53 protein-coding genes and 1 pseudogene are annotated in these 56,442 nt (G+C 36.6%); 9 read left to right on the top strand and 45 right to left on the bottom strand.

Annotated features, from left to right (window positions below):
* Positions 1-1,619: 1,619 nt before the first annotated feature.
* Together J7I93_RS24415 and J7I93_RS24420 are read right to left on the bottom strand one after the other, a co-directional pair.
* Complete coding sequence (locus J7I93_RS24415; protein ID WP_214729445.1) at positions 1,620-1,829, bottom strand: twin-arginine translocase TatA/TatE family subunit; 210 nt, start codon at positions 1,827-1,829, stop codon at positions 1,620-1,622.
* 787 nt (positions 1,830-2,616) lie between these two features.
* Positions 2,617-4,050, bottom strand: a complete 1,434-nt coding sequence (locus J7I93_RS24420) for an alkaline phosphatase PhoX (RefSeq protein WP_214729447.1) — start codon at positions 4,048-4,050, stop codon at positions 2,617-2,619.
* 356 nt (positions 4,051-4,406) lie between these two features.
* Between J7I93_RS24420 and J7I93_RS25290 the strand changes: the two are divergent.
* Positions 4,407-4,614, top strand: a pseudogene (locus tag J7I93_RS25290) (IS110 family transposase); the annotation flags it as partial.
* A 128-nt stretch (positions 4,615-4,742) separates the two neighbouring features.
* Here J7I93_RS25290 and J7I93_RS24425 read toward each other — a convergent pair.
* From J7I93_RS24425 to J7I93_RS25475, 5 genes are all read right to left on the bottom strand, one after another.
* Complete coding sequence (locus J7I93_RS24425; RefSeq protein WP_214729449.1) at positions 4,743-5,078, bottom strand: (2Fe-2S) ferredoxin domain-containing protein; 336 nt, start codon at positions 5,076-5,078, stop codon at positions 4,743-4,745.
* 451 nt (positions 5,079-5,529) lie between these two features.
* A complete protein-coding gene (gene copZ, locus J7I93_RS24430; RefSeq protein WP_214729451.1) occupies positions 5,530-5,727 on the bottom strand; it encodes a copper chaperone CopZ in 198 nt (65 codons plus the stop codon).
* Between the two features lie 64 nt (positions 5,728-5,791).
* The gene (locus tag J7I93_RS25660) at positions 5,792-5,968 is read right to left on the bottom strand and encodes a metal-sensing transcriptional repressor (RefSeq protein ID WP_483297150.1); all 177 of its coding nucleotides are present in this window, start codon (positions 5,966-5,968) and stop codon (positions 5,792-5,794) included.
* Positions 5,969-6,301: 333 nt separating this feature from the next.
* A complete protein-coding gene (locus tag J7I93_RS24440) occupies positions 6,302-8,200 on the bottom strand; it encodes a copper resistance CopC/CopD family protein (RefSeq protein ID WP_214729453.1) in 1,899 nt (632 codons plus the stop codon).
* Positions 8,201-8,529: 329 nt separating this feature from the next.
* Positions 8,530-8,775 (bottom strand): glutaredoxin family protein, encoded by a 246-nt coding sequence (locus J7I93_RS25475; protein ID WP_214729540.1) that lies wholly within the window; start codon positions 8,773-8,775, stop codon positions 8,530-8,532.
* Positions 8,776-9,294: 519 nt separating this feature from the next.
* Here J7I93_RS25475 and J7I93_RS24450 point away from each other — a divergent pair.
* Positions 9,295-9,675, top strand: a complete 381-nt coding sequence (locus J7I93_RS24450) for a hypothetical protein (protein WP_214729455.1) — start codon at positions 9,295-9,297, stop codon at positions 9,673-9,675.
* Positions 9,676-10,290: 615 nt separating this feature from the next.
* On the opposite strand, the gene hepT is transcribed toward J7I93_RS24450, so the two are convergent.
* From hepT to J7I93_RS24515, 14 genes are all read right to left on the bottom strand, one after another.
* On the bottom strand, positions 10,291-10,695 hold the full coding sequence (hepT, locus tag J7I93_RS24455) for a type VII toxin-antitoxin system HepT family RNase toxin (protein ID WP_214729457.1): 405 nt from the start codon (positions 10,693-10,695) through the stop codon (positions 10,291-10,293).
* A complete protein-coding gene (gene mntA / locus J7I93_RS24460; protein WP_214729459.1) occupies positions 10,685-11,092 on the bottom strand; it encodes a type VII toxin-antitoxin system MntA family adenylyltransferase antitoxin in 408 nt (135 codons plus the stop codon). Before mntA ends, hepT begins: the two co-directional genes overlap by 11 nt.
* A 467-nt stretch (positions 11,093-11,559) precedes the next feature.
* A complete protein-coding gene (locus J7I93_RS25300) occupies positions 11,560-11,655 on the bottom strand; it encodes a putative holin-like toxin (protein ID WP_222125080.1) in 96 nt (31 codons plus the stop codon).
* A gap of 215 nt (positions 11,656-11,870) precedes the next feature.
* A complete protein-coding gene (locus J7I93_RS24465) occupies positions 11,871-12,071 on the bottom strand; it encodes a hypothetical protein (RefSeq protein WP_214729461.1) in 201 nt (66 codons plus the stop codon).
* A 455-nt stretch (positions 12,072-12,526) separates the two neighbouring features.
* Positions 12,527-13,039, bottom strand: coding sequence for a DUF2269 family protein (locus tag J7I93_RS24470; protein ID WP_214729463.1), 513 nt, complete (start codon positions 13,037-13,039; stop codon positions 12,527-12,529).
* On the bottom strand, positions 13,036-13,257 hold the full coding sequence (locus tag J7I93_RS24475) for a hypothetical protein (protein WP_214729465.1): 222 nt from the start codon (positions 13,255-13,257) through the stop codon (positions 13,036-13,038). The genes J7I93_RS24470 and J7I93_RS24475 overlap by 4 nt, the downstream gene beginning before the upstream one ends.
* Before the next feature lie 214 nt (positions 13,258-13,471).
* Positions 13,472-14,536 carry a HAMP domain-containing sensor histidine kinase gene (locus J7I93_RS24480; RefSeq protein WP_214729467.1) on the bottom strand — a complete coding sequence of 355 codons (1,065 nt, stop codon included), beginning with the start codon at positions 14,534-14,536 and terminating at the stop codon, positions 13,472-13,474.
* A gap of 2 nt (positions 14,537-14,538) precedes the next feature.
* Positions 14,539-15,246, bottom strand: coding sequence for a response regulator transcription factor (locus J7I93_RS24485; RefSeq protein ID WP_214729469.1), 708 nt, complete (start codon positions 15,244-15,246; stop codon positions 14,539-14,541).
* A gap of 413 nt (positions 15,247-15,659) precedes the next feature.
* A complete protein-coding gene (locus J7I93_RS24490; RefSeq protein ID WP_214729471.1) occupies positions 15,660-16,580 on the bottom strand; it encodes a F510_1955 family glycosylhydrolase in 921 nt (306 codons plus the stop codon).
* A 459-nt stretch (positions 16,581-17,039) separates the two neighbouring features.
* Positions 17,040-18,446, bottom strand: a complete 1,407-nt coding sequence (locus J7I93_RS24495) for a fused MFS/spermidine synthase (RefSeq protein ID WP_214729473.1) — start codon at positions 18,444-18,446, stop codon at positions 17,040-17,042.
* Positions 18,447-18,591: 145 nt separating this feature from the next.
* Positions 18,592-19,371 (bottom strand): hypothetical protein, encoded by a 780-nt coding sequence (locus J7I93_RS24500; protein WP_214729475.1) that lies wholly within the window; start codon positions 19,369-19,371, stop codon positions 18,592-18,594.
* A 93-nt stretch (positions 19,372-19,464) separates the two neighbouring features.
* Complete coding sequence (locus J7I93_RS24505) at positions 19,465-20,259, bottom strand: cytochrome c oxidase assembly protein (protein ID WP_214729476.1); 795 nt, start codon at positions 20,257-20,259, stop codon at positions 19,465-19,467.
* A 398-nt stretch (positions 20,260-20,657) separates the two neighbouring features.
* Positions 20,658-21,941 carry a dicarboxylate/amino acid:cation symporter gene (locus J7I93_RS24510; RefSeq protein WP_214729479.1) on the bottom strand — a complete coding sequence of 428 codons (1,284 nt, stop codon included), beginning with the start codon at positions 21,939-21,941 and terminating at the stop codon, positions 20,658-20,660.
* 58 nt (positions 21,942-21,999) lie between these two features.
* Positions 22,000-23,148, bottom strand: a complete 1,149-nt coding sequence (locus tag J7I93_RS24515; protein WP_214729481.1) for a threonine synthase — start codon at positions 23,146-23,148, stop codon at positions 22,000-22,002.
* 136 nt (positions 23,149-23,284) lie between these two features.
* Here J7I93_RS24515 and J7I93_RS24520 point away from each other — a divergent pair, with 136 nt between their 5' ends.
* A complete protein-coding gene (locus J7I93_RS24520) occupies positions 23,285-24,157 on the top strand; it encodes a LysR family transcriptional regulator (protein ID WP_214729483.1) in 873 nt (290 codons plus the stop codon).
* 286 nt (positions 24,158-24,443) lie between these two features.
* On the opposite strand, the gene hutH is transcribed toward J7I93_RS24520, so the two are convergent.
* The 7 genes from hutH to J7I93_RS24555 form a co-directional block, all read right to left on the bottom strand.
* On the bottom strand, positions 24,444-25,979 hold the full coding sequence (gene hutH, locus J7I93_RS24525; protein WP_214729485.1) for a histidine ammonia-lyase: 1,536 nt from the start codon (positions 25,977-25,979) through the stop codon (positions 24,444-24,446).
* Positions 25,980-26,131: 152 nt separating this feature from the next.
* Complete coding sequence (hutP, locus tag J7I93_RS24530) at positions 26,132-26,584, bottom strand: histidine utilization transcription antiterminator HutP (protein WP_214729487.1); 453 nt, start codon at positions 26,582-26,584, stop codon at positions 26,132-26,134.
* A gap of 102 nt (positions 26,585-26,686) precedes the next feature.
* Complete coding sequence (locus tag J7I93_RS24535) at positions 26,687-27,637, bottom strand: ABC transporter ATP-binding protein (protein ID WP_251025988.1); 951 nt, start codon at positions 27,635-27,637, stop codon at positions 26,687-26,689.
* Between the two features lie 34 nt (positions 27,638-27,671).
* The gene (locus tag J7I93_RS24540; protein WP_214729491.1) at positions 27,672-28,694 is read right to left on the bottom strand and encodes an ABC transporter ATP-binding protein; all 1,023 of its coding nucleotides are present in this window, start codon (positions 28,692-28,694) and stop codon (positions 27,672-27,674) included.
* 43 nt (positions 28,695-28,737) lie between these two features.
* Entirely contained in the window at positions 28,738-29,655 is a 918-nt protein-coding gene (locus J7I93_RS24545) for an ABC transporter permease (protein WP_214729493.1), read from the bottom strand.
* 3 nt (positions 29,656-29,658) lie between these two features.
* Entirely contained in the window at positions 29,659-30,588 is a 930-nt protein-coding gene (locus tag J7I93_RS24550) for an ABC transporter permease (protein WP_214729495.1), read from the bottom strand.
* Positions 30,589-30,715: 127 nt separating this feature from the next.
* Positions 30,716-32,371 (bottom strand): peptide ABC transporter substrate-binding protein, encoded by a 1,656-nt coding sequence (locus J7I93_RS24555; protein ID WP_214729497.1) that lies wholly within the window; start codon positions 32,369-32,371, stop codon positions 30,716-30,718.
* A 412-nt stretch (positions 32,372-32,783) separates the two neighbouring features.
* Here J7I93_RS24555 and J7I93_RS24560 point away from each other — a divergent pair, with 412 nt between their 5' ends.
* On the top strand, positions 32,784-34,178 hold the full coding sequence (locus J7I93_RS24560) for a sensor histidine kinase (protein WP_214729499.1): 1,395 nt from the start codon (positions 32,784-32,786) through the stop codon (positions 34,176-34,178).
* Positions 34,156-34,833, top strand: coding sequence for a response regulator transcription factor (locus J7I93_RS24565; protein WP_214729501.1), 678 nt, complete (start codon positions 34,156-34,158; stop codon positions 34,831-34,833). Before J7I93_RS24560 ends, J7I93_RS24565 begins: the two co-directional genes overlap by 23 nt.
* A 157-nt stretch (positions 34,834-34,990) precedes the next feature.
* Here J7I93_RS24565 and J7I93_RS24570 read toward each other — a convergent pair whose 3' ends face one another.
* The 3 genes from J7I93_RS24570 to J7I93_RS24580 form a co-directional block, all read right to left on the bottom strand.
* Positions 34,991-35,614 carry a YdhK family protein gene (locus tag J7I93_RS24570; protein ID WP_214729503.1) on the bottom strand — a complete coding sequence of 208 codons (624 nt, stop codon included), beginning with the start codon at positions 35,612-35,614 and terminating at the stop codon, positions 34,991-34,993.
* Positions 35,615-35,854: 240 nt separating this feature from the next.
* Positions 35,855-37,234 carry a sensor histidine kinase gene (locus J7I93_RS24575; RefSeq protein WP_214729504.1) on the bottom strand — a complete coding sequence of 460 codons (1,380 nt, stop codon included), beginning with the start codon at positions 37,232-37,234 and terminating at the stop codon, positions 35,855-35,857.
* Positions 37,212-37,925 (bottom strand): response regulator transcription factor, encoded by a 714-nt coding sequence (locus J7I93_RS24580; RefSeq protein ID WP_214729506.1) that lies wholly within the window; start codon positions 37,923-37,925, stop codon positions 37,212-37,214. The genes J7I93_RS24575 and J7I93_RS24580 overlap by 23 nt, the downstream gene beginning before the upstream one ends.
* Before the next feature lie 134 nt (positions 37,926-38,059).
* Between J7I93_RS24580 and J7I93_RS24585 the strand changes: the two genes are divergently transcribed.
* Complete coding sequence (locus J7I93_RS24585) at positions 38,060-38,296, top strand: hypothetical protein (RefSeq protein WP_214729508.1); 237 nt, start codon at positions 38,060-38,062, stop codon at positions 38,294-38,296.
* Positions 38,297-38,613: 317 nt separating this feature from the next.
* Here J7I93_RS24585 and J7I93_RS24590 read toward each other — a convergent pair whose 3' ends face one another.
* Positions 38,614-39,111, bottom strand: coding sequence for a hypothetical protein (locus J7I93_RS24590; RefSeq protein WP_214729510.1), 498 nt, complete (start codon positions 39,109-39,111; stop codon positions 38,614-38,616).
* A gap of 954 nt (positions 39,112-40,065) precedes the next feature.
* Here J7I93_RS24590 and J7I93_RS24595 point away from each other — a divergent pair.
* Entirely contained in the window at positions 40,066-40,455 is a 390-nt protein-coding gene (locus tag J7I93_RS24595; RefSeq protein WP_214729512.1) for a hypothetical protein, read from the top strand.
* Positions 40,456-40,824: 369 nt separating this feature from the next.
* On the opposite strand, the gene J7I93_RS24600 is transcribed toward J7I93_RS24595, so the two are convergent.
* From J7I93_RS24600 to J7I93_RS24650, 11 genes are all read right to left on the bottom strand, one after another.
* A complete protein-coding gene (locus J7I93_RS24600; protein ID WP_214729514.1) occupies positions 40,825-41,331 on the bottom strand; it encodes a GNAT family N-acetyltransferase in 507 nt (168 codons plus the stop codon).
* 565 nt (positions 41,332-41,896) lie between these two features.
* Complete coding sequence (locus J7I93_RS24605) at positions 41,897-44,326, bottom strand: heavy metal translocating P-type ATPase (RefSeq protein ID WP_214729516.1); 2,430 nt, start codon at positions 44,324-44,326, stop codon at positions 41,897-41,899.
* 140 nt (positions 44,327-44,466) lie between these two features.
* Entirely contained in the window at positions 44,467-44,673 is a 207-nt protein-coding gene (copZ, locus tag J7I93_RS24610) for a copper chaperone CopZ (protein WP_214729518.1), read from the bottom strand.
* Positions 44,674-44,687: 14 nt separating this feature from the next.
* The gene (locus tag J7I93_RS24615; RefSeq protein ID WP_353050293.1) at positions 44,688-45,035 is read right to left on the bottom strand and encodes a metal-sensitive transcriptional regulator; all 348 of its coding nucleotides are present in this window, start codon (positions 45,033-45,035) and stop codon (positions 44,688-44,690) included.
* A 115-nt stretch (positions 45,036-45,150) separates the two neighbouring features.
* Positions 45,151-45,780 (bottom strand): NAD(P)/FAD-dependent oxidoreductase, encoded by a 630-nt coding sequence (locus J7I93_RS24620; RefSeq protein ID WP_214729520.1) that lies wholly within the window; start codon positions 45,778-45,780, stop codon positions 45,151-45,153.
* 15 nt (positions 45,781-45,795) lie between these two features.
* Positions 45,796-46,800 carry an ABC transporter ATP-binding protein gene (locus J7I93_RS24625; RefSeq protein WP_214729522.1) on the bottom strand — a complete coding sequence of 335 codons (1,005 nt, stop codon included), beginning with the start codon at positions 46,798-46,800 and terminating at the stop codon, positions 45,796-45,798.
* On the bottom strand, positions 46,793-47,764 hold the full coding sequence (locus J7I93_RS24630) for an ABC transporter ATP-binding protein (protein ID WP_214729524.1): 972 nt from the start codon (positions 47,762-47,764) through the stop codon (positions 46,793-46,795). Before J7I93_RS24630 ends, J7I93_RS24625 begins: the two co-directional genes overlap by 8 nt.
* A 3-nt stretch (positions 47,765-47,767) precedes the next feature.
* Entirely contained in the window at positions 47,768-48,625 is an 858-nt protein-coding gene (locus tag J7I93_RS24635) for an ABC transporter permease (RefSeq protein WP_214729526.1), read from the bottom strand.
* Positions 48,618-49,595 carry an ABC transporter permease gene (locus J7I93_RS24640; RefSeq protein WP_214729528.1) on the bottom strand — a complete coding sequence of 326 codons (978 nt, stop codon included), beginning with the start codon at positions 49,593-49,595 and terminating at the stop codon, positions 48,618-48,620. The genes J7I93_RS24635 and J7I93_RS24640 overlap by 8 nt, the downstream gene beginning before the upstream one ends.
* Positions 49,596-49,674: 79 nt before the next feature.
* Positions 49,675-51,471 (bottom strand): ABC transporter substrate-binding protein, encoded by a 1,797-nt coding sequence (locus J7I93_RS24645; protein ID WP_214729530.1) that lies wholly within the window; start codon positions 51,469-51,471, stop codon positions 49,675-49,677.
* A 30-nt stretch (positions 51,472-51,501) separates the two neighbouring features.
* Positions 51,502-52,251 (bottom strand): PIG-L deacetylase family protein, encoded by a 750-nt coding sequence (locus tag J7I93_RS24650; RefSeq protein ID WP_214729532.1) that lies wholly within the window; start codon positions 52,249-52,251, stop codon positions 51,502-51,504.
* Positions 52,252-52,443: 192 nt separating this feature from the next.
* Between J7I93_RS24650 and J7I93_RS24655 the strand changes: the two genes are divergently transcribed.
* Positions 52,444-53,364, top strand: coding sequence for a plastocyanin/azurin family copper-binding protein (locus J7I93_RS24655; protein WP_214729534.1), 921 nt, complete (start codon positions 52,444-52,446; stop codon positions 53,362-53,364).
* Positions 53,365-53,984: 620 nt separating this feature from the next.
* Here the strand turns inward: J7I93_RS24655 and J7I93_RS24660 are convergent.
* Positions 53,985-54,929: a F510_1955 family glycosylhydrolase gene (locus tag J7I93_RS24660; RefSeq protein ID WP_214729536.1), complete on the bottom strand. Its 945-nt coding sequence runs from the start codon at positions 54,927-54,929 to the stop codon at positions 53,985-53,987.
* A gap of 302 nt (positions 54,930-55,231) precedes the next feature.
* On the opposite strand from J7I93_RS24660, the gene J7I93_RS25665 reads away from it, so the two are divergent.
* A complete protein-coding gene (locus J7I93_RS25665; RefSeq protein ID WP_483297151.1) occupies positions 55,232-55,555 on the top strand; it encodes a four-helix bundle copper-binding protein in 324 nt (107 codons plus the stop codon).
* A 400-nt stretch (positions 55,556-55,955) separates the two neighbouring features.
* Here the strand turns inward: J7I93_RS25665 and J7I93_RS24665 are convergent.
* The coding region (locus J7I93_RS24665; RefSeq protein WP_214729538.1) for an asparagine synthetase B family protein at positions 55,956-56,442 on the bottom strand (487 nt) is incomplete at its 5' end.

The following is a 56,442-nucleotide window of genomic DNA, read 5'->3' on the forward strand; positions in this document are numbered from 1 at the left end:
ACGGATATTATTTTCTATCCTACAGGCAATAATTCCTGCGAAATTATATTGTTTTTTTATTAAAGCCTTTTCAGCATTTTTTTTATTATAAAGTTATCTTAATCTTTAAACTTGAAACTTGAAGAAATAAAAAATTTTAATAATAAAAATTAATATAAGTATATGTAGTTGTATATGACATTAATGAAATATTGATATATTTATAAGATATCATTAATATTATTTCATTGTCCATTCTCTTTGGTGATGTATCGATTTTAATTTTGCTGCCATTTCAGGCAGCTTTTCTTATTTCAAAGAGGCTTTTGTTTAATAAAAATAAAAGGGGATAACCCCGAATTCTCATGGTTGACTCCAGACTTTGGTAAATAAACTCTTTGAAGCTAAAAAACTGGTCATCAATAATTTAAGGCTCTACTATAGACACTGGATATTTAAATGTAAATTATGAGGGTTTCTTTGAAAGACAATTTTTTAATATAGAATTTTTTTACTAGGAAGTAGAGTATGTTTACGCTGATTATCTTGTGGAAAGTCATTATTAATGGAAACAGAAAGGGAACCCCAGACAATGAAGTTTAATAAAAGGGATATTACAAAGGTGATTAAAAGTGCAGCTGAGAAATCTTCCAGGGGTGAGAGCAGAGAATCAAGCTCACATAGTCAGTTACAGATTGATGCTATCAACAGCTGCCTCTCCAATATTGAAGAAGAATTAGAAGCTAGTATACATTTACCCGCATGAATAATAAAGCCTGTCTAGTTTATAAATGGCAATGTCCTACACTGCATTTAACTAATTGTATTTCACATAACTAACGGTTTTACTTTAGAACCAGCTAACTGTGAGTTTTTCCCTTTTTGAAAATCCGGATTTTAGGGGATAATAAGGTCTTTTCTCCCGCTACATCCCCGCAATTATTAGTTCCACCAATGATATTTCACTGTACTCTATTCCAAAGTGTAATTATTTCTTGTATATTTGTTCTGAACCATATTGAAAATTAATTCCTTTATCTCGGAACTTTTTTTCCCGCTCGTGTCAAGATAGGTTCTAAGAGAGTATTAAGTGGGGGAGGGGATCATATGTTAAAGTTTAATGGTAAAATACATCCTCATTGCGGTCCATGCGGTGAGCCTCTGTGGAAAAGTGATAGGGTTCACACAGATACAATGTTTGAGCAGATTCAGCACGTGGATTGTTTCACTTTCCAACCAAAATATATAAAGGATACAGGAACCTTTGGAGAGATAGTAAGTAGGCATCCGATATATATATAAACATTCCTTGTACTTGAACGAAGCCAAACTTTTCACTGAGTTTGGTTTTTTAATAAGAAAAATTTTTTCTCTTCACCCCGGACTTTTTCATTCTATGCTGCCTCTTTTTTGACAGGAAATCAAAAATTTCACCTTCTCAATAAGCTATATGATTTCCCAAAAATAAAAAAGATCCGACCATTCAGTTATGGTCAGACGAGAAATATATTATTTTAGGGGGTCAAATGAAAAATCATTAGACAAGTTTATTATAAGTTAAATTTGTTAAATAAGTATTTCTTATATAATACAAAAATATATCAATTGCGACTTCTATAGAGTGGAAATGGTTAAATATCTTATTTATTGAAACTACTTTTCTTTTTTTGTGATTCGTCTTTGTCTTTGTGTGACACATCATCTGATACCAACTCACGTGTTGATTTTTTAAACTCTCTTAAAGTAGATCCAAATGCACGACCAATTTCAGGTAGCTTGGATGGGCCAAAAATAATTAATGCAATGACAAGAACAAGAATTAACCCAGGTATTCCTATATTCTGTAGCATTTACATAGCCTCCATTGTTAGATAGCCCTTTTTCGTTGTGGTATAAAATATTTATAGTCTGCCTGTTTACAACAAACTTGGCATTTTATCTCTCCAAGAAATCATCTGAGATAGATTGAATATGTGGAAGAAAAATCGTTTTTAAGACTTTATGAACATGTTGTTTACAAACTAAAACCACTTTATATGCACCTTCCATAGAAAGAAAAAATAGCCGAAGGTATAATGATAACTTCTTAATTACACCTGCGCTTTTTAATAGATTACTAGTTAAACATGCTGTAATAAGAAATCTATCCCTTTGTCCCTTGTCCCAACAAGAAAACATCTTGGGACAAGAAACCTGTCCCCCTAGTCCAGGATTATCTGAAATCTCCATCTTACACTGCTACTAAGCAGGAACGTCCGAACTTATAGTCTTGATATGGATTCCTTTTGTCTGGGTGCTGTACGTCTAAGAATAAAGTACGTTCATCTGGTGTTAACCAAGGTCCAGTAACTTGGTACTCTCTTGGATCCAATGCAAACTGGAATTGGTTTACCATAATGGGCCGAGTCTATTGGAATCATGAACAAACGAGAGTTATTAAATACGGCATAAACGTGAGATTCAGTCGCTTCAAAATTTCCCACAATGCAAAAATTCCCTTTAATATCAAAGTGTAGGTTACCTGGATATGTGTTCCACTTTGATGTACACCTTCAATAAATACCTGGAATGTAAAAAAAGATGTAAACCATACAAAGTGTTAGCTTACATCTTTTTTATGGTATCCTGAAAAACAATTTAAATCATTTTTACTCCGTGGCGCTCAAAAGCTGCTGCTTCTAGAACGGACATACCTTGCGCCTCGGCAGTCTTAGCCACTTTTTCCGAAACTTGCGGTGCAAGATTCGCAGGAGCAGCAAAGGACATTTCCCTTGCGCGCGCAGAGTTTCTGCGTTGGAACGGGCCCCAAATGGCAAATGTTTTGCCTGGGCTTTGAATATTGACAAAAAGTGTGTTTCCATCTGGTGAGAAGGTTGGGCCTGCCAATTCAGAACCACTTAAACGGTTGGCTGCAAAAGGATAGACCTTGCCTTCTGGGGTAATTCCCATAATGCGGTCTTGGCCAGAACCATCTTCTGCAAACCAAAGGTCGCCCCAAGGAGTACAGCAGATATTATCCGGATATTCCATTTCTCTTGCATCATTTCCCTCATAGAAAAGCTCCAATGTATTAGTGTGAGGAACATAACGATAAACGCGTCCAAGTTTTTTGTCACCGGCAGAGGTGTCATCAAACCAGAAAACTCCCTCTTGGAAGAACGCTCCCTCAAGTCTAGAGAACTTAATGCAATTTTGTTCAGCAGCTTCCTCCCGGCAAAAATGAGGATTTACTTCCTTCCAAACAATTTTAAATGTTTGGCCTGTTTTAAATGTGCTTGCTGAAGGGTCTGCTACCGCTTCAATCGCAGCCGCATACAGCTTACCGCCTTTTTGTAACGCACCCGGCTTTTGGCTCAAGTCATTTGGGATAAAACGGTAAAAGTAGCTTGGGCTTGAATCTTCGGTTAAGTATACATATCCTGTCGCTGGGTCAATTGCACAGGCTTCGTGTGCAAAACGGCCCATTTCCTTTATTGGAGTTTTGGACATATCGTTCTCTGGCTGTGTCGGATCCACTTCGAATACATATCCGTGTCCCTCGGAACGGTTTTCTTCACAAGTTAGCCAAGTGCCCCAAGGTGTCGCTCCACCGGCACAATTTCGGATTGTACCTGAAGAGGTAACATATTCTTTGATCACTTCACGATTTGCACCTACAACTAGAGCCGTTGTACCACCTTGAGCATTCGCATCATAAGGATTGCTTCCAAATGCTGGACCTGCAGATAATTCATGATTACGAACAAGAATGGTCGTATTGTTCGGTCCTTCAAAAGCTGCCATTCCATCAAAAGCACCAGGGATTTTGGTTCCGTCTGTCATCATGCCGCCTTCTCTAGAAATAACTTTATAATGAAAACCCTTTGGAAGATCAAGAATACCATTTGGATCCGGAACCAAATCATCATACCCGCCAAATCCGCTGGTTGGATTATCAGTAACATCCGCAAATGCTTTTGAACCGAGTGTTAATACTCCAGTCGATCCAAGAGTAAGGGCAAGTGTACTCATTCCTCCCGCTTTTAAGAAATCTCGTCTGTTCAATCCATTTTTATATTTTTGATTAGTCATTGTCCTTATCTCCCCATCTATCTATTTTAAATCTAGTAATAGATTAAAGGGAAAATATTAAGGGGAAATCTGAGTTTTGTAAAAATCAGTTAAAAAATGTAAAGAAATCTTAGGCCACTTGGTTCCACCTTCTATTGGACTTGGGTTGCTTCGTTTCCTCTGAACCCGTTTGTGACTGCAATTAATTCAAATTTTTACTTTATAGAAGAGTGTAACTGCCGTAGAAACATGATTGAGGTTGTTGGGACGTAGATCTCGTATAACAAACCGAAGCTGTGATACTACATGGAGGATTAGGAGTTACTGGAAAATCAATAAAATTAGGAGGAGATTTAGAATGAATCTAGTAGGTCTGGATTCATTCTAAAGGAGAAAGTCAGGTGCAAGCATTTCTTGGTAAAGGTAAACCGTATGGAAAGAGCTTTAAAGTAGAACATACCCTTATGAGCTTAGTTCACTTGTAGCGTTTCTTGAGGAGGCGAAACGAGAGTCTGGAAAAAACCTTCAGTTGTATTAGAAGCTACTGTGCATTATCAAACTCCAGTCGTTCAATACTTAGAACAACCGGTTTCTACTTTGGAATCTACAAAATACGGCAAAGATTTTACTTAATTGCAATTTTCACTGACACTTATTACAGTAGAAAGCGTCCTGTTATACAGCAACGCCTTTTTCGATATTTAGGTTAGATGTTATATTTCACTTTCATGGTTCTTAAATATTTTTCCATTATGGTAGTAAAGTTCTGAGCCTAAATTGACATTTCTCTCTTCATTTAATTGACGAATAAGTTCTTCACTTTTTGTTTTATTCATTTCTTTATACCAAGTTCCTAGCGGATATAGCACAACGATCGGACCATGCTTGCATTGGCCGTTACATAATGTTTTTGTTGTGTGAATCTCCTTTTGCAGCGCTAAGTTTTTTAATTCACCCCTAATGGTCTCTGTTACTTCTTCTGCCCCATTTTTCGTGCATGCTTTCCCGGTGCAAATTAATAGATGTTTGCTTATTCCATCTAAGTTCATAAGAATTCCCCTTTGTTCTTCCTTTTTATTTGACCTCTATTACAAATGGATAGCTGCCTACTTTATCATCAAATTTATATTCTCCCCATATTTTGTTGATTCTAGGTTATAAAACTTTGTTTCAAATAGTGTCTTTTCTTCTGAATAGGGTCCACATGAACAAATTTCTCACCCTTATATCATCCCAAAATAACAACATGGCATAAAGCCCCAGATATGGATCTAGAATATTCCCCTTAGTATCAACGTTTAATGTTTGTTTGTTCCTAGTTCTGTCGTTGTTAATTCAACTGTCTTTTCGTTGTCTTAATTAAGTTTATATCAGTTTTAGTGGATAATCCTCATGTTCTTCATGCTCTTTACCCATCTGCAGATCATTGTTACTATACCTTAGTATTGTATAATTGACTGAAAAAGAAATCGTGCCTATTTGTACGTTCTTTACTTGAGTTTATTGCACATCATAACCTTGATCGTCAATTGGTTCTTTGATCTTATCAAGGGTAACTTCATTTGGGTTAAATTCAACACTTCCAGTTCCTGAATCCAAGTTTACTTTCATATTGGAAACTCCGGTTAATTCCCCTACACTGCCCTCAATTGAATTAATACAAAACCCACATGACATCCCTTTTACGTTTAAAGTCATTTTTTCCTTATCGTAATCTTCTTTAATTTTTTAATTAGTTTTTGAATTGTCACCATTACTTCATCTAAAATCTCCGTATGCCCTTGAATTTTTCTAGACCACAAGCCTTCATATGCCCTTCAAGTAAAATACTAGCAACACTTTTTAAAGCAGATTGAGTAGCAGATATTTGAGTAATGACATCATCACCATACCTATCTTTTTCAATTAATCCTTTTATTCCTGGAATTTGGCATTCAATTCGATTTCATCTTGTTGTTAAGATATTCTTCACTATATCTGAGTGGTGGCTTCTTCTTTACCGTCTGATGAGCAGCATTGATCGATTTCAACCATTTCATCAAGACTTCCTGAATTCATCGACATTGCCTCACCTCCTTAACCACATAATACTATACCCCTCTATCGTATGTTAATTATTTTTAAATATTTTTTAAATATTTTTAAAATAGGTGTTTGACATAGAATTTTATTCACTTAAAAATTAAGTTGGTCTGCTAAATAATCAATACATTTACATATAAAAAAGGACTTCTATGAAAACAAAAGTCCTTAAATGGTATCCTAAAAAGAATTATTCGTTAAGTCTCATTTCCCCTGGCACTACAATTTTAAATGGTAATTCCAGTATTTCATCACTTTTCAAAGTTGCCTTCACATTCATGGACATAGTCCCAGCAGCATGCAGTAAATTCCCAGTTAGCTTAAATTCTCCCCCACCTACGTAAAAAGCACTATAAGTCACGTTATAATCTGGAGGCATGCTCAAAGTCACTTCTACTTGTTTAATATCCTCTTTATCAAACTGTAAAGAAAGTTCATTTAATCCTGGGTAGAAAGGAGCGATATCTACATTTAATCCAAGATACTTCTTTTCTATTGAGGATGGATAAACCCCCTGTTCCGCTGCACTGGGTGTAGAAACAACCAAAAAGGATGCAAACAACAAAATCAGCACAGCATAAATTATTTCCACTTTCGCCCGCGTGATTACAACATTAACGGTTTTTGTTGTTATGTGTTTAACTGAATTCCACTGAAAAACTCCAATAAGTAACACAATAAACGTTAATACAATTTTTAATAAAATCGATTTTCCCCATTCACTTTTCCAGAAACTCTCGACCGTGAAAGAGGGGACGTATTGAGTAACCATTATAAAACCAGTGGCAATAATGGCAATCAGACTAATCAATGCCCATTTTGAAAACACCGGAAGAACATCTTTAAGCCATTCTTTTATTCTTTCTTTTTTAGGAAGAACAATGAGCGTAAACAACCCACCGCTCCAAATTGAAGCAGCTATTAAATGAATGGCGTTAACTGCCATTGTTATATAGCCACCATACCTGGGATATGGTGCGTGACCGATAACAAATACTGACAATATGAGTGCTGCAAAATAAACAAGAAGTTTTATTTTATGAAAGTAAAACCCTATAATAAGCAAAATGATCTGCAATATGGGTATCCACATAAATTTGATTGAAAGAAGTTGCTCGAAAGAGAGTGAGTGTAATTCTTGCATCTGAACGGTGAATATGAAAGTCCAACCTACAAGGACGAATGTGAGAAGAAGGAGTGCTACTTTATTCCATCTACTAGTACTTGTTTTTTTCAATACGACGGTATGAAAAAAAGTTCCCCCGAACAGCGTTGTAATCCCGATAAAAAATAACCAATACCCCACTTGCTTTAAGCCTAAATTATGATATCCAAAGGAGATGGTCGGTCCTCCCATATTCTTCTGGGTAATCGGAGTAAAATGATTTACTGCAAAATAAAAGACATCCAATCGGTCAGGCTGTGCTTGGCCTTTTGAATCCACTTGACGGGCATGCCACGTCACCTGGTAAGTTCCAGATGACAGTTCCTCTTCCAGTTCCACAATGATATGAGATGGATTATTTGGGTCAGCGTAGGGTTTTTTTAACCGAACAGACTGTTGAAGATCATCAAATAGTCCAATCGCCGTGATATCAGCAGGCTGGTTAAACCATAAATCAATCCTTTGAGGAAAAGTATCCAAAATTTCTCCATCAGCTGGTGAGAAATCAATAATTTCTAAGGCTTTCTCCGACGGGACTGTCTCTTGATGGCTGACAGTAAATCGTACCTCTTCATTTATAACAAACCCATCCAAAGCAATGACTTTGATTTTTGCCAAATAGTTACCATTGGGCAACCGATCTTTAAATGTTGTCAGGATATGGGTTTTGTCCTCCGGGTCAACTGAAACTGCCCCCATCTCCTGAATCTTCCCGGTTGCATTTAAAATTTGGATGGAATCTGAATAGGTTACAACCGGATCTTGAAACCAAACCTCAAAGGCTGCGGGGCTTTGTATTATCTTCTCCCCTTCTTTAGGATACGTTCTTTCCAATTTAGAATGGGCAAATGTTTGATTACCCTGAATCATAAATTGCAGAGCAACCACAACAAACAAAATGAAAATCTTATAACGATGCAGCAATCGTAAAGCCTCCCAGATATAAACTTTTTAAGATGATGAATAGTTCAGACTATCAAGACAAAATTCTAATCCAACATTAAAAATTTGTCCAACCCGCTAGCGAATTCATTATTTCTTCAAAATGATGTAAGCGTGTGGGTAACTTATGGATTCAATAATGAGACATAATAATTAAAGGGACCACGTAGGGCTGTTTTTGTTTTGTTGTTGTAAACTTTTAATATGATCAATTTAGATTTATAACATGAAGTTTAAAGAAAATTTATTTGTTACTAACGTGAAGTGAAAATTAAAGCTTCTGGATCCTCTTCCACTCGCTTATCTGTTTTCTAATTTCTATTTTGCACTTTAAGCAGCTGAATAATTTTGTTCTTATTCACCTCAAAACCAATAAAAATTTTAGGACGTTTAATAAAACTAGGAAGTGTTGTATCTCTGATAACAAAAGCAGACACAATTCGTGAACCCGTTCTTTTTTTCATTTCTTCCTCTTTATCAGGGTCCCGGGTTAAATCATATTCAATGTATTTAATACCGTGCTGCGAAAGAAACTCCTTCGCTTCTTTACAATCCAGTCAAGTTGGTCTTGAATATAATTCTATTTGAACTCTTTGCATGTTTATCTCTCCTTTGAATATTCGACTTATCTATAGATATTTTATCCTTGAAGATTCATTTTAAATTAATATGCCGGATTGAAGTATATGGAATTTAGCTCTGCTTCCATAAGTTTATCACCTGGTCCAGATTCTCCAATTAACTGTATGAAGAAAATATCCTGTTCGATTTCTTTGTTTTATCTTTTAGAATTAAATTTAAGAAAACTTTTGCATTTTTATGAAAATGAACTTAACATATCGGTGTGAGAACAACAAAATCAACTTGTGGAACTGGGAAGGGAATAACGAAAGATTGTACCCACAACCCAGATATCAGAATATTTAAGAAGAGAGTTTCAACAAAAAAGAGAAGAAAAGAAGCTTAATAGGGACGCAACAGAACACCAACTATATAAAAACGCTGTTAAAAATTGTTATTTAGGTGAATGAAGCCTTTTCCTAACGAATATCCATGTTACAAAGGGAGGGGATTAAATGCCTAAAATAGCTGATAGAGTATATGATTGTTTAAAAACCTTAAAGGATAAGGAAGTATTCCTTGAATTGAAGACAGAAAGCTCCAGGTTATACTGCAATTCCAAAAAGCTGAAGCTAAATAAATCAGGGAATTCCATAATCCTTATTTGCTATAAAGATGTCAGCTTAGAAATTAACTTGGATGTGGTAAAACATTATGCCTTTATGTTTAATAAAGAAGACAATTGCGAAAGAACCTCTATTGAATTTGAAAATAGTGGATCATTAGACATCTTTTTAAATATTGAGGATTACTTTAAGTACAACGAACAATCCAATGATCCTTTATTTGCCGAGTTAAGTGAAGAAGACGACTGTATAGTGTTTGGGGAAAAGTAAAAGCTTGATTGATGAGAATAAATGTTCTGTAATTAAATTGTTCAGATATATTTTATATTTATCTTTTTTTAATTGCGAAATGTAGCAAAAACTAACAACACCTAAATGCAGAATCACCAAAGAAATGCAGTAATTGGACAATAATAACGAATAAATAAAAAAAAATCATAGTTGTCCCCTCCAAGTCTAGGAGAGGACTATGCTATTTTTCAGCTAAACATAACACCTAAAATTTACTCAAATAAAAGCCTTTCTTTTTTGTGTTCCTAACTCAGGGCTAGAGCTGCCATCTTATTCTTTTATTAAAATTGTTCATCTTCTGGTCTCTTTTTGTTAATAACATCCAAAAAATAATCCACTTGACTATGTCATGGGGATTTAATAACAACTAATTTACTCAGTAATATTTGGTAAAATCAATTTTATCATTCTGTTGAATTCGTTTAGATGTGTACGGCAGTTAAAGCAGACGAAATTTCATTCGATGCCTGTTTAATTGCTTCCTGTGCAAGTGGATGATCGAAGCTTGCTTTTTCAATTGCTTTTATTAGCAATTCTTGAGTGACATTAGTTTTTGCTTGATTTAGTTCATTTACATTAATTTGAGGCTATAAACTAAAACATTAATATTGTTTTTGTATACTCAAAAAAATCAACTAAATGATCATCAAGTATTTTTTTTAATATCTCTAAATTCATTTCTTGGTAGTCATGAACTGCAATATTTCGGAACCCAACCATCGCTTTCATTTTTTGAGATAGAGATGGTTGTAAAATCCCCTCTTTCTCTAATATCGAAAATGCATCCCGGCTATTCTGCGGAAGCCCTAGCTTCTTAGTAGCAATAATATGCATGGCTAAATCAATGCTCGCTTCACAAGCCCGCTGAAGATTTAATATTATTGAATCTTGTTTGGTGTAATTCTCTAGGTTTTTCGAGTTATTATCATATTCTTCATGTATTCTTTTAATACAACGTTCGATAATACTTATTTTGTTTAGAATCACATCACTTTTCATATATAGTCCCGCTTTCATCTATCATTTTTATTATCTCTGAACGTTCTTCATTTAGCTTTGCATACATCTTTAATGCTCTTAACTCAAATTCCTCCTTTTTTCGTTTATCCGTACAATAGATGGTTTTACCTGTCTGGACAATTTGAGCTTGAAAAACCGTACTGGCTTTACTTAAATCAATCAAATCTATTTCTCGGTTTAATTTGGCTGCAAGTTCTTGAGCGGCCATAAACAATTCATATTTATTTAAGTTTCTTTCATTGCTTAAAAAAGCAATATCTATATCGCTCTCTCTATGGATGTTTCCATTGACGGTTGAACCAAATAAAACAATTAAAAAAGGTGAAACTTTTTCAATTAAAAGTTCGGTTATTATTAATTCCGCATTAGTATTCAACGTCTAAAAACCTCCATGCTTTTCTTTAATTATATAACAAATATCTAGGATACAAACAGTTCCTCTAAAGGTTATCACAATATTCAACAGGAATTTGTCAATCAAAAATCAAAACCACTCTTATACTTTGCGTTTTTTTGGAATACTAATATATGAAGAAATATATAGGCATTGGTTTTCACCACATCCGGCCAAAATGAATAATAGCATACACCTAATTGTATTACATCTAATGCAATAGTTGTTTTTGACGATGTTCTAACTTATATAGTGCAGATACTCTTCAACTACTCTTGATTGCTTTACTTGATAACATTTTATGTTTATAATTTAAGTATATAGTTCATATAATAAAAAAGGAGATCCCGGCTGTCACCAGGATCTCAATGTACAGCAAGCTGCTTGAAGTGCAGCGGCCAGTTCCGAATAGAAGTAATCCTTCTCACATTGTGGCGATGCAGGGTAGGTTACTTCTTTTTATTTGAAGAAATACCTATAGCGATCACGGCAACGATAAGTGTAGCAAAGCTCACCATCAAGTTCATTGCTTCATACGTAACCATCAGCGGCACCCCCTTTCCTAATGGATTGGAGGCGGCCGCTGCCCACCCTGCTTATTTGCTGTACATAATGAGTATATCATATAGGATAATCAAGTCCTATATTAAGAAAGCACCCTTTTGTTTTTTTAATAAGGATATTTAACGAGTAATTAGGCATCGTCAAATGCTAAACAAACCTTCGAAAGGAGTAACTACTCCTTTTTAGTTGGCAGTTGTCAGCCACCTTCAATACAGGTAGCAGTGGTACTTTCAACTGCAGCATTTAAATCAATAAGAAGTGATGTAAGAGTATCCTTTCCCAAAGTAGTTTCCAATGTCTTTTCAGTGAGAGGTATATTAAATTTTAAAAAAATAGGTGCTGTATCTTTCCAAACTTCAACTATGGATTTTGGAGACATATTAGATTGTATGACCATATTTTGACCTCCTTATTATTTCTGGTCAATCATTAAAGTTTCCATTATAGGACACTCATACAAGGACAACTTTCTTTTAGATTAAGCAGCATATGCCCAATCCTTTTTTAAATCACTAACTTTCAATTATTTTATTAACACAAAATTGTACATTTTTATACATCGTTTATTGTATTTGTCTACGACTCCAAGTAATTTGGAGATTTTAACTAAAGTAAATCCTAAATTTTGTATCCATTAGATGAACTTTATACGACTGACACTCTCTTCTGCTCACCTCCTAAATTGATACTTTGTTGATACCACACTTTGTAGTAAGTTCACTATTCCGATAGCTCAACTAATTCACCTCGCGTTAAAAATAAACCCTGTACCATAGGACAGGGTCAAAGTATATGTAATATATGTCGGCTCTGCCAGAATTCTATGATGGAGTGCTTCAGCTACTGCTACAACTACAAACGGTTATGCTGCTTTTGCTGCTTTTTCCACCCATATGGGGTCATACCCCGCGGCTTGTACACCGACAATATCACGATAATCAGCAACAGCAGCAAGCCGACAGCGGGATGAAACAATTCATTCGGTAGCCTGCTTAGACCTGCAGGATCCACTTCTTCTGCCAAGCGTGCCAAAGAACTCACTAACGGCATATGCAGCAGCAAGACGATAGTAGAAAAGACCGTTAGCAAGAGTTTGAATATAACCCAATAGTGCCGGAAAAAGCCCCATGGGGTGCCCAGTGACATGATAATACCGGTGAGTAGCGAAGTAAGTGCCAACGGGACGATGACGTACCAGCCGATTAATTCCATCGCGATCCAGGCGGCACGTACCGTCTGGATATCCTGGCTGGTTTGGGCAGCAATGGCGAGAGCTATGTACGCAATAACTGTTCCAAGCCAGCCAATGGAGCAAGTGACATGCGCGGTGAGCGCGAACTTGCGGAGTCCAGGCTTCATAGTCATGGGTGTTGTGCCCTCATTTGTTCTGCGGGCGGTGTCTGGCCAAAATGCCGCATAGGTCCGTGCTTGCCTCCGATGCCTGTGATGTTTATGATAACAAAAAGCAGGAGCAGGGCTATGGCAATGATTAAAGATACCTTTACCCAGCGTGGCATGCCAGGCTGCGGCTCCTTAGCTTGCTTCCCACCATTGTCGTTATTGGAGTTTGATAATTTACTCATTGGGGTTTCCTCCTATTTGATTTATTGATCAAAAAACTTATTGTAAAATCCTGCAATGCTCTATAGCGATCCTGGCAGACTTATTGTAAAAGAGAAAACTAAAACTCCGATAAAATGAAAATAAAAAAGTTATAAAAAAATATAAAGAATTATGAAGTGGTGTTTAAACCAAAAAAACCTTCAGTTTCAACTGAATGTCCTTCAGATCACATTCCTATACTGAAAGCGGGAGTGTAAACCGGATTCCCAATCCCCCATGATCTGAATGAAAAGCATTAATTTGGCCGCCATGATATTCAATTATTAATTTACAGCTGGCTAGACCTAGTCCTGAGCCGCCATTATTCATTTGTCTAGATTTATCCACCGTAAAAAATTTATGAAACAGTGAAGACAGGTCCTGATTGGGTACTCCAACGCCATTATCCTCTAATTGAAAGTATGCATAACCTTCCTGTGCATAACCGGTCAAATAGACATGAAGGTCATTATTGTTGCCGTATCTTACCGCATTACTGAAAAGATTACCAAATACACGCCGTATCATGTGTTCATTAATACTAATGAGCTGGTTCGGGTTAAAAGTATGTTTCCATGTAAGCTTGAAATCGAATCCAGATAATTCAGTCTCATATTCAGATGCTATAGTGTCAAACAATTTATGAATTGCTATTGGTTTCATATCAATGGTTTCAAACATTGCCTCATTCTTGGTATACATGGAGAAAGCATCAATCAGCCCCACCATGTGTTTTGTTTTTTTCATAATAAGCTCATAATAATCCTGTGTTTCCATCTTAGTTAGATCTTTCTGTATGGAGAGAAGCTCCACAAAACCTGTTATAGTAGTTAATGGAGTCTTCAAATCATGAGCGATAGCTGCAATCATATCAACCTGTTCCCTGTGAGCCTGATATAGTCTTTCTTCCATCTCATTGAAATGATTATACAAGTCTCCGATTTCATCCTTCCTTCTTGAATGCAAGGGGGTTCGGAAGTTTCCGATATTTACTTTTTTTAGTCTTAAATTGAGTGTTTGGATCGGTTTAGTAATATTGAAGTGAAAAAATACGGTTAAAACAACAAACATCAAGCCCATTAAAATACTTAGAAAAAAAAGCATTTGAAAATGAAGCGGACTAAATATATTTCCTTGCCACATATGCCCTTCATCTGCAACTAACGTTTTTATATATAAAATTAAAAAGATGCCGATCAACACAAATGTAAGCATAAACATTAGCAGAAACAGTAAAGGAAGCTTTATTTTCAGCCTCATCTTCATTCCATCCTTTCAACATATTTGTATCCGACACCCCAGATGGTTTTTATAAAACTATATTCCTTGCCGAGTTTATTTCGGATATTTTTTATATGCACTGTAACGGTATTCAAATCTCCAAACTCATCTCCCCAGACATTTTCATAAATTTGTTCCCGGGTTAAGACGTTATTAGGATACTTCATGAGAAAGGATAAAATCTGAAATTCCTTGGCCGATAACTCCAACTTTTGATTATTTAAAAAAGCGTCAAACGTCTTTTCATTCAGTACAAGCGGTGAACTTGCGACCTGAATATTCATTTCTCTTTCCTGACTGAGACGGTTCCATTCTTTATACAAGCGGTCCACCTTTCTGAAATGAGCTTTTATCCGCGAGGTCAACTCTTGAATACTGAATGGCTTGGTCATATAATCATCAGCGCCTATTTCCAATCCAATAATCTTATCCATGTCCCTGTCACGAGCACTTAGCAACAGAATGGGGATGCTGTACTCACTTCTAATATTCCTGCAAACTTCCAAACCGTCCATTTCCGGCATCATGATATCTAGCACGACAAAATCAACTTTGTTTTCTTTCAAAATTGATAAAGTTTCCCTTCCCGAATAGGCCGGTATCACTTTCATTTGTTCAAATTTCAAGCTTTCAGCGATTAGCTTTACGATATCCCGATCATCATCTGCGACCAAAATCGTTTTTTCCATTTCTTCACCAGCTTTATTCCTTTTTCATTTTTTCTTTCATGGTAACAAAAAAATCTCACTTATGTCGCACTTTTCTTAAATGGAACCTTATTGATACCTATCGATCACTAAAATATTATATTGTTCTGTTTGGAGCCTGAGGGATAATTACCTTAAGTAATTTAATACACCAAGATATAAGAATGGCCACCAACCTGTATCAGGAGAAATACGATGGGAATCTAAAGAAATATTTTCCTACCAGGATGTTAATAGAGTAGCATAACTTATCCAATTCCATTTCAAAGGATATTTTCCACCATTTGAATCAGTATTGAGTAACTCTCTGTTTTATAACCTGAGATCTTTCTATCTAGGATAGGTTGGATGTTTCAGCTTATTAATCATGGAGATTCTTTTTCAAATTTCAGCTGTTACAATCCAACTTTTCCGTTTGACACTACTTGTTTCCATTTATATCCTCTATCTTTTGTTAGGAAAATATCATTTTTCTGAGAAATTAACACTATTTCATTTCTATTCAATGGGTTAGAAGTTATTTCAATAATTACATCGTTACTATTAATCTCCGGTAACCGGATTTTTTTTTGCAATCTAGTGGATAAATCTAACTCATACAATCGAGCATCACCATCTGCTATTGAGGAAAAAAGGAGGGCCTCTTCTTCGAAATATAGGGAGGTTATCATATCTGTTTTACTTATTTTCTGAAAGTTGTCACCAAAGTCTGTCGAATAAAAAAGTCCCTCCTCTGTGGAAATTCCAACCAATGCTGCCTCCTTTGGATGGGTGGCGATTTTGGAAATTGATTTAGAAGTTAGGCCGTTCAGTTTACTTGTTTTCCATGTTTCACCATTGTTCTCCGAAAAAAAGATCCCTGTGAATAATTTAGAATTAGGAACTTCATTTATGGCATAAATCGCATGACTGTAATACCCTACCGCTAAGTGATGGAAATCAGATTCTCCGTAAAATGCTAATTTTTCTAAAGTCTCTCCATTATCTTTACTTTTTATTAGGCCAAAAGGATCCTTAAAATCAGAATCTGTGTAGGGATGACCACTCGAGTAAAATCCATCATCCGTTGCTTGGAATCCCATATAATCGTGTTTATTGGCCGTGGTTTCATACCAGCGCCAATTTGAGTACTTCAATAAACCTGAATGAGTAGCGACAAAGATTTCATCCTTTTCCACGGTGTACCCAAGACCGTGAACATGCTCTATGTTTCTATCAATAACTTCGGTGAAACGGAATCCTTCATTGTAATTCTCGTCTTTTGAGCACCCTAATAGCATTACCCCTAAGCCCGATACAAGTATACTCCATTTCAAAACATTAATCTTAAACACCTCCTATATATTTTCAAGTGAACTTTCTGATATAGGTGATACAACATTCTTACCGTGACTTAACCCCGCTGGCCAAACACAGTTAGTTAAAAGAAGGAGGGTTGAAGACGTGTATACAAAGAAATACTCTACAAAGCTTTAAAACTTAAATTACTAAAAAGATGTCAAGAAAATATGAAGACCCTTATAGTTTTTTGATTAGAAGAGCTTTTTAGTTAGTATTTTAAATAATACCGTTCATGCATAGTTAAAGAGAAAGTGTGTCGAAGTAAGTTCAGGAATATGTTTGTGCAAAGTCAGCATGGAAATCCTTAAATTTAAAATTAAAAGCTGCAAACCCCAAAGGCGGCTTGCAGCTATTTTTGGATGAATACATAGGTTACATTCTTCATTTTTCTTGGGTGCGGTAATAGGACTGTAACTTGATAAATAACTATACAATTAATTTAGGTTAGTTAATTTAGTGTCTCCATCTAAAATCACTTTCCCTTTTCCAACCTTGATCAAGTTGTGTCCCTTTATTTTATTATCCTTAATCGGATATTTACTCCCAACAATTGTCATGTTCTGAATTCCTTTTCCATCATCCATCCCATAGATATAAACATAGGGATACACTGATTTTAAAGTGCTATTCATTGATTCAATCAGCAAATCTCCTTTCTGTTCACCGATTGCGTTAATAACTAAAATGCCATTACTATTTAACTTTTCACTTGTTAGCTCAAAGAATTCTTTAGAAATTAGATGAAATGGAATTTGAGTTGTATTGTTATAAGCGTCCAAAAAGATTAGATCAAATCCATTTTTCTGCTCTTTTAGAATTTTTCTCCCGTCACCAATCTCTACACTATTTCCATTGTATTGAAAATATTGACGGCTTACGTCTAATACCTCTTCGTCGATTTCCGCAACGAGAACATTTTTATTTGCATCTTCAAACTTACGTGTTAATGTTCCAATACCGTGGCCAATCATATAGACTTCTTTACTCTCTGGAGCAAATTTCTTAGAAACCTCCCACACGCTTTTTGAGTAATCAAGGAGAAGTTTATCAGGCTGATTCATATCCATCATTCCCTGAATAGTTGTTTTATTTCCGAAGGTAAGTGAGCGAAATCTTCCTTCTCTGCCTTGATAGAAATCCCTTTCCAATACATAAATATCATGGTAAAGACTTGTCTTCTTCAAAAGAATATCTTGGGATTTCTCTCCAACTGAAAGAAAAGGAAGCACAATAAACAGAGCAGGAATGATCAATAAAAAACCTTGCATCTTTGTTTTAGTATCACAATAAAAAATGCTAGTTAAATATACTAAGCCCGCAAGGAGCCCAATAATGGAGTTGATATTAGTCCATGGAATCAGCCAGAAAGTTGTCACAAGTGTTCCAAGAACGCTTCCGATAGCTGATGCTGAATGTAAGCTGCCAATGACTTTTCCACTTGCCATTTCTCCTATACCATCCTTCATAAGAACAGTCCCGATGATACTTAGAAGAAAATTAGGGATTAAATAAAGCAATAGCACACCGAGCGTAGTACCGGAAGTACTTGAAAGCGCTTCAAGTAATGGAAAGAGCGTAGTTTTAATCAAGGGAATAATGGCTATCGAAAGAATACCAATAAGATAAATAAACAACAAGATTTCGCGAATGCTTGCTTTATCAGCTAGATACCCTCCAACTATGTATCCTGCACTTGAGCCAATTAGGAAAATTGAAATAATAATTCCCCATGTGTAAACAGTGTTACCAAATGAAGGTGCTATCAGTCTTGTGGCAGTCATTTCCAGCCCCATGATTACAAAGCTGACAACAAATAGCGAAAAATAGATTTTTGACTTCATATATATCTCCGTTCTATCGAATAATATTCAAATGGTTTCAATCTTTTATTCTTTCTGAAATAAAATCATGGTATTCCTCCGTCTAGTTTTCGATTTTGACCATAACCTTCCATTTAAACAGATTGTTAAGACTTGTTATCGAATATTATTCGGTATTTGTAAAAATCTCCATTGAAATATTAGGAGTATCGACTTTATTTCTAATTGTTTGAGTTAATGCATTTAAGTTAGCTGATTCCTCTAAGAATACAAACGTTTCCATTTTCTTCAATTTAATTTGTTTTCCACTCAGGTTTACTAAGGTAGATAACGGCATGATGATTCTCTTTTTCTCACTTTTAATACTGGAAAAAATCCCCACGATATTCATTTCATTTTCTCCTAGCATAAAGCTTTTTGAATGATAGCCTAACCTCCCTAAAATTGCAACGCCTTCCGTTGTTTTTTGACCTTGTGCAAATAAATCATTTACTATTATAATGTTTTTTTCATTATCCTCTTCAGTAAGTAGTCTTCCCTCTATTACTTGTAAATCAATAAACTGATTCCCGTTTTTCGGTATTGTCATCTTTTTTGGATCAATACCTAAAATTTCTCCATAATTGCTTGTGGCATTCAGGATTATATAGACTTCCTTTACACCATTAAAACTTGCAATCTGGTTCAAGTTTTCAAGAGACATATTAGCTGGATTTATTTGTGTAGCCGATATTCGAATATAAGGTTCACTTTTGTTTGTAACTGAAGTATTTTTGCCAAATATTCCAACGCTTGATACAGTGGTCTTTCCATGCCCTGTCAACTTAGAAGGTTTATTGTGATCCACATTTTTAATAGTGTGGGCACCTATAAAAATTGAAGAAGCACCAGTGATGGTAAGCAGCAATATACATACTAATAGACAAATATTCTTTCTTTTGGTCATTTTTATAAGCCTTTCATAGATATTATGGTGTGAAAATAAACTGTCCAAACAAATGACTGATCTAAGCTGATGAACCTATTTACCAAACTGTTATCACCCTTTGATTTCTTCAGCATCTTTTAAACGCTCTTCCCTTGCCCAATTAAAGAAGATATGTCCAATCATAAATCCAAATGCCACTTCTTGTACAACCTTCATAATAATGCCGCCTAATTGTTGATCTTGTTGCGGAGTCTGATAACTAAAAATCCTTGGAGCTTCGGCATAAGGAATGTACATAGGGTTGTCTGCAAAAATAACAAGAGCACAGGCCGGTGTTAATAGTATTCCGGCTCCAAAGATATAGCCTGTTTTTTGGAGGCCAGACAGAAGATTCATGCGTTGAGATAATGGAATGATCGGCAGCCACATTGCAAATGCAAAAAAGGCTAGTGTTACATGCGTAAAATTATGCAGCATATTATTGCTGACAATCTGATTAAAGATTTCGGGGATATGATAGAGTGAAAATATGATATTAAATAATAGTAAAGAAATAAGGGGTCTTCTTATAAAAGAAAACCATTTATTTTTCCCTATGCATTCATCAGCTTTTTTACCAATTTCTTTTGGAATTCCAAGCAATAATAATGGCGGGACAACGAGATACACCAATGCTTGCTCAAGCATATGGGCGCTAAATAAGTATCTGTCACCTATTAAATGCATTGGACTACCCAAGGACAGATAAAGTAGGATTATTGCAAACGAAAAAAAGAATGTTTTTTTTACAGATGTCTCATAACTTTTAATTGTTATAGCATAAGATGCAAAGATAATGATCGTAAAAATAAATAAATATGGATTCCAAAGCTCCATTAAGCTGTATTCCCCAAAAATATTATCCACATTGCTCCTCCTTGTAACTTGGATATTGCTAAAAAAAATATTATTGCACATTTATTTTGAGAAAGTATGGAGATAAAAAGTTTTTTATTCTTTGGATAGTCCATTAATAAGAATGGGTTGTTAAAATTCATGATTTTCAAATAAATTTGTAAAGGCATTCTCTTACTTACCTAGGTAGGTACATATCCGATAGGGCGTAACCAATTTCTTTGTTACAAAAAAAATCTCCTGGATATTTAAATCCAGGAGACTAGACAAGGAATACATGTCGCTATTTTTTAGAGTATGCATAGTTAAACAGATAGGTCAGGAAATCCTTCCTCTGATTCTTGTGAAAATGACTGATTTATTATATTATAAAACTTAATTGCAAGCTATTAATCTTTGTAAGTTAGGAATTAAGATACAAAATTTTGTTTGATAACTTCTTTGGAATTTCCTTGTCTCCCATCCACAATACTAGCGCAAACTGCATCACCCAATACATTTACAGATGTTAAGGCCATATCAACTAATCTAAATAACCCTAAAATAATCGCAATTCCTACCCCGTCAATCGGTAAACCTACTGACAGGAAAACCATTGATAGGGATACTATTCCTCCTCCGGGTATTGCAGGGGCACCTACTGAAGCTAGTAAGGATATAAAAATAATAGTCAAGTATTGAGCAAGGCCTAAATCTATCCCATTGAGCTGTGCGACAAAAACGGCAGCTACTCCATGGCTTAAAGAAGCACCATTCATATTTATAGTCATTCCAAGAGGGAGAACAAAAGAACTTACATCATTGGATATTTTGAGGTCATTTTCACAGCAGCTTTTTGTGACCGGGAGTGTGGCAGCACTGCTGCTTGTTGCAAAAGCAGTCCCAATGGCGGGTGTCATTTTATGAAAGAATTGAACAGGCTTAAACTTTGTAAAGAGAGATATCATGGAGCCATAAGTAATAAACGCATGAACAATTAATCCTACAGCAATAACGATTAGATACTTTACCATTGATCCAACAAGCTCCAAGCCTGTAGTACCCATTGATGTAGCAACAAGTGCGAAAGCCGCGTAAGGGATCGTCTTCATAATAATTTGAACAAGTTTCATCATTAGCTCATTAAGCTGATTTATAAACTGATTTATAATTTTTGCCCTATCTCCGAGCAATGCCAAACCAATGCCGAAAAATATAGAAAAGGTTAGGACTTGCAACATATCTCCAGAAGCAAAAGCTTCAAAGGGATTGCTTGGAATGAAGTTTAAAATTGTGTCTTTTAGTGTAGGGATTTCTACTGAGTCAGTTGCTGAAGCACCGTGGCCGCTATGGTCTTCACTTTGTGGTATTGAAGAGCTTTCAGGGATTACTACATTTTTTCCAGGTCCAATTACGATAGCCGTTATAATTCCTATTGTACACGCAATCATAGTCGTTGCCACAAATAGAGAAACCGTTTTTCCTCCCAATTGTCCTAATTTCTTTGGACTGCCAATGGAGATCATACTTAAAACAACTGCCGAAAATACAAGAGGAATAACAATCATTTTTATAGCCTTAATGAACAATTCACCGACTGGACTAAAAATATAGGAATTTAATATGCCGTATAGATTTGGAGAAAAAATACTAAGCCCTAACCCAACTAGGACACCTAACATAATAGCAATAAGCGTTTTGGTTGCTAATTTCACCCCTTGTTCCCCCTTTGAAATAAGCAATGTTAAAGCAATTTTTTTGTACCTTCAAAAATTAAACTCCTTTATAGCCATGTGATGTAATCATCAAAAGAACCCGGTCATTTTCATCTATCTTTCCTGATTTGACCAGTTTTGAGACAGCTGGCCATGTTATAGCTGCTGATCCCTCAGCAAAAACCCCTCTTTTAGCTAAATCCCTTTGAGCCTTTTCCACTTCTGTATTGGTAACTACAACCGCTCCTCCTCCTGAAGATTTAATTGCTTCTAAAGATTGAAATGTAACTGTTTCTCCTCCAATAGAAGGCAAAAGGCTTGAATCTCCTTTAAATTCCCCTCTGTAATCCCTTCCTTGAAGAACATAAGTTAAGCGGGAAAAAGGTTCTACAGCATATAAACGGGGTATGGAAGTAATCCATCCCTGCCGTAGTGATTCAACAAATCCTTCCCAAATTCCCCAAAGCAGATCGCCTCTTGCGCAAGGGATAATAACAGCAGTAGGCTGGCACTCGGTCATTTGCTCAACAATTTCGTATGCAACTGTTGTGTACCCTTGAACACCAAACATATTGCTTCCTACCGGGGGAATGTTGTAGTTCGTGGCCGGATAGTCACCTTCTTCCTCTACCAGCTTTCGGACTGTATCCCATCTTTCTAATGAACTTTGAACTTTAATAATTTCTGCTCCGGAAAGACGAATTGCTTTTTCCCATGGGCCATTAAGTTTTGGAGTAGTCACAATTTTACAGTGTAATCCTCCTGCAGCTGCATAAGCTGCCAAAGATGCACCTGCGTTGCCACTTGAAGCTGCAATGACCGTTGAACGTTTCAACGAGGCTGCTCTCGCAACAATAAGTGGGCTCATCCTGTCTTTATGGGATCCAGTGGGATTTTGCCCCTCATTTTTCAACCAAAGTTCGGGTATGCCTAGTTCCTTTTCAAGGCCTTTCATTTTAATAATGGGAGTTTCCCCTTCACCAAGAGTAGGAAAAGTTTTGTAGGGCAACCGGTCTGCGTATCGAAACATACCTTTTGCTGACTTGTTAATGGACCATGAGATGTCTTGATCATACAAAACCTTAAGACTTGAAGGTTGCTGTTTTTCCAAACATACAGGGCAGCCTGTAAGGTAATCATTTGGTGAAAAAGGCTGGTTACATTTGATGCATTCAAAAACTTTCACAGACGTATTCCAAACCTGCACAATACCCCTCCTTAAATTTAAAATATTTAGAATTATTAGAATATATGATAATCTTAAAGGACAGCTATTTATTTGTAAAACGAATATTTTGAATTACTGTAATTTGTTTTTTTGAATTAGTCTAAGGAGGACTTTGATGGATATTGAACAGCTTAAAGCCTTTTTATTTGTGGCCAATACAAAAAGCTTTACGCGTACAGCAGAATTACTAAATGTTGTACAGTCTACTGTTACAACTAGAATTCAAATGCTTGAAAAGCAAGTAGGAAAAGACTTATTTGAAAGGGATAAGAGAAACATCAAGTTAACAGAATCGGGAAAGGTTTTTCTCCCTTATGCGGAGAGGATTTTGGAATTAAACAATGAAGGGCTAAAGGCTGTCCAATTAGAAAATAGCTTTAGTGATCATCTTATAATAGGCACAACGCACGCATTATGGGATTATGTGTTGTTTGGATCCATCGATAATTTTCAACAAACACACCCTGAAATTTCATTATCTTTAATAACGGAACATTCCGATATCCTAATTAGAAAAATGATCGATGGGTTAATCGATATCGCAATCGTTTTCTATCCAATTAATCATGCAAATATCACTATGGAGCTAATTATTGAGGATTCTTTTGTTCTGGTTGCCGACTCGAATTTTACTGTTCCTGATCATTTCGTTTTAAGCAAGGACCTGAGGAATCAAAATTATATACATCTAAACTGGGGAGGAACATTTACAGGATGGTTTAGAGAAGTTTCTGCTAATCAAGATTGCTATATACAAATTGACCATGTTTCACTCTTATTAAAATTCTTGAAAACACGAAACGGACTTGGTTTTCTTCCCAATACAGTTGCTAAACGTTTAATCCAGCAAAATGAAGTGATTATTGTCCCCTTTCATACAGACATAGCTGTACCGAAAAGATCAATATATCTACTGAAAAGAAAAATGTCTAAATCAATAGAGGGCTCTGAATTACTCACAAACATATTAAAAACCGCTTTTTTGTGATTCAATTTCAATACGGAGCTCCTTCCCCAAAATAAATGGAATAAAGTCCTATTGGTTAAATCCAATTTACAAATGTATTATCTCTAAAAGGGCTACCCTTTTTTTTAAAAACCCCTGTAAGAAAGACTCTTCATTCTTACAGGGTGGATTTACAAATACTTTTTTCAGATTGGCCCCAGATTTAATTTGGGATTCTTTTTATCCAAGGGGAACAGATCCTAATTTTGATAACTTATTTAAGATATGCTTTAAGTTATAGTTAAAACCTCTGCTGGATGGGCAAACGCTAAATTATTTTTATGGCCACTGCATCCTCTACCTGTATAAGACAGTCTTGCTTGAAATGCGAAGCTTTTAGCCTGGCTGCCATATGCTCTATATCTTTTGAAAAAATTCGGTCTTTTCTAATTGATGGCACTAAAGTTCGTCCAAATTCATATAACTGGTGAGTAAACGGTGCCATTTTTGATATACCTCTATATTCAGCTGCCTGCAAAGCGCAAATGTATTCAATAGATAGGACGTTTCTTGTATTATTGATAATTTTATATGCATACCTGGATGCTATGGTACCCATACTCACATGATCTTCTTGATTAGCAGAAGAAGGAATTGAATCTACACTAGCTGGATGGGCTAATTTCTTATTTTCAGATACTAAAGAAGCAGCACAATACTGCATGATCATTGCACCAGATTGCAACCCGGGCTCAGGGCTAAGAAAAGGCGGTAAATCATTTAATTGGGGATTCACCAAGCGTTCAATACGCCTTTCTGAGATGTTCGCGAGTTCCGACATTCCAATAGCCAAAAAGTCCATTGCAAAGGCAATTGGCTGCCCATGAAAGTTCCCGCCAGACAAAATTTTTTCCCCGTTATCGAAAATGAGCGGATTATCTGTGGCTGCATTCATTTCAATTTCTAACTTTTCTTTAACATAAGACAATACTTGCCATGTTGCTCCATGGACCTGAGGAATACAACGCAGTGAATAAGCATCTTGAACCCTCAAATCACCTTGCTTTGTTACAAGCTGGCTGCCATGTAAAACCTGCCGGATTCTTGCAGCTACCTCTATTTGTTCTTTGTACCCTCTTGCTAAATGTATGTCCTCATCAAATGCATCTATAATACCTTGAAGTCCTTCTAAAGCAAGCGAGGCGATATAGTCTGCCTGCAATGCGAGATTTTCTGCTTCAATATATGAAACTGATCCCATTGCAGTCATTGCTTGGGTGCCATTAATAAGCGCTAACCCTTCCTTAGCTTTTAAAAAAATAGGCTGTAGCCCAGCTTTATTAAATGCTTCAAGTGTTTCCATTCTTTTATCCTGATATATTACTTCCCCTTCCCCCACTAAAACAAGTGCCATGTGGGAAAGAGGAGCAAGATCTCCGCTCGCTCCTAGTGATCCTTGTTGAGGTACAACGGGATGAATTTGATAATTTAATAAGTTTATTAATAATTCGATTACCGTCCTTCGAATGCCTGAAAAACCTTTCAGCAGAGCGTTAATGCGGAACAATACCATAGCCCTGGTCACAGCTTCAGAAAAAGGCTCGCCAACCCCGCATGCATGGCTTCTGATTAAATTCAATTGTAGCTCTTCTACATTCTCTTGCTGTATATAAACATCGCTAAACTTACCGAATCCAGTTGTAATTCCATATATTACCTGTTGGTTGGCTACAATATTATCTACAGCTTTTCTGCTTGTATTTACTTGATCCCAAATGTCATCAGGAACAAAAATAGGTTCATTTTCAAATATAATTTTAAATGCTTTTTCCATGGTTAATGAATTTCCTGTCAATTCAATCAAAATTCTTCCACCTTTCTGTCAAATTAATAGTCAGTGAGATAATACTAGATCTAGAATGTATTAATAAAAAACAAAAGGAGACCATATCACCAGATTCATACTGTAGAAATCTGATGATATAGTCCCCTGATAACTTAATCACTATGGACTATTTATATATGATTGATACCTAAACCAATTGCTTCATGCTCAGAACCTTTTACTGGAGCACCAATTGTTCCGTAAAGGGCCACCGCTATCCATTCTCCTTCTTCCTCGGAACTATATGGGTTGCCTCTTATTACAGCGAAACTTAATCCTACAGTTCGTAAAACAGTTCCTAGTAGCACTTGCCCTCTTGTAACCCCATGAAGCGCCTCCATGATTGCATGATATAAAGCATGCGTTTCACGGTATATGTCTTTTTCAATGACTTGATTTTGCCTGGCAGCTGTTTCTATCGCAGCCACCACCTTCTGAGTTTCCATCGAGCCGGTTTTACCTTGACAATATATATAACCTTGTAATCTTAAATCTTTAATAAATGCAGGTTCTAGCTTCTCCTGGCCTAAAAGGGCCAAAAGCATTGCGTTTCTTCCAATTCTTGAATCAGGACTTACATTCATTGGGCAGACACTCACAATTCTGTTAGATTGTATGACGAAAGGATTATATTAATCTTATTAATAGATTAATATTTTGTCAATATTGAATTTTCTAACAATTGTTTACGCTAAATGGCAAGCTACGAAATGTTGTTCGTCTACCTGTTTTAGAATAGGTTTTTGCTGAAAGCACTTCTCTGTTACAAAAGGACACCTTGTTCGATAAACACAGCCGCTGGGAGGATTGGTTGGACTTGGTAAGTCTCCTGAAATAGCTATCTTTTCTTTAGATTCCTCTATATCTGGGTCAGCGATCGGGATCGCTTTAAGAAGAGAAGTAGTATATGGATGAAGCGGGTTGTCATAGAGTCTTTTACTAGGTGCTAATTCCATCAATTTTCCTAAATACATTACACCGATTCGATCACTGATTAATTTTACCATGGATAAATCATGAGAAATAAATAAATAGGTCAACTTTCTCTTCTGCTGAAGCTCCATCAAAAGATTTACAATTTGTGCCTGAACGGAAACATCTAACGCTGATATAGGCTCATCCGCTATAATAAACTGTGGTTCAACAGCCAATGCCCGTGCTATGCCTATCCTTTGCCTTTGGCCACCGCTAAATTCATGTGCATAACGATTAGCATGCTCTCGCTTTAAGCCTACGGTTTCTAGTAACTGATATACTGCCTCTTTTCTTTCTTCACCTTTTTTTAAACGGTGAATATCTAGTCCTTCTGAAATAATATCTGCAACTGTCATCCTCGGATTTAATGAAGCGTATGGGTCTTGAAATACCATTTGCATATTTTTATGAAAGTCTTTTTTATCGTTTTTAGATAACTTATGCACATCTTTTCCTTTATAAACTACCTTACCTGATGTTGCCTGATACAATCGGATGATGGTCCTTCCAATTGTTGATTTACCACAGCCGGACTCGCCTACTAGTCCAAGTGTTTCTCCTTCATAAATATCAAACGAAATATCATCAACCGCTTTTAACTCTAATCCTTTCCCCACTTGAAAATGTTTTGATAATTTTTTTACTTCCAGGATTTTTTCCATCAAGGTCTCCTTTCATTTTTAATATGTATAATTCTCATTCATTAGCCGCTTTTGATACTGTTTTGTTAGATGCGACTTTCGGAGCCCTTGGGTCCATTAGCCAGCAATTTAAATAATGAGTACGTGATAGCACCGTTTTTTCCGGATTATATTCATCACAAACATCCATTGCAAAAGGACATCGTGGAGAAAAAGCGCAGCCTTTTGGAGGTTCTGCAAGGTCCGGCGGAGTACCATCAATGGCCGTTAACTTTTGGTTTCGGCTGTGATCAAGTTTGGGTACAGATTCTAATAATCCAAGAGTGTAGGGGTGTTTAGGATTGTAAAAGATTTCACTTTTTGTTCCGCTTTCAACTATTTTTCCAGCATACATAATATTGACTCGATCCGAGAATCTTGCCACAACGCCTAAATCATGTGTAATAAGAATAATCGCCATGCCCATTTTTTGCTGGAGTTCCTTTAATAGATCTAGAATTTGTGATTGAATGGTGACATCTAAGGCTGTCGTGGGTTCATCCGCAATTAAAAGGTCGGGTTCACAGATCAGCGCCATAGCTATGACAATTCGCTGCCTCATTCCTCCGCTGAGCTGATGAGGATATTTGGTACAGCAATGTACAGGGTTGGGTATCCCCACTAGCTTTATAATTTCAATTGTTTTTTCACGTGCTAACTTTTTTTTGTAGCCCTTGTGAATAATGAGCCCCTCTGCAATTTGGTCGCCCACCTTCATTGTCGGATTTAATGAAGTCATCGGATCTTGAAAAACCATTCCTATCTTTGCCCCTCGAATCTTCGATAGCTGTTTTTTCTTCATTGTGGTTATTTCTTCGCCGTTAAACAATATGGATCCCTTTGGGATGGTGCAAGATTTCTCAGGCAGCAATTTCATAATGCTTTTTGCAGTAACAGATTTCCCGCAGCCTGATTCACCGACAATAGCAAGAACTTCCCCTTTATTGACATGAAAGGAAATCCCACGGACAGCTTGGATATGCTGGTTTTTAGAATGAAATTGAACGTGAAGGTCTTTCACTTCTAGCAGTCTGTTCACATTATCTCCTCCCCTTAATGTATGAGTTAAATTATCAGGTATCTTATTTTTTCAGCTTTGGATCCAGGGCATCTCGTAGACCATCTCCAAGCACATTAAATGAAAACATGGTTAAGGAAATAAACAATGCAGGGAAAAATAGTCTCCATGTCTCACCTGTCAATAAGGTGACAAGGCCCTCTGACGTCATAGTTCCCCAACTTGCAAGCGGAACGGGCACACCAAGCCCTAAAAAACTTAATGTAGCTTCTGCAAATATTGCACCAGGAACAGATAATGTCATGCTTACAATGATCGGACCCATCGCATTCGGAATAAGATGTTTAAAAAGTACTCTGAAAAAACTTCCTCCCAATACCTGCGATGCTAACACAAATTCAGACTCTTTCAATCTTAGAATTTCCCCTCTAACTAAACGTGCCATTCCTATCCATCCAGTGGCAGCCATAGCTATAATAATTGTGAGTAAACCTGGCTTTAATACAACCATTAATAAAATTGTTACAAGCAAATGAGGAAGTCCATAAAGAATATCTACGATTCTCATCATGATTTCATCTGTTTTTCCGCCTTTGTAAGCTGCAATCGCTCCCCATATTACACCTATGATTAGGTCTAATAAAACCGCTGTTATCCCAATAAAGAGGGATATTCTGGCGCCTACCCAAGTCCTTGAAAATATATCCCTTCCTAAATCATCTGTTCCAAACCAATTATCTTTTGATGGAGGGAGATTAGCATTTAACAGACTTTGGTCAGAATACGAATAAGGTACAAGCATAGGACCTATAATGGACATCGTGATTAAACAAATTATGATTCCAAGTCCTGTCATAGCCAACTTGTTTTGTTTTAGTCTCCCCAATGCATCTTTCCAAAAAGAGACACTCGGTTTACTTAGAAAATCCTCCTCTTTGTTTTTTTTCTTATATACAAAGAGTTCATCCCGCACTGGCTGCATCTGCTATCCCCTCCCTTTCATAAGTTTTATTCTTGGGTCAATCAGAACGTATGCAATATCAACCAATATAATAAAGAATACTAAGATAGCGCTATAAAACACCGTTGTCCCTAAGATTAGTGGATAATCTCTATCTGTAATTCCTTCCACAAAATACTTGCCTAATCCAGGCACACCGAAAATCTGTTCAATAACAAAGCTTCCTGTCAATACAGTGGCCGTTATAGGTCCCAGTATTGTTACAACTGGAATCATCGCATTTCTAAGCACATGCCTAAATACGAATCTGACACCGGTTACACCCTTTGCCATTGCAGTTTGGATATAATCCATAGATAAAACTTCAAGGATGCTCGATCGAGTTAGGCGGGCAATATACGCCATTGGTGTAACGGCAAGAGCAACACTTGGCAAGACAGAATGCTTCCATGTCCCCCATGTTGCAACTGGAAACCATTGCAGCTTAATGGCAAAAAAGTTGATTAAAACTGTTGCGAATATGAAGCTGGGAACAGAAAGGCCAAGAATAGCGATAATCATAGAAAAATAGTCAATAGCACTATTATGGCGAATAGCAGCAAATATTCCTAATACAATGCCAAAAAACGTTGCAATCAGAATGGCTTGCAGACCAATCATGGCCGAAACGGGAAAACCACTTGCTATTAATTCATTTACTGTTTGATTATCCCATTTGATTGAAGGACCGAAGTCGAATAATAATGCTCCTTTAAGATATTTAATATATTGAATTAACATGGGATCATTAAGCCCATAATGCTCTTTTAAGTTTTCGACTACCTGTTCTGGTATGCGATTTTCACTTGTAAAAGGATCTCCTGGTATGGCATACATTAATAAAAAGGTAAGCGAAATAATAACAAACAGTGTCATAAAGACACTAATAATCCTCCTAACCAGAAATTGGCGCATAATCCCCCTCCTTTATTTTTTAGCAGATCTGGTCTGAAAATACTGAAAAAGTGTACTTTTCGTACACTCTTTCAGCGGAATTTCTAACAAAAACCTGAAATTTTTTTCGGATTTATTGTTTTGATCTTTAATTCACATATGCCTCCCGGAAATCAATGGCTTGGATAGTATATTGAAAGATTCCATCAATACTATCCTTTTGCAGGTATACCTTCGTTCGGTAATAAAGAGGTGAAATAGCCATTTGATCTATAAGAACCTTTTCTGCCTCCACCAAATACTGAGCCCGCTCTTCCAAGTTTAATTCAGCTTCTGCTTTTTTCATTAACTGATCGTACTCGGGAATAGAGATATTACTATAGTTATAGACATCCCCTGTCATGAATTGTCCCATTAAATTGCTTGCATCATCATAGTCCGCACCCGTACTGTAAATTGCTAGTTGATAATCCCCTGCTTGAACATTTTGAACAAATACTTTACGCTCCATTGTTTGGAGCTCAACTTCTATCCCTAAGTTTTTCTTCCACATTTCTTGCATGGCTTGGGAGAGCTTATTGTACGTATCATCGGTATAGAATAGTAGATTGATTTTCGGTAACGAGGAAAGGCCTAACTCATCTAGCCCTTCCTGCAGCCTTTGTTTTGCTGTTTCCACATCATTATCCTTAAACAAGGATTCTCCCGCTAAATCCCTAAATTCTCCTGCGCCGCTGCTCAATCCAATTGGAATTAAACCTAGAGCTGGAATTTCTCCTCCCTGTGTTACTTTTTCAACTAAAAGAGTTCTATCCAGCGCTAGACCTAATGCTTGGCGGATTTTTTCGTTCGCGAGAATGTCATTTTTATGATTAAAACGTAAATAAGCTAAACTTGCACTTGGTGCTGTATTTGCCTCTCCAGAAGAAATTAATTTATTTCTTATCGAATTTGGTATGTTCGTAGAGAAGTCAAGCTCATTTGATTGGTACATTGCATATTCAGTATTTTGTTCATTCACCATTACCCACTTTAGCTTATCCAGTTTAACGACATCTTTCTCCCAATAGTTTTCATTAGGTACCATTATTAATTCTTGTCCGTGCTTCCAGCTCTCAATTTTAAAGGGGCCGTTTGAAACAAAAGTGTCAGCTTCTGATGCCCATTTTGAATTTGCTTTATCAACTTCTTCATTGATTGGCAATAATGTGAAAAAGGCTGTCAGTCCCAAGAAGAAGGAAGTTGGTTTTTCTAAAGTAACTTCAAGGGTATATTCATCTACAGCTTTAACACCAAGCTTAGCAGGATCCTTCAAGGAGCCTTCATTATATGCTGCACCATTTTTGATAAAAAATAAATTACTTCCTAGCGGAGATGCTACTTCAGGCCTTAATACCTTTTCCCAGGAATAGACAAAGTCTTGAGCAGTCACAGGGTCACCATTTGACCATTTCGCATCTTTATTCAAGTAGAACGTGTAAATTGTGCCATCGTCTGAAATTTCCCATCTCTCAGCCACACCCGGAACTATCTTTCCTTCTTTATCCAAGCGGACAAGACCTTCGAATAACTGGTTTGATATATCCCCCGCTACCTGGTTATCAATTAATGCGGGTTCCAGGCTGGGAGGTTCAGATAAGGCATTCACTGTTATCACCTGTTCTTTTGTTGAATTTTTTTCTGAATCTTTGCTTCCATTATTTGTCTGGTTATTTACTTGACTATTATTACTGCATGCACTTATAAGCAGGGTAACTACAAAAAAGAAGGTTAGAAACAAGAATCGACTTCTAAAATTAATCATTACATATCCCCCTATCATCGTTTTAAACAGCGGAAACTTTTGTTTCTTGAGAACTTTTAACATCACCTCCGACATTAATTTAATAATAAAAAAAGGAAGCATATCGAATAACCTATGCGAAATGCATAAAGAAATTCGATATAGCCCCCTTAATTAAACTGATAACTATAGACTATATATGAATTGCATATTATAATGTTTGAAAATTCAAAATCAAATAACTACTCATAATATTAAGTAAATATAACTAGGTTGTCAATAGTTCGATCCCTGATATTTTAAATATACTCTGTTTAAACGTACAAATAAAAATAGTTCTTCAAGCATTAAAATATGTCTCATTCTGCATAAATTCTTCAAATTTAAGAAATATAATTTAAATTAGCAGTTTCTTAAGAAACGGGTGAATTAAATGAAAAAACTTTCAATTAAACTTGGAATCGTATTCTTCCTAATTATCTTCAGCCTTGAAATTTTTATGTTTTTCTTTTTGCATTCAGCCCTAGTGGATTCAAGAATAGAAGAAGAGTTTCTTTCTTTGCAAGCGAGAGGAAACGCCCATAGGGCCATACTGGAAAAACACTTTGATTCAGATACAATCTCTCATGTAACGTTAATGGAATCGGAAGCAAATACCGATGTCGTTATTACCGACATGAATGGACAGTTTCTTGGTTCATCAGCTAAAAGCAGCGATATTCTAGAATACATGAAAAATCCCAATTCAGAAATATCAAGAACTGGGGAAATAGTAGAGGATAACTGGAAAGAAGGAGAGTATATTGCAACCGTTAGCCCAATTGAAATAGATGGCGAAACTGCTGGCATGGTTTTTATGTTTCAAGAAACAGAATCCATTCATTCTTTAATTGAGAGACTAAATAAGCACTTCTTATTAACAGGATTGATTGCTGTTATTTTAACCTTAACCGTAATTATTTTTCTTTCCAAAGGCCTTGTAAAACCTTTAATAAAAATGAAGGAAGCTACCTCTCAAATTAGCAAGGGAGATTTTACTGTCTCACTCCCCAAAAACAGGAATGACGAACTGGGCGATTTAGCTGATTCGATTTCTCGGCTTGCTAGCGATTTAAATTATTTAAAACTAGAGCGAAACGATTTTTTAGCGAGCATTTCTCATGAACTCAGGACACCTCTCACATATATAAAGGGCTATGCTGATATTGTCCAAAAACGCAATTTAACCATTGAAGACCGTGATAAATATTTAAAGATAATTCATGAGGAAGCGAATCGTCTGTCTGATTTAATTAAGGACCTTTTTGATCTTGCGAAAATGGACAAAAACTCCTTTATTATACAGAAAAGACCCATAGACTTAACAGACTTTATGTTGAAAATAGAGCAGAAATTTTCCCCTGCATTTCACGAAAAAGAAATGGAATTGGAAGTAATTTGTCCAGAAGGAGCAGTTATTATGGCTGATCCAATACGGCTTGAGCAAATCATCTTTAACTTACTAGATAACGCTATTAAATATTCTCCATCTGGGGCCAAAACGACCCTTTCTGTGAACAGTAAAAAGAAGGATGTCCATATTAAAGTTCGAGATAATGGAAAAGGGATCCCCGAAGAAGACCTGCCTTATATTCTAAACCGCTTTTATCGCGTAGATAAGTCCAGAACTAGATCTTTAGGGGGAACAGGTTTAGGGCTCGCTATTGTAAAGGAGCTTGTTCTGGCCCATGGGGGTACAATTTCTGTAAAAAGTAAGGAAGGTAAAGGAACTGAATTTGAACTAGTCTTTAAAGGAGCAGATAAAAATGAAAACGATACTATTAGTTGATGATGAGTCTAGAATGCTGGATTTACTTGCCCTGTATTTAACCCCATTAGGTTATAATTGCGTCAAAAAGTCATCTGCAATAGATGCAATCACGTTTATAGAATCCCAGCCTGCCGATTTAATATTATTGGATGTGATGATGCCTGAAATGGATGGCTGGACAGCGTGCAGAGAAATAAAGAAAATTAGGGATATTCCCATCATTATGCTTACGGCAAGGAGCGAAAAACCTGATATTGTAAAAGGATTAAAAATAGGGGCGGATGACTATATATTAAAGCCATTTGATGAAGAAGAACTTGTAGCAAGAATTGAGGCTGTGCTTAGAAGAACAAAATCAGAAGAAGAGATTATCTCATTTAAAGGTCTGCTTCTTAAACAAAATTCTTATGAACTTTATTTTGAAGATAAAGAAATCCTGCTAACACCTAAAGAATTTGCAATGATGGAGTTATTTTTGAATAACCGGAACAAGGTTTTCTCTAGAGATCATTTAATTGAATCGGTTTGGGGATATGGCGTTACAATTGAGGACCGCACTATTGACTCTCATGTTAGAAATATACGGGAAAAGCTCAGGAAGGCAGGCTTTCCAGCAGATGAATTTTTACTAACCGTTTGGGGCGTAGGATATAAGTGGACAGGAAAGGAGTAGCTTTGGCTAATGTAAGAGAAATTTTTGTTTTTCGTAGTAAACACTTTGAAATGTATTAATCAGATTTTTTTAACTAACTAAACTCAAAATAAACAGTCGATTCCTTTTGATAAGGGATCGACTGTTTATTTTCTATGCTATTAATGTTTTGATCAAATTATTCAGCAGGTGATAACTCACTTTCTGTTACCCATTTGTGATTTTTGACTTCTTCCCCGCCGGTAGTTGGTGTGAAGTCTACCATATATACAGTTGTTTGTTCTGCAGAATCAATTTCAGCTGTTGTTCCGTCCATACCTTCCATATGTTCTGCATTTACAGTAACTTCTGTTCCAGGTTCAAGCGGTTCATCACCGGCTTCTTCTAACTCTTCATGAATTACCCATTTATGGTTTTCTACTCTTTCTCCCCCAGTTGTCGGGGTATACGATATAGTGTAAACCGTCGTATCATATGCACCAACTATAGTTGCTTCAGCGCCCTTCATACCTGACATGTGGTCTGATTCAATAATCGCTTTACTTCCAACTTCATAAGTTGGGGAAGCCGCTTCTTCTAAACCTTCAGGAACTTCGCCCGATCCAGACATATCCATATTACTATGATCCATGCCTTCCATATCTTCATCCATATTCTCTTGGCTCTCGTCTGTGTTCTCGGTCTCGGTGCTTTCATTACTTTCCGTGTTTTCATCATTTGCATTTGAACAGGCTCCCAAAAGTAATAAAAGAGCTGTAAGCAATACAAATAACATTGATTTCCTTAATTCCTTTTTCAACATACAAATAACTCCTCCTTTAGCAATTTAAAATATCATACCTGTAAACTGTGCAGAAAATGTGATGTAAGCACAGTTATAAAAACATTGCCCTTAAATATTTCCCACTAGAAAATAATTTATTCCTTTTATTTTTTCAATTTTATTGGTAAATACTAAATACTTTAGACTAAAAGCAAGTGCATTATATAAAATAGATATCCTTTTAGAAAGACTATCCTGTATTGCAAAATTGACAACAGATTATTTTTTATCTTTATTATTAGGGAATAAAACAGTCACAGTGGTGCCGGCATTTATTTCACTCTCTACATTTATTTCTCCCCCGTGCGCATTCACAAGTGCATTAACTATGGATAGACCAATACCAATTCCTCCTGTTTTTCTGTTCCTGGATTTATCTCCCCTGTAAAAACGTTCAAAAAGATAGGGAAGGTCCTCTTTTTTTATCCCAACTCCTTCATCAGCTACCGAAAAACCTATATGGCCATTTCTTTGAAGAACTGAAATGATTACCCTTTTATTAGGTGAAGTATGTTGAAGAGCATTATGAATAATGTTAGTTAATATTTGAATAACTCGGTCCGGATCGGCATGAAACCACAGTTCTTCCTCAGCATTAAGTATTTGGAGTTTTACTACTTTCTCATGAAAAGAAGGAGCAAACAGCTCCTCTAAAATATTGACGATTTTATTAGCCTCTAAATCGATTTTATTAAGTTTAATCTGAGGGTTCTCAGCAGCAAGGAGTTTTTCCAGCTCATTTACAAGACGCACTAAGCGCATTAACTCATTATGGCTTTGCTGTAGCCTTTCTGGAGTTGGCTCCCAAATTCCATCTTGAAAAGCTTCCATTTGGCTTCTCAATGTTGCAAGCGGTGTGCGAAGTTCATGAGCAAGGTCTGCGGTAAACTGCTTTCTAAGATTTTCTTCTTTAGAAAGCGAACTTGCTAAATTATTAAAGGAGAATCCAAGAGGCTGCATTTCCTCGGTCAATTCCTCTACGTTCAAGCGGGTGTTCCATTTATGCTTTTGGAGATCCTGTACTGCAACTGAAAGTTTATTAAATCCAGTAGAAAGCCTTTTGGAAAATAAAATACTAAAGCAAGCTGAGAGTATTAATGTAAAAAAAGCAGCAGCATAAATATATCTTTTAACAGTTTGGAAGAAGGAAAAATCTTCATTAAGTAGTTCATCTTGATAATACACTCTAATGCTGCCAATGTTACCGTTATCTATTGAAAGACGGTAAGTATCTGTATTATAGTCCCCCTCTGAATTTTGCCGAGCTCCCTCCCCCATATTCTCCATCATTTTTTTCATTGTGATAGTCTCTATTAGCATTTTTCCATCAGAATTATATATTTCGTAATATAAATTTTCCGTCATAGCCTGATCATGAAGCATACTTAGAACCTGGTCACTTTGTAGTGAACCGGTCTGTTTAAACTCTTTAAGTATTTCTTCCTTTATCAGATTTATATTTTTCTCTCTGCCTTCCTGTAGATAATTATAAAAATGGTCTTGGAATCCCCAAAATATCGAAAAGCTTGTAAATAAAATGCCTAATAACGAAACCATTAAAAAATAAAGTAATATTCTAGAGCGCAGGGTTTTGCGCATGAGGCTTTCCTCCAAACTTATAGCCCATTCCAAAAACAGTCAAAACATATTCTGGCTTTCGTGCATTGCTTTCAATCTTTTTGCGAAGGTTCTTTATATGAGTATCTATGCTTCGTTCATATCCCTCATAATAAGATCCGTCCTCCTGGCACTTCTCAAGTAACTCCCCCCGACTATAAACCCTGCCTGGGTAGCTTGCCAGTGTAAATAGGAGTCTATATTCTATTGGTGTGAGTGTTATAATCTCGCCCTTCACTTGTACTTCTTTTTTTATTGGGTCAATAATTATTTTTTTCTCATTAAATACAAGCTCATGAGCTGATATCCTTTTATTCACTCGTCTTAAAATAGCTTGAGCTCTCACTACTACTTCTCTTGGACTAAAAGGTTTTTTAACGTAATCGTCCGCTCCAAGATTTATTCCATTTAATAAGTCCTCTTCGTTTGATTTTGCAGTAAGCATGATGATCGGTACATCGCTTTCTTTCCTGATTAAACGGCAAACTTCTTCACCAGAAATATCAGGAAGCATTAGGTCTAGGATAATAATATCAACGTCATCTGCTTTTGCTTCTTTTAATGCATCTATCCCATTTGAAGCCGTCAGAATATCCCATCCCTCCTTTTCAAAATAGGCTTTTAATACCTCAAGGATCATATCTTCATCATCTATTAGAAGAACTTTTGTCACGTCTAACCACTCCTTGTGTTTATTTTAACATCCTTGATTATTAGAATCGAAATCTTCATAAAAACCACATAAGTTCTCCATAAGATCTCCATTTCATTAGATTATTCTAAAATCAAGAAAGGAGATGAATAATTATGAAAAAATTTGTGATTAGCGTCTTAGGTGCAGGGTTTATTTTGGGGGCAGGAACATATGCATTTGCAGAGGAAAACGGAAACGGAGGTTTAAACTTCGGGCAAATGAAGCCTATGATCGAGGAGATGCATCCTGACCTCTCAACAAAGGAGCAAAAAGAAATGTTTGATTCATGCCATGGAAAGGATAGTATGATGCAACAAAGCGGATCTGAAAGCATGATGAATAATCTTTAGTTGGGGTGATTCCAAGTGATGGGCGGATACGGGATTAGCATGATGGGTTTTGGAATGATAGGTTGGTTGTTAAATCTAACCCTAATCGGAATTGTAGTGTATTTTGCAGTTAAAATGGCAATTAAGAAATCAAAAATAAATCTTTAATTCAATTAACGTAAAAAAGGAACGTTGTGAATATTAAGTAGTTCAGATAATGTGGAGAAATCCAAATGCGCAGTAAATTTTTCATTTAAAAAACAATTGAAATATTATTGTGATTAACAGTTGATTTAGCACATAAAGACGCTTGGGAATTCCAAGCGTTTTTTTATTGCCTACTTTAATTTAAAAGGGATTTCTTCTTCATATGCCTTCTTGTATTTTTCAACAAGTTCTTTCTTTTCTTCATCACTATTAAAAGGAATATCCCCGCCAACAGGTATTACAGTGTGCCAATTTTCTTCTTTTAAGTATCTTGTCGCAAATAAATACGTATAACCCTCGATAAGAAGTTTATCATTTTCCATTAAAAACAAATTTTCTCCTTCGTCCCCACCTGCTTGATTAACTTTAACTATGCCTTTTAATTCACCTTTTATATTATCAATAACTTTAACTTCAAATTGTGTTTCTGGATATGTACTTAATGATTTTGTACCAACTTGCTTAATAACTTTTCCTAAAAACACATTATCAGAAAATCCTAAAACTGCCTTTGGATTAGAAGTATCAATAACATAATCAATATTTATGGTTCTAATAACAGGATTATCAGGCTGATTGTTTGTAAAGTAGTTAGGTACGAAAATTCCTAAAACAAGTGAGGCTACCATTACGGATCCTATAATATAAGACCATCTACGTTTTGATTTTCCCTATTCTAATTTCGCTTTTGAAACGTCCATTTTACTTCCTTCACTTAGTTCTTTTGGCATTTGGATTCTATTCTTTTCTTGTTTAATTTTATTGCTGATATAAACCATCTCCTTTCAAATCTTTACGGAGCTTATTTAAAGCTCTGTATAAAACTGTCTTTGTTTTTCCCAAAGGTGAATCAAGGGCTTCTGAAATTTCTTTAATAGTAAAATATTAGTAAACTCTTAAAATAATAACTTTTTTCTTCTTCGTTTAGTCGTTCGATTAGTTCCTAAACAGTCATTTATCAACATCTTCATTGGTATCTCCAGATATAAATTCCACATATTCCGGCTCATTTGAACTGCGTTTTGTGCTTACTAATAGGAATTAAAAACTCTCAAAACTTATATTTTACTCAATTAAAGCCAGAAAGTAATAAACAATATTATTGCTCCGGAAACTAGTGCCAAAAAAATAATTACTTTATTTCGATACAGTGGCTGCTCCTTGTCAAATTGTTCTATAATAATTATGATGAGTATGATCAAGGTTTGAAAAATCCAGGATAAAAAGACCATTTATTATATCTCCAATCTTATTACTGCTTCAAAATTAAAGTGGTACATCGGGCAGTGATTGACCAAGTTACTGCACCCAAATGCTAGAGTGGCTTTCTTTTTTGATTTTTCGAGTTCTTGATCTCTTGTTCCAAGCAGATTGATTTCTCTGTACCTTACTTATACCTAATATATTTGCATAAATTATGCATACACAATATTTCTTACCTTGCATATTATTGAGAACAGAAAAAAGATAATAACAAATGTGGAAATACACACGTTTATTGCGTTTGTCTTCACTGTTTCATATCTAAGCCCAATATTTCGGAATTGACTTTCCTGTTATAATCTAAAAAAGGGGTGAAGAACTTGTGCTTTACTCATAATGTAATTGAAATACAAGCCCTTAAAATATGTGAAGAGATTAGGGAACACTCTATTTATAAACTGGTTAGTCTAGCCACTACTGGTGGTAAAAGCATTCAAATTAAAGAAAATATCCCTATACAAAGTAATTTATATTTACTTCCAGGTGAAACTTTGCCTTTGGTTACAAAGGTCATACTTGAAGATACTGATGGAAGGTGTTATTCTGTCAATGCAGATGAAGCAGGGCTACAGTTTGCAAAAGGCCTTATTACTTATAAAGAATATATACGCCTTCAAACTAAAGAAAAAAGACAGTTAACTACTATATTAATAGCCTCCGTGGGCACGTTTTTTTTAATGAGCTGGTCAGTTTTAAAGTTCTTATTTTAATAGTCTAAAAAAAGGAGTGCCTACTCCTTTTTATTTTTTCTTCAGACAAATTTTGTAAAATTCAGTGAATTTATTTATTGGCGAGTTTTTTAGGATTATTTATAGAAGGGTTCTTGAACCATTTAAGAAGGTTTGCATAATTTATTTACAGAAGAATTTGATAAGAAAAAGGATGCAGCTGTTAATTCAGCCTGCACCCTTTTTTTGACTTTTATTTGTTCTATAAGCCTGAAAATGACAGACACCTGAAAGTTTTGCATCACTCCATAATTTAAGGTTAACTACCTATGGAGTTCGATTGGACTTTATGTAAAATTCGGTCATATAGAAAAATGTATCCCAACTCTGAGTCTTCTTTTATGATGCACCTCATTTAATGGATAGATGAAATGCTTTCACAATGATCCCGTCGTTTGCTGGCTGAAAGTCAAATTGTGGTATTCTGACAAAACCCATACGTTCATATAGCAGCAAGGCAGATTTCATAAACTCTGCAGTATGTAAACCAATACACGGAAAGCCTTTAGCTTTTGCTCGCTGAATACACTCTCTCACTAGGGCCTCTGCAATACCTCTGCCTCTATACTCTGGGCTAACTGCAAGCATTCTAATTTCTGGATATTCTAACATATCGGCAAGCCCCTTATACGCATCTGACTTCGGAGGGAATAAAGCCACACTTCCAGCTATTTCTCCCTTTATTTCAGCTACTAAAAGTTCAACCCCTAGCTGTTCGTCAGCATCCGAGGATATAGCCATCTTAAGAGCTTCCCAGTGACCCAGGGGAATATTGTTTATATGTTCTTCATACGCCTGCACTCTTCTTTCACGAATAATTTCTAGTTCAGTATCTAATGCCTCACGAATTTTAACCATAATTTTAGATAGCCTCCTATTTTGCACCTTGATCCTACTCTTACGCCTGTCAATAACCTAATTAATTAAAAACACCCAAATTTCAGTGCCTAGAAAAAACGAACAAAACAAATAGTACTGGAGGAATGTCGCCAAATCATACCTCCATCACTTTATTTCCAGTTGTATCTTTCCCTTGGGTGTATAGGTGAAAACTCCATAAACTCTGCATATATTTCTGGTGTTTTGACCATATTTAACAGACCAAAAAGTATGTAATACACTACATACCTAAAAAGAAACAGTTTTACCAAAAGTATTTTACCTTGAAATAAACTCTCCGGAATAATAAAAAAGCAATTTAATTGAGTCTTGTATATATCCTGTGAGGCATTTTTTTATTTTTATGCTGTAGGCAGACTTAACCTACTATTTTACCACTCAACATGAGCACTAATTGACTAGTCCAAAATAAAGTATCAAGGTAACCATAAGTTATTCTTACGAAAAAAGAAGAGTATGACTCAGGACAATTAATGTGAGTCATACTCTTTTTCTAAATAACTAATCAACTTTAATTACCAACCTAGCGTACAGGTTTCCATTTTCGCAAAAATAATGTATTGCCAACTACCGAGACAGAACTGAAAGCCATGGCTCCTCCAGCGAGGATTGGGTTTAAAAGGCCAATTGCTGCAACAGGAATCAATATAACATTATACGCAAACGCCCAGAAAAGATTTTGTTTGATTTTTCTCATCGTAGATTTGGAGAGGCTGATTGTATCAACTATTCCCATCAAATCACCGCGCATTAACGTGATATCTGCTGCCTCCATTGCTACGTCAGTCCCTGTTCCAATTGCAATTCCAACATGAGCAGCAGCTAGTGCTGGCGCATCATTGATTCCATCCCCAACCATAGCTACAATTTTTCCTTCCTTCTTTAATTTTTCAACCTCGGCTGATTTGTCCTCAGGAAGTACTTCAGCAAGTACTCTATCAACCCCCACCTGCTTAGCAATTGCTTCGGCTGTCAACTCATTATCGCCAGTTATCATAATTACTTCGATACCCATATTTTTAAGATGTTTAATGGCATTGGCAGATGTTTCTTTAACTGTATCAGCCACTGCTATTATTCCGGCTAGGCTGTCATCAACTGCTATTAGCATAGCAGTTTTTCCTTCCCCTTCAAGTTGTTCCATCCGGCCTAACGCAGAACCTATCTCTACATTATTTTTGATCATTAACTTTTTATTTCCTATAAAAACTTCTTGACCGCTGACACTAACTTGAATTCCATGCCCTGGGATGGCATTAAAGTTTTGGGTATCCTGAAGCTGAAGGCCTTTTTCTTTTGCGCCTTTTAAAATTGCTTCCCCAAGAGGATGCTCCGATCCTTTTTCTGCTGAAGCTGCTACCTGCAGTAATTCATCTTCAGAATATTTTCCAAAAGTTATAATATCGGTTACATCTGGTTCGCCTTTTGTAATCGTGCCGGTTTTATCCAGAACTACGGTAGTTACGCTCTGTGATGTTTGGAGGTGTTCAGCTCCTTTAATAAGAAGTCCATTTTCAGCACCCTTTCCTGTACCGACCATTACAGCTGTCGGAGTCGCCAAGCCTAACGCACAAGGACACGCAATAACTAGTACAGCGATAGTACTGACAAGGGCAGGAGTAAACCCTGCAATGAAATAAGTAATGACGAAAGTTGCCAAAGCAATTAGAATTACAATTGGGACAAATATTCCGGATATTTTATCAGCGAGTTTTTGAATAGGGGCTTTCGAGCCCTGAGCTTCTTCGACAAGTTTAATAATTTGAGCAAGTGCCGTGTCTTTACCAACTTTAGTAGCTTTAAATGTAAATGAACCATGTTTGTTTACCGTTGCTCCAATGACTGTGTCCCCTGTTCCTTTTGTAACAGGCATGCTTTCCCCTGTTAGCATAGATTCATCAACGGTAGTGTTTCCCTCAATTATTTCTCCATCAACAGGTACCTTTTCTCCTGCACGAACAAAAATCACGTCACCTGTTTGAACCTCTTCTAGGGGAATGTCGAGTTCTTCTCCATCCCGAATTACCCTTGCTGTTTTTGCTTGAAGTCCCATCAATGTTTTGATAGCTTCTGATGTTTGTCCTTTCGCTCTTGTTTCAAGGAGTTTTCCTAAAACAATCAAAGTCATAACGATGGCAGCTGCTTCATAATATAAAAATTGCCCTGTTCCCATAATCGTGACAATCAGACTGTAAAAGTAAGCCGCTGAAGTTCCCAGTACAACCAAAACAGCCATGTTGGCACTACCGCCGCGAACCGCATTATATGCATCACGGTAATAATGGCCGCCTACATAGAATTGTACTGGAGTCGCAAGAAGGAATTGGACCCAGGGACTCATATGAAAAAACATTCCATTGCCATACTCCATGGCAAAATCGGATATCATTTGAACTAAAAAGAATACGGATAAAATGGCCCCTACAGTAAACTTCCTTATTTGCTTTTTGTATTCTTTTTCCCTTACACTCCGCTCATAATCTTCATCTCTTTCGCCAACTACCTTTGCATCATAGCCGACTTTTTTTACAGCTGCTATTATTTGCTCGATATTCGTGTTTCCAGGAATGAACTCTATATTTGCTTTTTCAGTTGCTAAATTGACAGCTGCACTTGTTACCCCTTCGACCTTCTTTAATCCTTTTTCAACACGGGTTGCACACGCTGCGCATGTCATTCCTATAATGTCAAGCTGGACTTTTTCCTCCTGGACCCCGTAACCTGTCTTTTTTATTTTTGCAATGACATCGTCTACAGTAGCTGTATTAGGATCATACGTAACAGAAGCTTTTTCTGTAGCGAGATTAACACTCGCTTTTTGTACACCTGGAACCTTCGAAATGTTTTTTTCAATACGAGTTGCACATGCTGCACATGTCATACCAGTTATGCTCAATGTGACATTTCCACCGGCAGCATCAGTTTGCGTCTTGGCTATTGTTTGCTCAGCCATATTTGAGTTCCTCCTTTTAAACTGGATGTGAGGATAAATTTTCTTTAAGTCTTACTGAATTTGGATTCTTAATATACCCAATATGGGTATATTTAATTTAAAAAGAGAGGGTGCTGCGTTCAGCACACCCCATCTTTTATTTAATTTACATCATAGCCTTGATCATCAATTGTTTCCTTTATTTTATCCAAAGATACTTGTGTGGAGTTATATTCAACGTCAACTTTCCCACTTTCAAGGTGAACTTTCACATTGGAAACTCCAGGTAGTTCTCCGACACTGCCTTCAATCGCTTTAATACAATGGCCGCAAGACATTCCTTCTACATTTAATGTAACCTTTTCCATTATTAACAGCTCCTTTATTTTTTCATTAATTTTTGGACAGTAACAAGTACTTCATCTAATACATCCAAATCTCCTTGTTGAAGGCGGTCCACTACGCATCCCTTTAAATGCCCTTCTAAAAGAATTTTTGCCACGCTGTTTAAAGCAGACTGAGTTGCCGATATTTGGGTAATGACATCATCACAATAAGCATCTTTTTCAATTAAACCTTTTATACCGCGGATTTGTCCTTCAATTCGGTTTAATCGAACGACAAGATTGTTTTTAACCTTATCCGAATGGTGACTTTTTCTCTCACTTTCACTAGCGCAGCAGCTTTCTTCTTCAATTAGCAATGCATCCTTATTAATTTCAGTTAGCACTTAGTTTCCCCCTTACACGCTTAATATATCATACCCCCGTACCCTATGTAAATAGAGGAGATATATTTTTTTGTAAAATATGTCATTTTTGTTAACGATAAAATCAATGAATAACTTATATATTAATTTCCTTTAATACCGCCTCTTTCCCGATCCTGTTAACAAACTTATGAAACGCTTCTCTTTTCTTCGCCTGTTGCTGGTAAAATTCAATGATCTTTTCAACGGCTGAATATAAATCTTCTGGTTCAAGATTACTCATGAATAGGGACCCGGCTTCTGCATCTTTCCCTTTCGATTTTCCTCCAATATATAAATCATAATGATCTTTTACCTTCATTATGCCTATGTCATTTATGAGGGGTTCACCGCAGCCGACAGGACAGCCTGTATAGGCTGGCTTTAATGTGAAAGGGACAGGAATACCTGCTATACGGTCATTCAATTCTTTTGCTACCGGCATACCTTCTTCTTCTTCTCCTTTACAAAAGTTGCATGTCCGTAAACTTTTTACAAAACTTCCTACTGGATAACATCTAATCCCTGCCTGTTCAAACTCTGAGATAATCTCGTCTTTCTTCTCTTCTAATATGTCGATATATAGCTGCTGAAAAGTAGTCAGCTCAAGTTCATCCTGATCGTCCATATATTTTGCTATGATAAGCAACTGCTTTGCAGTTAGCTTTGCACCAAAATTAATGCCTCCATTTACAGCCAATTTTATTTTCTTTCTCTGATTTCCCATTACGTTTCTCCCTTCTTATGAAGTCTTTTCTAATAATTCGGAATGGCAATGGCAAGAGACGGAATGTCCGTTGTCAATAGCTTCCAAGACAGGTACTTGTGTATGACAGACCGCTTCTTTATGAGGACATCTTGCAACAAAGGGGCAGCCTTTTTCTTCTTTTGTGGAATCCACTTCTCCATCCAGAATCAGTTTCTCCCTATTTTTAATAAAATAGTTTAAATTTTTTACTACAGCCACAAGCGCTTTTGTGTAGGGATGAGAAGGATGCTGAATAATTTTTTTTGTAGGTCCTATTTCTACAATTTTCCCTTGATACATGACGGCAATTCGATCACACATATAACTGGCAGTAGATAAATCATGGGTAATAAACATCATTGTAAGGCCCATTTTCTTTCTTAAATCCAGCAGCAGGTTCAGGATTCCAGCTCTTACTGATACATCAAGCATGGACGTAGGTTCATCTGCCGCTATAAATGAAGGTTTTAATATTATAGCTCGCGCAATGGCAATTCTCTGTCTTTGCCCGCCGCTTAACTGATGTGGGTATCGATTAATAAAGTCTTCAGCTGGTTTTAGCTCAATAGCCTCAATCGCTTCTATGACTTTTTGATACTTCGTTTCGTAGGGCAAATCCTTTTCATGAGCGTTGATCGGCTCCATTAAAATATCAAGTATTCTCATACCGGGGTTTAATGTATCGTAAGGGTCTTGAAATATCATTTGCATCTTTTTTCTGATTTTGTTAGTCTCTGGTTCTTTTAGATTGCAAAGATTAACTCCTTCAAAGGATATTTCTCCTTCGGTTTCTTTCATAAGCCGCATAACCATTCTGGCAGTTGTCGTTTTGCCACATCCGCTTTCTCCAATAATTCCAAGTATTTCGCCTTGCTTGACTTCAAAATTGACATTATTAACAGCATAGACTTCGGTTTTTTTTCTTTTTAAAAAAGTTCCCGACTTTTTTATGAAGGTTTTTTTCAAATTGCTCACTTTTAAAAGGATGCTTTTATCCATGGTTTCCTTCCTCCTCTAAAAAGCAGGCTGTGTAATGTCCGTTTTTGATTTCTCTTAATTCAGGATTTTCCTGCCGGCATTTGTCAAAGGCATGGGGGCACCTAGTATGAAAACGGCAGGAATTAGGGGAATTCACCAAATTTGGTACACTTCCCGGTATAGTTACGACTTCCTTTTCCGGATTGCCTAAATCAGGTGAAGCGTTTAAAAGTGCTTGTGAGTATGGATGTCTAGGATTTTTTAAAATATCCTCTGTGGAAGCCCATTCTACGATGTTGCCTGCATACATAATGGCTATTTTATCGCATATAGCTGTAACCATCGGCAAATCATGAGAGATCAGGATGACGGATAGGTCCATTTTCTTTTGAAGGCTTTTGATTAAGGCAATTACCTGTGCTTGCGTTAAAACATCCAATCCCGTTGTGGATTCATCAGATATAACCAATTTGGGGTTACAGGCCAATGCCATAGCAATGGCAACCCTTTGTTTCATTCCTCCGCTGAACTCATGCGGATAGCTCCTCCACCTCTCCCCATCAATACCAACCAATTCGAGAAGAGTCTTCGTGCGCTGAAGTGCTTCCCGTTTGCTTACATTCTCGTGCAGCAAAATGGATTCCATAATTTGATCTCCTATTGTGAAAATAGGATTCAACGCGTTCATTGCACTTTGGGGTATAACCGAAATCTCTTTCCACCTCATGGAAGCAAGTTCCTTTTCAGAAGCCTTTATGAGATCTCTTCCATTTAATAGGACACGTCCCGATACCACTTTTCCAGGATATTCTATTAGCCTTAAAATGGATTGAGCAACTGTTGTTTTTCCACATCCAGACTCACCTATTAAACCGAGCATTTCCCCTTTATTGAGTGAAAAAGAAACATTCTCTACTGCCTTTGCAATGCCTTTATCCGTTTTAAAGTAGGTTGAAAGATTTTCTACTGATAACACGGTGTTCATAAATTAACGCTCCTTTCTCAATCGGGGATTCAGGATCTCTTCAAGTGAGTATCCAGTAAAAGCGAATCCAATGACCAGTGTTGTGATTAGTAATCCGGGAGGAAGAACCCACCAGATCCATGCATCTGTTAAAAACGCGCCTCTGGCCTGAGCATAATATAAAATGGTCCCCCAGCTTTTTGTAAATGGATCCCCAAGCCCCAAGAAGCTTAATGATGCTTCGATTAATATTGAATGGCTTGCCGCTAAAACAAATTGGGAAAGTGCTATGGGAATAACCCCTGGCAGAATGTGACGCCCTAAGATAACTTTAATGTTTGTGCCGATTGACTTTGCAGCCTCCACATATCCTTTAGTTTTTAGAGTTAGAACCTGCGATCTTATTACCCTTGCCGGACTCGCCCATGAAATTAGGCTAATAACCAGGACAATGTTCCAAAAACTAGGGCCAATAAAGGCGGCCAGTAAAATCATTAAAGGAAGAAAAGGTATAACAAGCACTAAGTCTACCAATCTCATTAAGAATGCATCTACTTTGCCGCCGTAGTAACCTGAAATGATTCCGACAAGGCAGCCAAGAAGAATGGAAATAAAAGCAGCAATGATACCAATTAATAAAGAAATCCTCGTGCCATATAGCAGTTCGCTTAAGATATCCTGTCCGACATCATTCGTTCCCAGCAAAAATTGGCTATTAGGCTTCGTAAAAGGAGCTCCAACTCGATCTGTTGGATCAAATGGAGCAAGGATTGGCGCTAAAAGGGCAATCAGCAAAAAAATCACTAAAAGAATTAAGCCAAACATGCCAATATTGTTAGATGTGAGAACTTGCCAATATTTCTTCCATCTTGAATTAACCATTTCGGCTTCCCACCTTTGGATCAAGTAAAGGATAAATTAAATCTGCCAGAAAGTTAGCAATGACTACACTGAATGTAATAATCAGGAATGTCGCTTGGATAAGAGGATAATCTCTGCTTAATACCGATTCAAACATAAGACGGCCTACACCCGGATACGCAAAGACGGTTTCGATCACAGTGGCACCGCCCAAGGTAAATCCTAAGCTAAGCATAAAGACAGTAGCCACAGGAAGTAGTGCATTTCTCATGGCATGTTTATATTTGATTACCTTTTCTTTTACTCCTTTTGCTTTGGCCATCATAATATAATCTTCGCCCAGGACGTTCAGCATTGAATACCGCATAATCATAAAGGTGCTTGTAACAGAAATTAGGATAAGGGTGGCCAATGGGAGAATCAAATGCTTTCCAATATCAATCAACCGATCCATTCCGGTATAGTTTGACCAAGCGCTTTCTGCTCCAAAAACGGGCAACCATCCTAACTGGGCAGAAAAGATAGATACTAATATCATGCCAACCCAAAAAGAAGGCATGGCACTTAAAAACATAAAGACCGTAAGAAGGTTGGCATCCGTTCTGGTTCCCCTGCGCCATGCGGAGATTGCACCAAACATGACACCAATAACGGTTGAGAGTACCAGCCCCAGGCCTGTCAGAAGCATTGTCCATGGGAGTCTCTCCATCAAAAGTTCTGAGATAGGTCGTTTTTGCTGATAGGAATATCCAAAGTCACCAGTGAAAATATTCTTTATATAAGCTCCATACTGCTCCAAGATGGAATCATTTAGGCCATATTTGTCTAATATAGCTTCTTTTTCAGCGCTGGACATAAATCCCACATCTTCTCCTGCTAAAAAAACCAATGGATTTCCAGGCATAAGACGGGGCAATAGAAAATTTAGCGTTAACATTAGGAAAATAACAATGAAATATTGCAAAAGCTTGCCAGCAATAAATTTCCCCAACTCTTTCACCTCCAAATATGTAAATGTCTTTAATAAGATTTCCCGTAAAAGAAATTGCTTTTACGGGAAATTATTTCAATTAAAAATCAAAATCATCATTGCCTGTATCTTTTTTCTTTCTTCTTAATAGAATAAAGCCAATGACAGCCACTAAGAGTATTAATCCAAATACGTATAATGAAGTGTTATTCCCTTCATTCTCTGTACTTGTATTTGCTGTTTTGCTATCTGTTGAAACAGCTGTGTCGCTGCTTGCCTTCCCATTATCAGGCAAATCAGATTTTTCACTCGAAACAAAGGATAGTTTGTTGATAATTCCCTTGCCTACCTGGAAGACATACTGATCATATTTTGCAGGATTAAAAGCACCAACAATCTCTTGGTAATAAAGAGGGATAATAGGAGCATCATTAGCAACAAAGGCTTGCATATCCTTGATTAGACTTAGACGTTCATTTTCATCGTATGTCTGTTTAAGTTTTTCCCCTAATTGGTCAAATTCAGGATTATTGTATCCCCCAATATTGACAGACCCAATAGCTGGATCAGAATGAAATAGATCATTCATTCGATCTGGAAATAGCTGCATGGTATTGGACCAGCTCCAGACACCAAGGTCGTAATCTCTTCCTTTGCTGACATCAAAATCAGGCCACATTAATGAGTCTACTGTAGTTGAATCCATTGCCTTCACAGCATTTTTGATTCCTACTTCATTTAATGCTTCAGATATTAATTCGGCAGTTCTTATTCTAATTGGGTTGCCTGAATAAACCAAAGTGGTTAAGTCAATTTTGTTTCCCTTTTGGTCTTCTCTAAACCCATCACCGTCTTTATCAATAAAACCAGCTTCTTCTAGAATTTGTTTGGCTTTTTCCTTATCAAAAACCGGCTTTACTTCGGAGTTGTAATACGCTGAGGAAGGATGAATAAAACCAGGGCTCCCTACTTCTGCGTATCCAAGCAGCACCGTTTCCACTAAATTTTCTTTATCAATGGCATAATCAATAGCTTGACGAAATGCGGTTTCCGTCATTGGATACTTCTCTGCATTAATTTGAAACAGGCTTGTACTATATCCTGGCCCCCTTACTACTTTCAAAGCAGGGTTGGAACTAAATTGTTCAACAAGTTCAGGAGATATACTTGATGAAATTACATCCAGCTCCCCTGCCCGAAGGGCATTATACATGGCGGTCGTATCTTCAATGATTGGGAATATTAACTCATTGATTGGCGGAGCACCTTTGAAATAATCATCGTTTGATTTCATTTTGTAGTACTGGCCTGATTTGTGTTCTTCCAGAATATAAGGTCCACTTCCAAGTGCATTCGTTTCATCATCAGGAGTACTTACTTCAGACCAGATATGCTGAGGCAGAATTGGCAAATCAGCAAGAGGCTGAATCATAAAGTTAGGGTCAGCTTGTGATAAAGTTAATGTAATGCCAGTTTCACCGCTTACCTCTATTGACTTAATTGTTTTTAAAGGATTTGTAAATCTTGACTTTGGGTATTTAATAAAATAGTCCATTGTGAATTTAACATCATTAGCAGTAAGAGGTTTACCATCATGCCACTTTACGTTATCATGCAGTGTTAGCTCATAGGTTAGCCCATCTTCGCTGACTTTGTAATCCTTTACCAGCCAAGGTTCCGGCTGATTATTTTCATCTAAATTAAAAAGAGTATCGTAAAGTAAATTAACCAGATCTAAGCCTGGATACCCAGTTACATATGTATATGGGTTTAATCCATTCTCATCTTTTGTAATGCCCACTTTCAATGATTGCACTTTCTCTTCCGCTAGAGCAGGATTGAAATTTGATAACAATAACAAAATTATTAATCCAACAATAAAAAATGTTTTCTTCATTTTCACTCCCCCTTTTAATAATCTATTTTTTTATTTGATTAGCTCCTGTAAATGAAAGTTACCTTCTCTCCTGTATGCTTCAGCAAGAGCAAAATGTCCATGAGTTGCCAGGCCATGATAAACATGAACAGCTTTGTCTAGCACTCTATGCATGGCTCTTCCTTTTTCTTGGAGGCTATTTAATTGGGAATATCCAGGAGATAAAATTTCAACAGTTTTGGAATCAAGCATTTCATCAAAATGCATACCACTGAATTCCATTTGGCTTTCAAGCATATCCATGGCCTTTTCTTTTTTCTCCCAAACTTGAGAAATATCAACGACTGTATTTGGGTGATGTGGTGTCATGTAATAGATGGTTGGAATTGGATGTGGGGACAAACCGGGTGTTTCTTCTAAGGCATAGTCTCTGCTTGCAAGTGCGATTGATTCAAGCAAAAGAATCATGGCTGGTCTACGGTCAGGATCTAAATCATGGAAAGAGTGTTCCGGATCTTGAGTAATAATTATGTCCGGCTTCACTTCACGGATTAACTGGATCAACTTAATCTTTGATTCTTTGCTTAAATCTACTGTCCCATACTCAAAATTTAAGAAAGAAATCTTTACCCCCAAAATCTCTGCCGCATTTTTAACTTGAGGCTGGCTCGGTTCCCTGCAAAGCATAATGCTAGCATATGACTCTCCCCCCTTTAAAACATTTTTGGCTAATGCTCCTCCGCATTCAACTACTTCCATTCCATAAACACCGAGAAATAAGATTTTTTGACCTTTTGACATTACATTTCCCCCTTCTCATGTACAGTACCCCACTATCGTATATGGGTATTAAAAACTATAATAAAACTAATTTACTATTTTGTAAATACCGAATGTTTTGAAAAATTATTTTATTTTTTTATTCATAGATTTTTTGGTATGGCCTGTCTGAAGCTTACATATCATGTAGCAAATAAAGAGGAGTTGATAATTTTGGGACTATATCAGTTATTTGTTCTAACAACAATAGCTGCTTCGGGAATCGCAGCCATTATCTTATCCATAAAATTCAGGCACCGATTAACTAAAATGCAAGCAATGGTTATTTCAATGGCAATGGGAATGAATATTGGTTTAACTGCTGGAGTCTTATTTGGATCACTTTATCAAGGTAATTTATATACTTCTACACTGGTTTCAGCAGGAATTGGGGTACTTGCTGGATTGGCAAGCGGAATAGTGTTTGGCATCCTGCCTTCATTAGAAGGATTTATGTCTGGTTTAATGGGAGGGATGATGGGGGCCATGCTTGGGGAAATGGTTTCTCAGGATCAAGCATCCACGCTGCTTAATATTTTACTCACTCTTACAACAAGTTCACTATTGCTATATAATATCCTATCAGCGAAGAATCCTATTAGTGAGAAAAAGTGGTTTCTAAAGCCTATTTTAACTTTCGTCCTTCTCTTTTCTTTTCTTTATTTTGGAAACCAGCTAGATAAAAGCACAGCATTCTCCTACTTTAATACGTCTCAGACAGAGAAGCGTCATGGAGAGCATGAAAATACTAATAACTTAAATGCAAATCAAATCGTCTTAACGGTTTATCCATCAAAATTTTCCTATACCCCTTCAGAAATAACGCTTAAAAAGGGGCAAGAAGCCTCTCTTACATTAAATAATCTAGATAATGCGGATCATGACATTGAAATAAAGGAAATGGCCGTTAAGAAATTGGAAAACAATCAACATGCTAACCATGGAACTGCTCAGGCTGACTTTCACCTGCATGCATCTGGAAAGAGTGAAGCCACTTTGAAATTTACACCTCTTGAGTCCGGGGTATTCGAATTTTATTGTTCTATTCCTGGTCATAAAGAAAATGGCATGATAGGTACTATTACAGTAAACTAAGAATGGTTATCCCTTCATATTGCTATAGGGATAGCTTTTTTTTCAGCTAACCTTACTTTATTTTAAGAGCGGTTAACAAGAGAGCTCGGATCGCGAAAGATTACAACATTCCTATTCGCTCTTCAGAGGATTATATTGATAGAGGATGAGGATAATCAGTGATAAACGACTGCTGGAAATGACCTGTTGCCACAAATATCCCTTTATCCAATTTATTATTAATAATTATTTTAGTTTAACTGGGAGTGAATTCATTTGCTTAATCAAATAAATAATTCCTGACTTCCTTTTGTGAAATAATTATTATGTTCTCCTATTAAAGACACCCCCTGGGGGGAAGTATAAGAACGAGGTGTAGTAAGAGTTAAAGATCATACCTTTTCTCCAGCTCTCTCCAACGTCACTTGCTTTAGCTATTGCAACTCAGCAGTCATTTTCTCCGAGTCCTGGTGTTTTAGTTCAAAGAGTTTACAAAAAAATGCTCATAACAGAAAAACTCTGAGCATTTTTGTGGTTAGTTTCTTGTTAATATTAATTAATTTATCTATCTCTTTTAAGGAATCTAGTTGATTAATGTACTATTATATTTCCCGTTCATTAACCCTTTCATTTTTTACGTTCTATTCTTTTCCGACTTCCTTACCTGCCCCTTCTTCAACAATGGTATCCCATGTTTTGCCTTCATCTTTCGTTGTATATACGTTTAGTTGATCTGTTGCAAACGAGAGTTCTTCATTGTTTTTATGGTTTACAGCTATATATGAGATATTTCCGTCTGCATTTTTGGGCATTGTGTAGTTAGATGACTTTTTATTTTGGATATTGATTCCTATAATTTCTTTGTCGCCTTTATTTGTCCCAACAATTACTCTATCATCACCTGCAAATACTGCCGCACTCACACTGTAGTCTGACAAAATCTGTTCAAACGTTTCCCCGTAGTTCTCAGAAAGATAAAGACCCTTATCCGTTCCGATTGCTACTACTCCTTTCTTTGAAGGATGAGCCGCTATGGCTAAAGGAGAGCCGGAAACCCCCTGCATGTTCATTACATTCCATGTTTCTCCTTGATCATACGTGTAATAAAATCCCTGTTCTTTCATTTTGGAATTAGGTTCAGGTGCAAAAACATAGATCTCTTCCGTTTCATACCCCACGGATAATGCATGGAAATCTACCTCCCCATCCAAATCAACAATTTCCACGGTTTCACCATTATCCTTACTTTTGACAATACCTAACGGGTTTTCCAAGTTGGAACCAGGAGCTGGATGGCCGCTGCTATAAAACCCATTCTTTACAGGTGAATACCCCATATAATCATTTTTCGGAACATCTGGTACGGACCAAGTCCCGTTAGAATATTCCCTTAAGCCATCATGAACTGCAGCAACTAATTTCTGACCGTCACCTGAATAGCTTAGGCCATGTAAGTCAGGAAACTTAATTTTATTTCCTCCGTTATTAGGAATAAGGATAAGAATAATAAAAAACCCCATTACCACAAGAAAGAGCCAGCCTAAGCCAAACTTTTGCTCTTTATTTTGTTTCTTCTTTTTAGCCATTTTTTCCCTCCTGATATTGAAATCTATTATTGATTTGCATTCATTACTAATATTCCTATAAATGTGTGCATTTTTTATGAAGTACTTGTGGTTTATTTAGATATAACCTGATCCTAGTAATACACTTTGACAGCAGTAAGAGGACAGAATAAAATTTATTGCTTAACTCAGTTATGCAGAAAATATGCAGTAACGGCCATTTTAAACCTTACATATAAATAAAATGGTTTAATAAAGGGAGGTATGGAAGTATGTATCCAGACAATCAACCGACGCAATATAAAGGAAATATTGGGGGACTTATGAAAGAAGGCGGTTCACTTTTGCACACAATCCAGCATTGTGAAGCAACATGTGAACATATGGTCACCCACTTGATTTGTCATCATCATGGTGAAAGAAGAAATTTTCAAATACAGCTTTTAAGAGACTGTGCCGACATATGTACCCTTATGGCCAAGTATCTTGCACGGAACAGTTGTAACGCAAAATTACTGGCAAGTGTATGTGCTTATATTTGTGAACTTTGCGGCAATGAGTGCGCAAAATTCCCTGATCTTATGTCACAGCATTGTGCTAGAGTTTGCCTGCATTGTGCACATGCTTGCAGAGCATATGCAGCATGATACAAAAAATTCCAATTATAACTTTGTAAAAGGTTCTCCCTATTAAAAATATAATCATTAAGTTTTTTAAGATTCTTAGAAACTTCTTATCTAAGTACTCGCAGTTAAGAGAAGATTATTAACCTCGAATACTTTCCATAAAATCAATTCAAACATGTGGGTGGGCTAACCTTAGCATAAGACAACCAAAGCGAAGCATAATGGTCATGTTTCGCTCTGGTTTAATCGTTATGTCACTTCCCCTAATAAGAATAGCTTCTTGCTGTGTTAGCTTTGAGCTCAGTAAACAAAATACCGTGAAGCAGGGTCTATTTGTATAACTTGATTATCTGAAAACAGGGTATAACCTACCTTCCTACAATAGTAGAAATTCCGCTAGGCGCCACCTGATGGGGTTTTTTTAGCCTTTCAAAGGCTGCAAATCTCCATCCGCTAAGTACTCACTTTCAAAAGAATATTTCTTTTCTGCATACACTTGGTGCCATACCATGAACATAAGAACAGTCCAGATTTTACGGCTGTTATCTGCTTTATCCTGACAATGATCATCAAGAAGCCTTAGCACATATTCTTTGTTGATCAAATGGTCTGTGCTGCTTTCACGAATAATATTTTTTGCCCAATCGTTCATTTCATCTTTCAGCCAATGGCGGATTGGAACCGGGAAGCCAAGCTTTTTGCGATTTAACACATGATCAGGCACAACACCTTCTGCCGCTTTGCGAAGAATGTACTTCGTTGTGCCATTTGCCGTTTTCAGGCTGGTCGGTATGTTGGAAGCCACCTCAAACACTTCTTTATCTAGAAAAGGAACACGAAGTTCAAGTGAATGGGCCATCGTCATTTTGTCAGCTTTTAATAAAATATCTCCGCGCATCCATGTGTGA

The sequence above is a fragment of the Bacillus sp. ISL-47 genome (assembly GCF_018613175.1).
GTDB lineage: Bacteria > Bacillota > Bacilli > Bacillales > Cytobacillaceae > Cytobacillus.

Excerpts from the sequence above, each read along its gene's own strand:
- J7I93_RS24480 (WP_214729467.1), bottom strand. The coding sequence starts at position 14,536 with ATGAGGCTGAAAATAAAGCTTCCTTTACTGTTTCTGCTAATGTTTATG.
- J7I93_RS25300 (WP_222125080.1), bottom strand. The coding sequence starts at position 11,655 with ATGGTTACGTATGAAGCAATGAACTTGATGGTGAGCTTTGCTACACTT.
- J7I93_RS24555 (WP_214729497.1), bottom strand. The coding sequence starts at position 32,371 with ATGATTAATTTTAGAAGTCGATTCTTGTTTCTAACCTTCTTTTTTGTA.
- hutP (WP_214729487.1), bottom strand. The coding sequence starts at position 26,584 with ATGAATGTAAGTCCTGATTCAAGAATTGGAAGAAACGCAATGCTTTTG.
- J7I93_RS24470 (WP_214729463.1), bottom strand. The coding sequence starts at position 13,039 with ATGACTATGAAGCCTGGACTCCGCAAGTTCGCGCTCACCGCGCATGTC.
- J7I93_RS24585 (WP_214729508.1), top strand. The coding sequence starts at position 38,060 with ATGAAAAAATTTGTGATTAGCGTCTTAGGTGCAGGGTTTATTTTGGGG.
- J7I93_RS24620 (WP_214729520.1), bottom strand. The coding sequence starts at position 45,780 with ATGGGAAATCAGAGAAAGAAAATAAAATTGGCTGTAAATGGAGGCATT.
- J7I93_RS24565 (WP_214729501.1), top strand. The coding sequence starts at position 34,156 with ATGAAAACGATACTATTAGTTGATGATGAGTCTAGAATGCTGGATTTA.
- J7I93_RS24485 (WP_214729469.1), bottom strand. The coding sequence starts at position 15,246 with ATGGAAAAAACGATTTTGGTCGCAGATGATGATCGGGATATCGTAAAG.
- J7I93_RS24570 (WP_214729503.1), bottom strand. The coding sequence starts at position 35,614 with ATGTTGAAAAAGGAATTAAGGAAATCAATGTTATTTGTATTGCTTACA.
- J7I93_RS24645 (WP_214729530.1), bottom strand. The coding sequence starts at position 51,471 with ATGAAGAAAACATTTTTTATTGTTGGATTAATAATTTTGTTATTGTTA.
- J7I93_RS24635 (WP_214729526.1), bottom strand. The coding sequence starts at position 48,625 with ATGGTTAATTCAAGATGGAAGAAATATTGGCAAGTTCTCACATCTAAC.
- J7I93_RS24625 (WP_214729522.1), bottom strand. The coding sequence starts at position 46,800 with ATGGATAAAAGCATCCTTTTAAAAGTGAGCAATTTGAAAAAAACCTTC.
- J7I93_RS24560 (WP_214729499.1), top strand. The coding sequence starts at position 32,784 with ATGAAAAAACTTTCAATTAAACTTGGAATCGTATTCTTCCTAATTATC.
- J7I93_RS24630 (WP_214729524.1), bottom strand. The coding sequence starts at position 47,764 with ATGAACACCGTGTTATCAGTAGAAAATCTTTCAACCTACTTTAAAACG.
- J7I93_RS24575 (WP_214729504.1), bottom strand. The coding sequence starts at position 37,234 with ATGCGCAAAACCCTGCGCTCTAGAATATTACTTTATTTTTTAATGGTT.
- copZ (WP_214729451.1), bottom strand. The coding sequence starts at position 5,727 with ATGACTTTAAACGTAAAAGGGATGTCATGTGGGTTTTGTATTAATTCA.
- J7I93_RS24500 (WP_214729475.1), bottom strand. The coding sequence starts at position 19,371 with ATGACCAAAAGAAAGAATATTTGTCTATTAGTATGTATATTGCTGCTT.
- J7I93_RS24545 (WP_214729493.1), bottom strand. The coding sequence starts at position 29,655 with ATGCAGCCAGTGCGGGATGAACTCTTTGTATATAAGAAAAAAAACAAA.
- J7I93_RS24495 (WP_214729473.1), bottom strand. The coding sequence starts at position 18,446 with ATGAAGTCAAAAATCTATTTTTCGCTATTTGTTGTCAGCTTTGTAATC.
- J7I93_RS24590 (WP_214729510.1), bottom strand. The coding sequence starts at position 39,111 with ATGGTAGCCTCACTTGTTTTAGGAATTTTCGTACCTAACTACTTTACA.
- J7I93_RS24550 (WP_214729495.1), bottom strand. The coding sequence starts at position 30,588 with ATGCGCCAATTTCTGGTTAGGAGGATTATTAGTGTCTTTATGACACTG.
- J7I93_RS25665 (WP_483297151.1), top strand. The coding sequence starts at position 55,232 with ATGAAAGAAGGCGGTTCACTTTTGCACACAATCCAGCATTGTGAAGCA.
- J7I93_RS24465 (WP_214729461.1), bottom strand. The coding sequence starts at position 12,071 with ATGGTCATACAATCTAATATGTCTCCAAAATCCATAGTTGAAGTTTGG.
- J7I93_RS24475 (WP_214729465.1), bottom strand. The coding sequence starts at position 13,257 with ATGAGTAAATTATCAAACTCCAATAACGACAATGGTGGGAAGCAAGCT.
- J7I93_RS24520 (WP_214729483.1), top strand. The coding sequence starts at position 23,285 with ATGGATATTGAACAGCTTAAAGCCTTTTTATTTGTGGCCAATACAAAA.
- J7I93_RS24605 (WP_214729516.1), bottom strand. The coding sequence starts at position 44,326 with ATGGCTGAGCAAACAATAGCCAAGACGCAAACTGATGCTGCCGGTGGA.
- copZ (WP_214729518.1), bottom strand. The coding sequence starts at position 44,673 with ATGGAAAAGGTTACATTAAATGTAGAAGGAATGTCTTGCGGCCATTGT.
- J7I93_RS24420 (WP_214729447.1), bottom strand. The coding sequence starts at position 4,050 with ATGACTAATCAAAAATATAAAAATGGATTGAACAGACGAGATTTCTTA.
- J7I93_RS24535 (WP_251025988.1), bottom strand. The coding sequence starts at position 27,637 with ATGGAAAAAATCCTGGAAGTAAAAAAATTATCAAAACATTTTCAAGTG.
- J7I93_RS24425 (WP_214729449.1), bottom strand. The coding sequence starts at position 5,078 with ATGAACTTAGATGGAATAAGCAAACATCTATTAATTTGCACCGGGAAA.
- hepT (WP_214729457.1), bottom strand. The coding sequence starts at position 10,695 with ATGAAAAGTGATGTGATTCTAAACAAAATAAGTATTATCGAACGTTGT.
- J7I93_RS24415 (WP_214729445.1), bottom strand. The coding sequence starts at position 1,829 with ATGCTACAGAATATAGGAATACCTGGGTTAATTCTTGTTCTTGTCATT.
- J7I93_RS24600 (WP_214729514.1), bottom strand. The coding sequence starts at position 41,331 with ATGGTTAAAATTCGTGAGGCATTAGATACTGAACTAGAAATTATTCGT.
- J7I93_RS24450 (WP_214729455.1), top strand. The coding sequence starts at position 9,295 with ATGCCTAAAATAGCTGATAGAGTATATGATTGTTTAAAAACCTTAAAG.
- J7I93_RS24650 (WP_214729532.1), bottom strand. The coding sequence starts at position 52,251 with ATGTCAAAAGGTCAAAAAATCTTATTTCTCGGTGTTTATGGAATGGAA.
- J7I93_RS24660 (WP_214729536.1), bottom strand. The coding sequence starts at position 54,929 with ATGGCTAAAAAGAAGAAACAAAATAAAGAGCAAAAGTTTGGCTTAGGC.